Source organism: Polyangium sp. 6x1 (assembly GCF_029946515.1).
Taxonomy (GTDB): Bacteria; Myxococcota_A; Polyangia; order Polyangiales; family Polyangiaceae; genus Polyangium.
The window spans coordinates 56,084-112,989 of the sequence record NZ_JARZHH010000035.1 but is presented as its reverse complement, the minus strand read 5'-3'; the positions used below and the strand labels follow the sequence as shown (position 1 = coordinate 112,989).

At 69.4% G+C, this 56,906-nt stretch carries 50 protein-coding genes (2 of these 50 running past the window's edge); 31 read left to right on the top strand and 19 right to left on the bottom strand.

Annotated features, from left to right (window positions below; translation table 11 throughout):
* From QHF85_RS29125 to QHF85_RS29055, 15 genes are all read left to right on the top strand, one after another.
* Positions 1-903 carry the 3' portion of a methyltransferase gene (locus QHF85_RS29125; protein ID WP_281330620.1) on the top strand. It extends 48 nt beyond the left edge of the window, so 903 of the gene's 951 nt are visible here — the last part of the coding sequence; its start codon lies off the left edge, out of view; its stop codon occupies positions 901-903.
* Positions 904-1,167: 264 nt separating this feature from the next.
* Positions 1,168-2,166 (top strand): GDP-mannose 4,6-dehydratase, encoded by a 999-nt coding sequence (gmd, locus tag QHF85_RS29120; RefSeq protein WP_281330619.1) that lies wholly within the window; start codon positions 1,168-1,170, stop codon positions 2,164-2,166.
* The gene (locus QHF85_RS29115) at positions 2,163-3,491 is read left to right on the top strand and encodes a hypothetical protein (RefSeq protein ID WP_281330618.1); all 1,329 of its coding nucleotides are present in this window, start codon (positions 2,163-2,165) and stop codon (positions 3,489-3,491) included. The genes gmd and QHF85_RS29115 overlap by 4 nt, the downstream gene beginning before the upstream one ends.
* A 17-nt stretch (positions 3,492-3,508) precedes the next feature.
* Positions 3,509-4,480, top strand: a complete 972-nt coding sequence (locus QHF85_RS29110) for a UDP-glucuronic acid decarboxylase family protein (protein WP_281330617.1) — start codon at positions 3,509-3,511, stop codon at positions 4,478-4,480.
* A gap of 7 nt (positions 4,481-4,487) precedes the next feature.
* Complete coding sequence (locus QHF85_RS29105) at positions 4,488-5,660, top strand: glycosyltransferase family 4 protein (protein WP_281330616.1); 1,173 nt, start codon at positions 4,488-4,490, stop codon at positions 5,658-5,660.
* Positions 5,657-6,820: a glycosyltransferase family 4 protein gene (locus tag QHF85_RS29100; RefSeq protein WP_281330615.1), complete on the top strand. Its 1,164-nt coding sequence runs from the start codon at positions 5,657-5,659 to the stop codon at positions 6,818-6,820. The genes QHF85_RS29105 and QHF85_RS29100 overlap by 4 nt, the downstream gene beginning before the upstream one ends.
* Positions 6,817-8,403 (top strand): lipopolysaccharide biosynthesis protein, encoded by a 1,587-nt coding sequence (locus QHF85_RS29095; RefSeq protein ID WP_281330614.1) that lies wholly within the window; start codon positions 6,817-6,819, stop codon positions 8,401-8,403. Before QHF85_RS29100 ends, QHF85_RS29095 begins: the two co-directional genes overlap by 4 nt.
* 31 nt (positions 8,404-8,434) lie before the next feature.
* Positions 8,435-9,421 (top strand): NAD-dependent epimerase/dehydratase family protein, encoded by a 987-nt coding sequence (locus QHF85_RS29090; RefSeq protein WP_281330613.1) that lies wholly within the window; start codon positions 8,435-8,437, stop codon positions 9,419-9,421.
* A gap of 34 nt (positions 9,422-9,455) precedes the next feature.
* Positions 9,456-10,409 carry a glycosyltransferase gene (locus QHF85_RS29085; RefSeq protein ID WP_281330612.1) on the top strand — a complete coding sequence of 318 codons (954 nt, stop codon included), beginning with the start codon at positions 9,456-9,458 and terminating at the stop codon, positions 10,407-10,409.
* Positions 10,406-11,218: a class I SAM-dependent methyltransferase gene (locus QHF85_RS29080; protein WP_281330611.1), complete on the top strand. Its 813-nt coding sequence runs from the start codon at positions 10,406-10,408 to the stop codon at positions 11,216-11,218. Before QHF85_RS29085 ends, QHF85_RS29080 begins: the two co-directional genes overlap by 4 nt.
* 12 nt (positions 11,219-11,230) lie before the next feature.
* Positions 11,231-12,736 carry a hypothetical protein gene (locus tag QHF85_RS29075; protein ID WP_281330610.1) on the top strand — a complete coding sequence of 502 codons (1,506 nt, stop codon included), beginning with the start codon at positions 11,231-11,233 and terminating at the stop codon, positions 12,734-12,736.
* Positions 12,733-13,680 carry a hypothetical protein gene (locus QHF85_RS29070; protein ID WP_281330609.1) on the top strand — a complete coding sequence of 316 codons (948 nt, stop codon included), beginning with the start codon at positions 12,733-12,735 and terminating at the stop codon, positions 13,678-13,680. Before QHF85_RS29075 ends, QHF85_RS29070 begins: the two co-directional genes overlap by 4 nt.
* On the top strand, positions 13,677-14,456 hold the full coding sequence (locus QHF85_RS29065; protein WP_281330608.1) for a DUF268 domain-containing protein: 780 nt from the start codon (positions 13,677-13,679) through the stop codon (positions 14,454-14,456). The genes QHF85_RS29070 and QHF85_RS29065 overlap by 4 nt, the downstream gene beginning before the upstream one ends.
* Entirely contained in the window at positions 14,453-15,493 is a 1,041-nt protein-coding gene (locus tag QHF85_RS29060) for an acyltransferase (RefSeq protein WP_281330607.1), read from the top strand. Before QHF85_RS29065 ends, QHF85_RS29060 begins: the two co-directional genes overlap by 4 nt.
* An 8-nt stretch (positions 15,494-15,501) precedes the next feature.
* Positions 15,502-16,395: a sialate O-acetylesterase gene (locus QHF85_RS29055; protein ID WP_281330606.1), complete on the top strand. Its 894-nt coding sequence runs from the start codon at positions 15,502-15,504 to the stop codon at positions 16,393-16,395.
* Between the two features lie 39 nt (positions 16,396-16,434).
* Here the strand turns inward: QHF85_RS29055 and QHF85_RS29050 are convergent, their stop codons facing one another.
* Positions 16,435-17,199, bottom strand: a complete 765-nt coding sequence (locus QHF85_RS29050) for a hypothetical protein (protein WP_281330605.1) — start codon at positions 17,197-17,199, stop codon at positions 16,435-16,437.
* Between the two features lie 229 nt (positions 17,200-17,428).
* Between QHF85_RS29050 and QHF85_RS29045 the strand changes: the two genes are divergently transcribed.
* From QHF85_RS29045 to QHF85_RS29035, 3 genes are read left to right on the top strand one after another with little or no spacing between them, the layout of a single operon-like run.
* Positions 17,429-17,818 carry a DUF4280 domain-containing protein gene (locus QHF85_RS29045; protein ID WP_281330604.1) on the top strand — a complete coding sequence of 130 codons (390 nt, stop codon included), beginning with the start codon at positions 17,429-17,431 and terminating at the stop codon, positions 17,816-17,818.
* A 7-nt stretch (positions 17,819-17,825) separates the two neighbouring features.
* Positions 17,826-22,820, top strand: coding sequence for a CHAT domain-containing protein (locus QHF85_RS29040; protein WP_281330603.1), 4,995 nt, complete (start codon positions 17,826-17,828; stop codon positions 22,818-22,820).
* A gap of 27 nt (positions 22,821-22,847) precedes the next feature.
* Complete coding sequence (locus QHF85_RS29035; RefSeq protein WP_281330602.1) at positions 22,848-24,581, top strand: hypothetical protein; 1,734 nt, start codon at positions 22,848-22,850, stop codon at positions 24,579-24,581.
* Positions 24,582-24,599: 18 nt separating this feature from the next.
* On the opposite strand, the gene QHF85_RS29030 is transcribed toward QHF85_RS29035, so the two are convergent.
* Entirely contained in the window at positions 24,600-25,832 is a 1,233-nt protein-coding gene (locus tag QHF85_RS29030) for a hypothetical protein (protein ID WP_281330601.1), read from the bottom strand.
* A gap of 117 nt (positions 25,833-25,949) precedes the next feature.
* Here QHF85_RS29030 and QHF85_RS29025 point away from each other — a divergent pair, with 117 nt between their 5' ends.
* Positions 25,950-27,632 (top strand): OmpA family protein, encoded by a 1,683-nt coding sequence (locus QHF85_RS29025; protein WP_281330600.1) that lies wholly within the window; start codon positions 25,950-25,952, stop codon positions 27,630-27,632.
* Positions 27,633-28,179: 547 nt separating this feature from the next.
* The gene (locus QHF85_RS29020; RefSeq protein WP_281330599.1) at positions 28,180-28,677 is read left to right on the top strand and encodes a hypothetical protein; all 498 of its coding nucleotides are present in this window, start codon (positions 28,180-28,182) and stop codon (positions 28,675-28,677) included.
* A gap of 46 nt (positions 28,678-28,723) precedes the next feature.
* Here the strand turns inward: QHF85_RS29020 and QHF85_RS29015 are convergent, their stop codons facing one another.
* The 17 genes from QHF85_RS29015 to QHF85_RS28935 form a co-directional block, all read right to left on the bottom strand.
* Positions 28,724-29,179: a type VI secretion lipoprotein TssJ gene (locus tag QHF85_RS29015; protein ID WP_281330598.1), complete on the bottom strand. Its 456-nt coding sequence runs from the start codon at positions 29,177-29,179 to the stop codon at positions 28,724-28,726.
* A gap of 10 nt (positions 29,180-29,189) precedes the next feature.
* Positions 29,190-32,744 carry a hypothetical protein gene (locus QHF85_RS29010; protein WP_281330597.1) on the bottom strand — a complete coding sequence of 1,185 codons (3,555 nt, stop codon included), beginning with the start codon at positions 32,742-32,744 and terminating at the stop codon, positions 29,190-29,192.
* A 21-nt stretch (positions 32,745-32,765) separates the two neighbouring features.
* The gene (locus tag QHF85_RS29005) at positions 32,766-33,116 is read right to left on the bottom strand and encodes a hypothetical protein (protein WP_281330596.1); all 351 of its coding nucleotides are present in this window, start codon (positions 33,114-33,116) and stop codon (positions 32,766-32,768) included.
* A 12-nt stretch (positions 33,117-33,128) separates the two neighbouring features.
* Positions 33,129-33,755, bottom strand: a complete 627-nt coding sequence (locus tag QHF85_RS29000) for a DotU family type IV/VI secretion system protein (RefSeq protein ID WP_281330595.1) — start codon at positions 33,753-33,755, stop codon at positions 33,129-33,131.
* Positions 33,752-35,371 (bottom strand): type VI secretion system baseplate subunit TssF, encoded by a 1,620-nt coding sequence (locus QHF85_RS28995; RefSeq protein WP_281330594.1) that lies wholly within the window; start codon positions 35,369-35,371, stop codon positions 33,752-33,754. The genes QHF85_RS29000 and QHF85_RS28995 overlap by 4 nt, the downstream gene beginning before the upstream one ends.
* 9 nt (positions 35,372-35,380) lie before the next feature.
* Entirely contained in the window at positions 35,381-35,962 is a 582-nt protein-coding gene (locus QHF85_RS28990; protein WP_281330593.1) for a hypothetical protein, read from the bottom strand.
* A 6-nt stretch (positions 35,963-35,968) separates the two neighbouring features.
* Positions 35,969-37,603: a hypothetical protein gene (locus QHF85_RS28985; RefSeq protein WP_281330592.1), complete on the bottom strand. Its 1,635-nt coding sequence runs from the start codon at positions 37,601-37,603 to the stop codon at positions 35,969-35,971.
* A 22-nt stretch (positions 37,604-37,625) separates the two neighbouring features.
* Positions 37,626-37,985, bottom strand: a complete 360-nt coding sequence (locus QHF85_RS28980) for a GPW/gp25 family protein (protein WP_281330591.1) — start codon at positions 37,983-37,985, stop codon at positions 37,626-37,628.
* Positions 37,986-38,012: 27 nt separating this feature from the next.
* Positions 38,013-39,287: a type VI secretion system baseplate subunit TssK gene (gene tssK, locus QHF85_RS28975; protein ID WP_281330590.1), complete on the bottom strand. Its 1,275-nt coding sequence runs from the start codon at positions 39,285-39,287 to the stop codon at positions 38,013-38,015.
* Between the two features lie 12 nt (positions 39,288-39,299).
* Positions 39,300-39,869, bottom strand: coding sequence for a hypothetical protein (locus tag QHF85_RS28970; RefSeq protein WP_281330589.1), 570 nt, complete (start codon positions 39,867-39,869; stop codon positions 39,300-39,302).
* A gap of 35 nt (positions 39,870-39,904) precedes the next feature.
* Positions 39,905-41,563 (bottom strand): type VI secretion system contractile sheath large subunit, encoded by a 1,659-nt coding sequence (gene tssC, locus QHF85_RS28965; RefSeq protein WP_281330588.1) that lies wholly within the window; start codon positions 41,561-41,563, stop codon positions 39,905-39,907.
* Positions 41,564-41,578: 15 nt separating this feature from the next.
* On the bottom strand, positions 41,579-42,523 hold the full coding sequence (locus QHF85_RS28960; protein ID WP_281330587.1) for a type VI secretion system contractile sheath small subunit: 945 nt from the start codon (positions 42,521-42,523) through the stop codon (positions 41,579-41,581).
* A 185-nt stretch (positions 42,524-42,708) separates the two neighbouring features.
* Positions 42,709-43,575, bottom strand: a complete 867-nt coding sequence (locus QHF85_RS28955) for a hypothetical protein (protein ID WP_281330586.1) — start codon at positions 43,573-43,575, stop codon at positions 42,709-42,711.
* Between the two features lie 33 nt (positions 43,576-43,608).
* Positions 43,609-44,598, bottom strand: coding sequence for a type VI secretion system protein IglI family protein (locus QHF85_RS28950; RefSeq protein ID WP_281330585.1), 990 nt, complete (start codon positions 44,596-44,598; stop codon positions 43,609-43,611).
* 37 nt (positions 44,599-44,635) lie between these two features.
* Positions 44,636-46,288 carry an AMP-binding protein gene (locus QHF85_RS28945; RefSeq protein ID WP_281330584.1) on the bottom strand — a complete coding sequence of 551 codons (1,653 nt, stop codon included), beginning with the start codon at positions 46,286-46,288 and terminating at the stop codon, positions 44,636-44,638.
* Positions 46,289-46,360: 72 nt separating this feature from the next.
* On the bottom strand, positions 46,361-47,473 hold the full coding sequence (locus QHF85_RS28940) for a hypothetical protein (protein ID WP_281330583.1): 1,113 nt from the start codon (positions 47,471-47,473) through the stop codon (positions 46,361-46,363).
* Positions 47,474-47,485: 12 nt separating this feature from the next.
* Entirely contained in the window at positions 47,486-48,151 is a 666-nt protein-coding gene (locus QHF85_RS28935) for a lamin tail domain-containing protein (RefSeq protein ID WP_281330582.1), read from the bottom strand.
* Between the two features lie 123 nt (positions 48,152-48,274).
* Between QHF85_RS28935 and QHF85_RS28930 the strand changes: the two genes are divergently transcribed.
* The 11 genes in view from QHF85_RS28930 to QHF85_RS28880 are tightly spaced (at most 42 nt apart) and all read left to right on the top strand, a layout consistent with a single transcriptional unit that may run on beyond the window.
* Positions 48,275-48,667, top strand: a complete 393-nt coding sequence (locus tag QHF85_RS28930; protein WP_281330581.1) for a hypothetical protein — start codon at positions 48,275-48,277, stop codon at positions 48,665-48,667.
* Positions 48,668-48,671: 4 nt separating this feature from the next.
* A complete protein-coding gene (locus tag QHF85_RS28925) occupies positions 48,672-49,613 on the top strand; it encodes a hypothetical protein (RefSeq protein WP_281330580.1) in 942 nt (313 codons plus the stop codon).
* Positions 49,610-50,200 carry a 4Fe-4S single cluster domain-containing protein gene (locus tag QHF85_RS28920; protein ID WP_281330579.1) on the top strand — a complete coding sequence of 197 codons (591 nt, stop codon included), beginning with the start codon at positions 49,610-49,612 and terminating at the stop codon, positions 50,198-50,200. Before QHF85_RS28925 ends, QHF85_RS28920 begins: the two co-directional genes overlap by 4 nt.
* Positions 50,197-51,378 carry a hypothetical protein gene (locus QHF85_RS28915; protein ID WP_281330578.1) on the top strand — a complete coding sequence of 394 codons (1,182 nt, stop codon included), beginning with the start codon at positions 50,197-50,199 and terminating at the stop codon, positions 51,376-51,378. The genes QHF85_RS28920 and QHF85_RS28915 overlap by 4 nt, the downstream gene beginning before the upstream one ends.
* Positions 51,375-52,586, top strand: coding sequence for a DUF4157 domain-containing protein (locus QHF85_RS28910; RefSeq protein ID WP_281330577.1), 1,212 nt, complete (start codon positions 51,375-51,377; stop codon positions 52,584-52,586). The genes QHF85_RS28915 and QHF85_RS28910 overlap by 4 nt, the downstream gene beginning before the upstream one ends.
* A 33-nt stretch (positions 52,587-52,619) precedes the next feature.
* Positions 52,620-53,354 carry a hypothetical protein gene (locus tag QHF85_RS28905; protein ID WP_281330576.1) on the top strand — a complete coding sequence of 245 codons (735 nt, stop codon included), beginning with the start codon at positions 52,620-52,622 and terminating at the stop codon, positions 53,352-53,354.
* A 42-nt stretch (positions 53,355-53,396) separates the two neighbouring features.
* Positions 53,397-54,146 (top strand): class I SAM-dependent methyltransferase, encoded by a 750-nt coding sequence (locus tag QHF85_RS28900; protein WP_281330575.1) that lies wholly within the window; start codon positions 53,397-53,399, stop codon positions 54,144-54,146.
* A gap of 6 nt (positions 54,147-54,152) precedes the next feature.
* Entirely contained in the window at positions 54,153-55,133 is a 981-nt protein-coding gene (locus QHF85_RS28895) for a glycosyltransferase (RefSeq protein WP_281330574.1), read from the top strand.
* A 9-nt stretch (positions 55,134-55,142) separates the two neighbouring features.
* The gene (locus QHF85_RS28890) at positions 55,143-56,294 is read left to right on the top strand and encodes a glycosyltransferase (RefSeq protein ID WP_281330573.1); all 1,152 of its coding nucleotides are present in this window, start codon (positions 55,143-55,145) and stop codon (positions 56,292-56,294) included.
* Positions 56,291-56,737 (top strand): hypothetical protein, encoded by a 447-nt coding sequence (locus QHF85_RS28885; protein WP_281330572.1) that lies wholly within the window; start codon positions 56,291-56,293, stop codon positions 56,735-56,737. The genes QHF85_RS28890 and QHF85_RS28885 overlap by 4 nt, the downstream gene beginning before the upstream one ends.
* Positions 56,734-56,906: the start of a glycosyltransferase gene (locus tag QHF85_RS28880; protein WP_281330571.1), read on the top strand. Its footprint extends 406 nt past the window's final position; 173 of the gene's 579 nt are visible here — the first part of the coding sequence; its start codon is at positions 56,734-56,736; its stop codon lies beyond the right edge, outside the window. Before QHF85_RS28885 ends, QHF85_RS28880 begins: the two co-directional genes overlap by 4 nt.

Here is a 56,906-nt window from a genome sequence, read left to right as displayed (position 1 = left end):
CTCGCCTCCGGGCCACGCTCGGTGGAGGATCTCGCGCGGACCACGAACGCCCACGCGCCGTCCGTGTACCGGCTTCTGCGTTTGCTCGCGAGTCGTGGGATCTTCCGCGAGGAAGATCCGGGAATCTTCGTGAATACGGCGATGTCGAATGCGCTCCGGGACCCCTCGACGATCGAGCGCGCGCTCTTGCTCAATCATGCCACGCACGTGCGGGCGTGGAGCGAGCTCGAGCACTCCGTCAGGACCGGGGAGAACGGGTTCGAGAAGGCCTTCGGCATGGGCTTCTGGGAGTATACGGCGCACAACCCCGAGTTCGCCGGGGTCTTCAGCCGCGCGATGAGCGGGTACAGCCGCGAAGATGCGCCGCTCATCGTTGAAAGCTACGATTTTCATGGCATCGAGACGGTCGTCGACGTCGGCGGAGGGCACGGGCTCCTGCTGGCGACGATCCTCGCGAAAAACCCGCACCTCCAGGGCGTGCTCTTCGATCTGCCGCACGTCGTGGAAGGCGCCCCCGCCGTCCTCGAGGAGAAGGGCGTCCGGGATCGCTGCGAGATCGTCGGCGGCAGCTTCTTCGATCGTGCGCCTGCGGGCGACCTTTATCTGCTCAAGCACATCTTGCACGACTGGAGCGACGAGCGATCCATCGAGATCTTGCGAACGATCCACGCGGCGTCGAAGCCCTCCTCGAAGGTGCTCATCGTCGAGCTCGTCGTGGCGAGCGGCAACGAGCCGAGCTTCGCGAAGCTCCTCGATCTGGAGATGCTGGTCCAGACGGCGGGGGGTCGCGAGCGGACCGCGGCGGAGTACGGACGGCTCTATGAAGCCGCTGGGTTCGAGCTCGAGCGCGTATGGCCCACCCCCGGACCGGTCGTGCTCATCGAAGGGAAGCGGAGGTCCTGAGATCGCAGGGGGAGCTACCGGTTCGTTCGTATGGGGCGCCGCCGCCGCCGCCGCAGCAGCAGCAGCAGCAGCAGCAGCAGCGGCAGCAGCAGCAGCAGCAGCCGCGACTCCGGCGACCCTGGATCCCCCGAATCCCGCCCCCTGAACGTCGCCCGCCCCCCACGCAACCAAGCCTTCCATGGGCCCGGCGCGCATCTTGGCGCCCCACTCCCCCGATGCTACGGTCGGACCCGGGCACGGTCGCTTCCCCTCGGAAAACACCGCATGAAACGCGCGCTCATCACCGGCATCACCGGCCAGGACGGCTCGTACCTCGCGGAGCTCCTCCTCGGCAAAGGCTACGAGGTCCACGGCATCATCCGGCGGTCCTCCTCGTTCAACACCGAGCGCATCGACCACCTCTACCGCGACCCGCACGAGCGCGGCGTCCGGCTCTTCTTGCATCACGGCGACCTCAACGACGCCTCCTCGCTCCAGTCGATCATCGCCGAGGTTCAGCCCGGCGAAATCTACAACCTCGGCGCGCAGAGCCACGTCCGCGTCTCCTTCGACATCCCCGAGTACACCGGCGAAGTCACCGCGCTCGGCGCGATCCGCCTCCTCGAGGCCATGCGCAAGATGCGCGTCGCCGCGCGCTTCTACCAGGCGAGCTCCAGCGAGCTCTACGGCAAGGTCGCCGAGATTCCGCAGCGCGAAACCACGCCGTTTCACCCGCGCAGCCCCTACGCCGCGGCCAAGGCGTATGCCTTCTACGTCGCGCAGAACTACCGCGAGGCGTACGGCATGCACGTCTCGAACGGCATCCTCTTCAACCACGAGAGCGAGCGCCGCGGCGAGACCTTCGTCACCCGCAAGATCACGCGCGCGGTCGGTCGCATCAAACATGGCCTGCAGCGCGACCTCTGGCTCGGCAACCTCGACGCGCGCCGCGACTGGGGCCACGCCGCGGACTACGTCGAGGCCATGTGGCTCATGCTCCAGCAAGACCAGGCCGACGATTACGTCATCGGCACCGGTGAGACGTACTCGGTGCGCGAGTTCCTCGAGCTCGCATTCCGCCATGCGGGCCTCGACTGGCAGGAATTCGTGCGCATCGATCCCAAGTATTTCCGGCCGGCCGAGGTGGACGTCCTCCTCGCGGATCCGACGAAGGCGCGAGAGAAGCTCGGGTGGACGCCGAAGGTTTCGTTCCCGGAGCTCGTGCAGCGCATGGTGGATTCGGATCTCGAGCTCGCGGCCCGGGAGAAGCGGGCGCGGGGATGAGCGGCGCGTTCGGGCACGTCAGCGGCAAACCCGGCTCCGCGCCGGGCGAGGCCCGGTTCTCCCCGGATGCCGTAACGTCCCCCGACGGTCGCTACACGCTCGCCTTCGAAGGTGACACCGAGACGCCCGAGGGCGTCCTCGCCGCGTATGTTTCTCGCGGCAAACGCGCGATCGAATCGCTGCGCGGCGGTTTTGCGCTCGGCCTTTGGGACGCAAACGAGCGAACGCTCCTCCTCGCGCGTGATCCGATCGGCCTCAAATCGCTCTATTTCGCGACGGCCCCCGGGCGCCTCGCGTTCGCCTCCGAGGTGTGGCCCCTCGCCGCGGGGGGTTTTGTCGAGAAACGTTTGTCCCGCCGCGCCGTCGCGAGCTTCCTCGCCACGGGCGCCGTCGCCGAGCCCGACACGATCCTCGAAGGCGTCTCGCCCCTCCCGCCCGCCACGATCCTCACGTACCGCGAGGGCCACGCGCGCAGCGCGACGTACTGGGAGCTGCCGATGGAACCGCGGACGCCCCGTGCCGCAGCGTCCCTCGAAGCCGCACTCGCCGAGGCCGTGGGTCCAGGAACGAACGCTCCCCTCCCCCCCGACGAACACGAGATCGCGGCGGCCATCGATGCGCTCGATCAACCGTCCACCTCGTTCCCTGGCGCTTTCCGCGCCGCGAAGTCCTCGGGCGAGGCGGCCTTTTCGGACCTCGGCAAGAGCGCCCTCTTCCCCGCCGTGGACCGCGTCCTCCGCTTCAGCGCGCTTCTCGCCGCGGGCCGCTCCGTCGAGCGCGCGTACACGGACCTTCGCAGCACGACCCGACCGGGCGAGCTCGCCGCCCTCGTTTCACCCGACATCGCCGACGCCGCGCTCCTCCCGGTCACGATCCCCGAGAAGCTCGAACCCGCCCTCGCGCGCCGCGCCCTCCGCCCCGATCGCGCCCTCGCCGCGCTCGACCTCGGGAACGACCTCCGGGACGCGGCCCTACGCGATGCCGACGTCGCGAGCCGCCGCCTCGGCTTTTCGGTCCGCGCGCCGCTCCTCGATCGCGCCGTCGTCGAGCACGCCCTTCTCCTTCCGCCCCCCAAATACCGGCTCACCCTTGCGCGTCCGGCGACCGCGCCGCCGTTCGCCGCGTGGCTCCAAGGCCCGCTCCGCTCCTTTGCCGAACGCCTCCTCCTCGACGAGGCCCGGACACACGCCCCCTTCCTCGACGCCCCCGCCGTCGCGCAGCGATGGCGCCGATTCCTCACGGACGAACGCGGCCTCGGCGCGCCGTGCCTTTTTGCTCTGACCACGCTCGTCGCCTACCTGAAAAACCATGACGCAACGATCTGACGGAGGACTCTGCTGACATGGGACTCGGCGCTGCACGCAAGACCGCGCTCGTCACGGGCGCTGCGGGTTTCCTCGGCTCTCACCTCGTCGATCGCCTGCTCGACGAAGGCTACGAGGTCGTCGGCATCGACAACCTCATGACCGGCGACCTCGGCAACCTGGAGCGCGCTGGCCGCGACCCGCATTTCCACTTCCAGATGGGCGACGTCCGCGAGCCGATCCACGTCTACGCCGAGCTCGTCTTCAACTTCGCCTGCCCCGCCTCGCCCATCCATTACCAGAGCGACCCGTACGCCACGCTCACGACGAGCGTCATGGGCGCCCTCCGCCTCGTCGAAATGGCCCGCGGCCGCCGCTGCACGATCGTCCACGCCTCGACCTCCGAGGTCTACGGCGACCCCACGGTCCACCCGCAGCCCGAGAGCTACTGGGGCAACGTCAATCCGATCGGCGAACGCTCCTGCTACGACGAGGGCAAACGTTGCGCCGAGACGCTCCTCAACGACGCCCGCCGCGCCTGGGGCGTCGACGTCCGCATCGCGCGCATCTTCAACACCTATGGCCCGCGCATGGCCTTCGACGACGGCCGTGTCGTCTCGAATTTCATCGTCCAGGCGCTCCGGGGCAAACCGCTCACCCTCTTCGGCGACGGCAAGCAAACCCGCTCCTTCTGCTTCGTGAAGGACCTCATCGAGGGCATCCTCGCCCTCGCCCGCCCCGAACCGATCGAGGGCCCCGTGAACCTCGGTAACCCCGAAGAATTCACCATTCGCGAGCTCGCCGAGGAGGTCCTGCGGCTCCTCGGCTCGGAGCTCGAAATCATCCACGCGCCTTTGCCCGCCGACGACCCGCGCCAGCGCAAGCCCGACATCACCCGCGCCCGCGAGCTCCTCGGCTTCTCGCCGGGAATCAGCCTCCGCGACGGCCTGCGCGCCACGGTCGCCGATTTCCAGACGCGGCTCGCCGAGCGCAGCGCGAAAGGACGCTGAGCCCCCCATGGTCCGGATCGCGATCCTCGCGACGCACCCCATCCAGTACCAGGCGCCGCTCTACCGCGCCCTCGCGGCCCGGCAGGACGTCGCGATCAAGCTCTTCTTTTGCTGGGACTTCGGCGTCAAGGAGACGCGCGACCCCGGATTCGGTCAAACGATCCGCTGGGACGTCCCTCTCCTCGAAGGGTACGACCACGAGTTCGTGCCGAACGTCTCGCGCCGCCCCGGCGCGGACCATTTCTTCGGCCTCGTGAACCCCGGCGCCTTCGCGCGCATGTCCGCGTTCCGCCCCGACGTCATCATCGTCCACGGCTACGCCCATTTCACCGAGCACGAGGTCATGGCGCGGGCCCGCCGAAAGGGCATCCCCGTCCTGCTCCGCGGCGAATCGAACCTGCTCGCCGAACGCCCGCCGCACATCGACCTCGCGAAGCGCGTCGGCTTGCCCCCGATCTTCCGCGGCCTCGGCGGCGGCCTCGCGATCGGCACCCTCTCCGCGCGTTATTTCGAGCATTACGGCGTCCCGAAGGAACGCGTCTTCGTCGCGCCCTACACCGTCGACAATTCGTTCTTCCAATCCCAGGCCGACGCCGTCCGCGAAGAGGCCCGCGCCTTCCGCGACGAGCTCGGCATTCCCGCGGACGACCTCGTCGTCAATTACGCCGCCAAGCTCATCCCCGTGAAGGGCTGCTCCGATCTGATCCGCGCCTTCGCCGCGCGCCCGCGCCCGAAGACCCACCTCGTCCTCGTCGGTGACGGCCCGCTCCGCTCCGAGCTCGAATCCCTCGCCCGATCCCTCGCCGCGCGCGTCCATTTCGTCGGCTTCGTCAACCAGAAGCGCATGCCGGCTGCGTATGCCCTCGGCGACGTCTTCGTCTTGCCCTCGCGCTTCGAGCCCTGGGGCCTCGCCGTGAACGAGGCCATGAACCTCGGCCTGCCCATCATCGCCTCCGATCAGGTCGGCGCCGTCCCCGACCTCGTCGGCCCGGACAATGGCTGGGTCTTCCCCGCGGGCAGCGTCCCTGCGCTCACGCGTGTCCTCGACGAGGCCCTCGCGCAGCACGACGGGCGCGCCTCGCGCGGACGAGCCTCCTTGCGCCGCATCGCCGCCTGGGACATCCCGCACACCGCCGAGGGCTTCGTCCGCGCGGCCCACGCCGTCGCGTCGCGCTCATGAAGATCGCGCTGCTCTGCCCCGACCTCGTCGACGCGCCCCACGGCGGCATCCCCACCGTGAGCCGCCAGCTCCTCCGCCAGCTCGAGCGGATCGCCGCGGAGCGCCGCGTCCCGCTCGCGTTCGACGTCTGGGCCCTGCACGACACGCCCCACGATCCGCGCGACGTCGCCCGCGAGGTTGGCCTACAGAACCCGCCGCGACGCTTCCGCACCTTCGGCGGCTCGCGCCTCGGCATGCTCGCCGAAGCCGCTCGCGAGCGCTCGGACGCCGACCTCGTCTTCACGACCCACATCGGCCTCGGCCCCGTCGCCCGCCTCCTCCGCCCTCGAAACGTCCCCGTCGTGCAGTTCCTCCACGGCGTCGAGGGCTGGCGCCCCTTGCCCGCCCACCAGCGCGTCGGTCTTTGGGGCACCAATCTTTTGATCAGCAACAGTGCCTTCACGCTCGGCCGGTTCCACGAATGGAACCCCGAGCATCGCTCGACCCCGAGCAAAGTCTGCTGGCTCGGCCTTTCCAACGACCGCGCAGTGGACGCCCCCGACCCCCCACGTAAAACCTCTCCCCCTGCCGAAGACGCCGGCCCCTCCGCCCTGATCGTCGGCCGCATCCATCCCGAAGAGCGCTACAAGGGCCACGCCGAGCTCCTCGCGGTCTGGAACCACGTCCGTCGCCAGTGCCCCGGCGCGCGCCTCGACATCGTCGGGGACGGCGCCGCGCGCCCCGCGTACGAGGCCCAGGCCAGGCGCCTCGGCCTCCTCGACAGCGGCGCCGTCCGCTTCTGGGGCCGCATCCCCGACGACGACCTCCGCGCCCTCTACCAGCGCACCACCGTCTTTGCCATGCCGAGCCGTGGCGAGGGGTTCGGCCTCGTGTACCTTGAAGCCATGGCCGCGGGCGTCCCTTGCATCGGCTCCCTCGACGACGCCGCGCGCGAGGTCATCGTCGACGGCGAGACCGGCCTCTCCGTGCGCTACGGCGATCACGAAGGCCTCGCGCGCGCCCTCGTCGAGCTCTTCAGCGACGCCGATTTCCGCGCCCGCCTCGGCCGCGCCGCCCGCGCGCGCGTCCTCGCCTCGTTCACCGAAGACCACTTCGGCGCGCGCATCTGGGACGCCCTCGCCGAGCTCCACCCCCGCGCCTTCGCGACAGGCGCCGCATGACCGCCGCGGAGGCCGAGCGTCACACCGAAAAGCTCGGCGCGCCCGGCATGGCCGAGCGTGTCCTTCGTGGCGTCGCGGCGATGAGCGTCGTCGCCCTCGTCGGGTACGTCGGCCAGTTCATCATCGTCCCCATCGGCATGCACGCCTGGGGACCTTCGCGGTACGGCGAATGGACCTCGCTCTCGGCGCTCGTCGCGTTCCTGACGATGACCGACCTCGGCGTCCAGTCGCATGTCGTCAACCGCATGTGCGCGCATCACGCGCGCGGCGATCACGACCTCTTCCTCGCCGACCTCCACAGCGCGCTTCGCCTCCAGGGCCCGCTCGCGATCGGCATCTGGATCCTCGCCGCGCTCGTCACCGCGGTCCTGCCGCTCGACAAGTGGCTCGGCATCACCACCGCGACGCACCTCGAGACGTACCTCACGCTCGCGCTCCTCGGCATCGAGCTCCTCATCGGCGTCCCGCTCGGCGCCGTCCGTGGCACCTACCGCGCCACGGGCCAGCTCGTCCGCGCCGCGTATCTCACGGCCTTGAAGCGCGCCGTCGAGCTCGCCCTGCCCGCCGCGCTCATGGCCATGGGCGCGCGTTTCCCCGCGGTCGCGCTCGCCCGCGTCGTCTGGGCCCTCGCGCTCGACGTGTACGTCGTGCGCGACCTGCACCGGCAAAACCCCTGGTTTCGCCTCACGCCCCTCGGCGGCGATAGCAAAGCGGGCCTGCGCATGCTCGCCCCCGGCGCGCTCTTCTTGCTCGCGGGCCTCGGCGAGTTCCTCGCCAACCAGGGCAACCTCCTCGTCGTGCAGTCCGTCATCGGCGGCGAGGAGGTCTCTCGCTTCGCGACCCACCGCAACATCGCGAACATGGGCCGCATGCTCTCGATCCAGTTCACGACCGTCGTCTGGCCCGAGCTCACCGCGCTCGACGCCCTCGGCGATCCCTCGCGGCTCGTGCGCGCGCACCGCACCACGGCGAAGCTCTCGGGCTTCGTCATCGGCCTCGCGCTCCTCGGCTTCTTGCCCCTCGCCGAGCCCGTCTACGCCGCGTGGACCTTGAAAAAGCTCACGCTCGACTTCCCCACGCTCGGGATGCTCGTCGCGCAGGCCGTCCTCTGGGGCTTCTGGGGCGTCGGCTCCACCGCGCTCCTCGCGACGAACCGCCAGGGCCGCGTCGCGGTCCTGCTCACGGCGAACGCCGCGCTCGTGTTCGTCCTGTCCGTCCTCCTCGTCCCGCGCTTCGGCATGCGGGGCGTCGCCGCGGCCGCGCTCCTCGCGGATGTCGCCCTCGCGGCCTGGATCGTCCCGCGCGCCGCCTGCCAGGCGCTCGGGGATCGGTTCGGCGGGTATGCCCGCGAAATCCTTGGCGCGCTGGGCCTCGGCTTGCTGGTCCCGGCCGCGCTCTCGGCCGTTCTTTGGTGGTTCTTGCCCGAGGGGCTCGTCCGGGCCGTCGTCGTGCCGCCCGTCTTCGGCGCCCTCGCGCTCATGCTCTTCTGGATCGCGCTCGCCCCCGAGGAGCGCGAGACTGCCCGGGGGATCGCCGGGAAAATCCGTCGAAAGCTCGGCGGCACGCGGGGAGATGCCGCATGATCCGTACCTGCGACACGAAGGAAAGCGCCACATGAAAGACAAACACATCCTCGTGACGGGAGGCTTCGGCTTCCTCGGCAGCCATCTCGTCGAGCGCTTGCTCGCGGACGAAGACGCGCGTGTCCACGTCGTCGACAACCTCAGCACGAGCCCCCTCGATCACGAGGCCTACGTGCGCCGCGTGAACAACCCGCGCCTCACGTACGACATCCTCTCCGTCGAGGACTACTTCGCACGTGGCTCCTTCGCGCCGTTCGCCGAGATCTACCACCTCGCGTCGGTCGTCGGCCCCGTCGGCGTCCTCGCCCATTCCGGCAAGATCACGAAGAGCATCACGGACGACACCTACCGCGTGATCGACATCGCGAACCGCTCCGGCGCGCGCCTCTGCGACGTCTCCACGAGCGAGATCTACGGCGGCGGCCGCGACGGCTACTGCTCGGAGAACGACAACAAGATCATCACGCCCAAGATCTCGGTCCGCCTCGAGTACGCCGTGGCCAAGCTCGCGTGCGAGATCGCGCTCGTCAACACGTGCAAGGTCTCGGACCTCTTCGCCGTGATCATCCGCCCCTTCAACATCGCGGGCCCGCGCCAGTCGGGCAAGGGCGGCTTCGTCCTGCCGCGCTTCATCAAGCAGTGCCTCGCGGGCGAGCCGCTCACCGTCTACGGCGACGGCAGCATGATCCGCGCCTTCACGCACGTCGTCGACGTCGCCGAGGGCATCGTCCGCGCCTTGCGCCAGGGCCGCCGCGGCGAGGCCTACAACATCGGCAACCCGCAGAACAAGATCAGCATCCGCGACCTCGCCGAGCGCACCGTGCGCATCACCGCCTCCGAGAGCCGCATCGATTACGTCGACCCGAAGGCCCTCTTCGGCCCGCTCTTCGAGGAGGCGAACGACAAGTACCCGGACGCCGACAAGGCCATGGGCGAGCTCGGCTGGCGCCCTCGATACGACCTCGACACCGTGATTCGCGACAGCGTGGAGTACATTCGTGCGGGGCGCCTCGACTGATCCTTTGCCTCCCAAGCTTTCACCGAGGCCGCCCATGCGGGAAGGAAAAGCGCCTCCGCGCGTCTCCGTCGTCATGCCGACGTACAAGCGCGCGCGCCTGCTCGGGGCCACGTTGCGCTCGATCCTCGCGCAATCGTTCGGCGATTTCGAGCTGCTCGTCCGCGACGACGGCCCGGGCGGCGACGGCACCGAGGAGGCCGTGCGCGAGGCCGCGGCCGGCGATCCGCGCGTCAAGTATCACCGCAACCCGAAGAACCTGCGCATGCCGGCGAACCTCAACGCCGGCATCGAGGACGCCGTGGGCGAGCTCATCGCGGTCTGCCACGACCACGACCTCTACCACCCCGATTTCCTCGCCGGGCTCGTGCACCTCCTCGACCGCCACCCGCGCGCGCTCTTCGCGCACACGGGCCTCGAAATGGTCGACCAGGACGACCAGCCCCTCGGCGCCGTGCACGTCGGCCCCTGGCCCGAGCTCACGCGCGGCCGTGTTTGGCTCGATTTCATGCTCCGGAGCTTCAGCTCCCCGGTCTGCGCCTTGACCCTCGTCCGGCGCGAGGCGCACGAACGATACGGCCTCTACGACCCGGCATTTGGCTTCATCGCCGACGTCGAAATGTGGATGCGCCTCTGCGAGCACGGCGACGTCGCGTATGCGGCCCGCCCGCTCGTCCGCGTACGCAATCGCGAGGACGGCCACGACGTCGACGTCAATCCCTGGCCGATTCACGCGTTCTCCTTCGCCATTCACCGCAAATACGTCCCGCGCCATTTCCAGGGCCCCGCGCGCCTCGTCAAGGAGGCCGCGCTCGCGCTCCGCGCGGACAAACAGGTCCTCCACGAGGTCGCCTCGCGCCTCCGCCACGGAAAACCCATCGGCCTCGGCGCCTCGCTCGGCCCCCTCTGCGACCATGCGGGCCCGATCTCCCGCGCCCTCCTGCCCCTCGTGGGCCCGCTCGAAATGTTGCTCCAGGAGAAACGTTCTTGAAGACCTCGCTCCTCGTCGGCCAGAGCCCCCTCGGCATGATCCCGCGTGTCCTCGACGAGATCGAGGGCAGCCGGATCCTCGATGTCGGCTGCGGCGTCGGCGTCTATGGCTTCATGCTCCGGCATCGCTGGCAGGACACGCCGATCGGCTTCCGCCAGGTCCGCGAATACGACCGCCGCGACCCGCGCCTCGACGAGCCCGAGCTCATCAGCGGCTGCGACCTCACGGTCCACAACCTCCGCCGCACCGCCCACCACCGGAGCTACGACGAGCTCGTCCTCGCGAGCGCCGACGCCCTCCCCTACCCCGACGATTACGTCGACACGCTCCTTTGCATCGAGGTCCTCGAACACCTCGACAAACCCGCGGCCCTGCGCGCCCTCCGCGAGTTCGAGCGCATTGCCAGAAAGCGCATCGTCATCACCGTCCCGCGCGAATCGCTCGACCCGCACACCGGCCACGACGAGCGCGCCTTCTTGCGCCTCGAGACCCCCGACCCCGACGTCCAGGCCTGGACCTTCGCCGAGACGCACCGCTCGGCCTTCACGCCCGCCGAGCTCCGCTCCCTCGGCTTTCGTTGCGGCCGCAAGGTCGAGCCGGGCCCGCGCGCCCCGCTCCAGCTCGCGATGGCGCTCTGGCAGACCTACGGCCCGCCCGGCGGCCAGCTCCTCGCCGTGAAGGACCTCGACAAACCCGAGCGCCAGAGCCGCGGCGCGCTCCCGCCGCCGCCCGCGACCACCGAGGGATTCCCCGATTACCGGCCCGCGGAGCGCCGCCCCGCGCACACCCCGGCCGCCGAGGTCGGCTGAACCTTCGATCGCATGGACGCGACGCTTGCACGGCGCTCGACGATGGGGGCTACGCCCGGACGGGCCGAGCTACGCCCCCACACCCCCGCCACGGGCGCCCACGCGCGAGGCCTCCTCGATCGGCGGTACGGCCCGCTCATCCCCCATGCGCTGCTCGTGTTCATCGGCTTCGTCACGCTCTGGCTCGCCGACGCGCCCGCCACCACGCTCTACGTCACCGGCGCCGCCGTCGCCGTCATCTTTCCGTGGATCATTCTCCTCGAGATTCGACGCGCGCCGCTCGGCCTGAGCCCGATCTCGTTTTATTTCGGCTGGAACACCATCGCCCTCGGCCTCGCGGCCATCCACCACGGCAACAAGCTCGCGGACGGCATCCCCATCCGTTTCAGCGTCCAGACGATCTATCCGGACGAGCTCGCGGCCGGGTATGTCATGTACCTCCTCGGCACCTTCGGTCTCCACGCGGGGCTCCAGTTCATGCGCCCGCTCCCGAGGCCTGGAGAAGGCTCGCCGCCCGTGGGCACGGGCTTTTTGGCGCTCTGGTCGCTCGGCGTCTTCATGCGATTCATCGGCCCGATCATCGGCGCTGGCGGGTTCGGCGCCTTCAGCGGCCTCGTGCAATGGGGCTCGCTCGCGGCGCTCACGGGCTTCGTCGCGCACCAGGGCGCGAATTACCGGCGCGCCTCGTTCTGGATCCTCTTCACGCTCGGCACGGCCGTCGAGTTCGTCGTCAACCTTCGCGCGGGGTCGAAGGCGTTCCTCATGTTCAGCTTCCTCCCCGCCGGCCTCCTCTTCGCCCGCCAGCGCCCCTTGCGCCGCTGGTTCCCGGTCCTCGGCATTGCCCTCAGCGTGTTCTACCTCGGCGTCGTCGCGCCCGTCGTCTCCGCCGCCCGCCAATCGGCCGAGGTCGCCGGGGAAAACCAGAGCGACCGCATCGTCCGCACCTACACGCAAGGCGGTTATGAAGACGGCGACGGCATCGAGGAGCAGGCCACCGCCTTCTTCGAACGCTCCTTCGAGCCCATCCCCGCGTCCTTCCTGTACGGCGAGGTCGAGCGCCACGGCTATCGCTGGGGCGACACCTTCGATTACCTCGCGTACGCCTTCGTCCCCCGCCTCTTCTGGCCCGACAAACCGACCGTCTCCCGCGGCGGCTGGTTCTACTATTACATTGGCGCCGCCCGCTCCGAGGCCGAGGCCACGACCTCCGTCGCCCAGACCGCCGCCGGCGAGCTCTACTGGAACTTCGGCTTCCCCGGCGTCCTCGCCGGCATGGGCGCGCTCGGCGCGCTCTTTGGCTTCCTCTGGCGGCTCACGACGGCGTTCCCCGAGCAAGATCCGATCCGGCTCGTTCTTTACATCGCCCTCGTCTTCAACATGATCGATATGGCCGAGGCGGGCACCACACTGGTCAACGTCGTGTTCCGCGCCCTCGTCCTCGTCCCCCCGATCTTCCTCCTCGACCGCACGGCGCGAAAGCGCGCGGAGGCCCCTTCGGAGGCGCGAGCCCTGTCATGATCCCCGCCGCACTCTCCCGCCTCGCTCACGCCTTGCCGCCGGTTTGTCATGCGCGATTGCCGCGCACCGGCCTCGGCAACATGCTCCTCGTCTGGGCGCGCGCCGCGGCGTTCGCGGAGCTCAACCGCCTGCCCCTCGTCACCACGGGCTTCGCGGCCGTGCGCGTCGGCCCGTGGCTCCGCGGCGAGCGCCAGAAGCGCATTTACGTCGCCGATTTCCTCCCGCCCTCGCCGGTGCGCCTCGCGCACGCCACCACGCTCGCGCTCGCGGGCCGCGTCGTCCGCGAGCCCCCCGTGGCGCGCCTCCCCGAGGGCGCCTCTCGCCGTGGCACCGTCTACGTCTACGAATCCCTGCCCGACTTCTTCATGAGCTTCGCCGAGCACCGCGACTTCCTGCGCCGGAGCCTGCTCGCGATGCTCGCGCCCGCGCGCCGCCGCGCCCTCGACGAGGCCGAGGCTCCTTTCATCGGCGTCCACGTCCGCGGCGGCGACTTCGGCCCCCTCGCCCCGGGCCACGACCTCTCCCGCTCCCTCGGCCCGACCCCGCTCTCCCATTTCAAGCGCCTCATCGAAGGCATCCGCGCGATCGTCGGCGAACCCGTGCCCGTCACCGTCTTCTCCGATTCGAGCGACGACGAGCTCGCGCCCTTGCTCGCGCTCCCGCGCACCACGCGCGCCCCCGAACGCCCGGCCATCGTCGACCTCCTCTTGCTCGCACGGAGCCGCGTCATCATTCCCTCCGCGTGGAGCACGTTCAGCATGTGGTCCGCTTTCCTCTCCGACGCCCCTGTCCTGCTCCATCCCATGGAACACGAGCACCTCCGCTCGATCCGCCCTGCCTTCCTCAATCGCCGATTCTACGAGGGCACGGTCCCCGCAAACATCGCCGATTGGCCCCCGCTCCTCCGCGAAAACCTCGCCGCCTTGAAGACGAGGACCTCATGAGCGCCCTGCGAACGCGCCTCCAGCAAGCCGCGCGCCTCGTGGGCCTCGATCCCGCGGCCCTCCGCGACATCACCCGCGGCCTCCCGCGGTTTGCCCGCGACGCCCGCTCGTATCACGCCGCGCATGGCGGCCGCGGCCCTTTCCCGCTGAAACCCTCCTCGCTCTATCCGATCGTCACCGATTGGCGCGAGAGCGCCGGCCTCGCGAACGGCCATTATTTCCACCAGGACCTCTGGGCCGCGCGCAGGATCCACGCGCGCCGCCCCTCGCGCCATGTCGACATCGGCTCGCGCATCGACGGCTTCGTCGCGCACCTGCTCGTCTTCATGCCCGTCGAGGTCGTCGACATCCGCCCCCTCGAGAGCAAGCTCGAAGGCCTCACGTTCGTGCAGAGCGACGCCACCACGCTCGATCGATTCCCTTCGGGCAGCGTCGAATCCCTCTCCAGCCTGCACGCCGTCGAGCATTTTGGCCTCGGCCGTTATGGCGACCCGATCGATCCGGACGGCTGGCAAAAAGCGATGCGCTCGCTCGCGCGGATCCTCGCCCCGGGGGGCCGCCTTTATTTCTCGGTCCCCATGGGCCGCCAGCGCCTCGTCTTCAATGCGCACCGCATCTTCTCGCCGCGCACCGTCCTCGACACTTTTACGTCGGCGGGCCTCTCGCTCGTCTCGTTCGCGGCCGTCGACGACGCCGGCGACCTCGTCGAGAACGCCGATCCTGCGCATTTCGAGGCCGCGCATCATGCGTGTGGCCTCTTCGAGCTCGGCCGATGAGCGAGGTGCGAGGGACGAACGAGCCGGCCCGGATTGCCGGCCTCGACACGCTCCGCTTCGTCGCGGCGGCGATGGTCGTCCTCTCCCACCTCGGCCCGCCGCCCTTGCTCGCGGGCCTCGAACGCACGCACCGCGTCGCCTGGCTCCTCTCCGCCTCGTATGGCGTCGCCTGGAACGGCCCGGCCGCGGTCATCGTCTTTTTCGTCATCTCGGGCCTCTGCATCCACTGGCCCACGCTCACGCGGCGCCCCCATTGGCCCGAGTATTTCGTCCGCCGCTACGTCCGGATCGGCATTCCCCTCCTCGCCTCGATCGCTCTCTCGTCTGCGGTCGGCATTCCCTATGTCGGCCTCTCCGCGTCGATCCTGTGGAGCCTCCAGTGCGAGCTCGTCTATTACACGCTCTATCCGCTCCTCCTCGCGCTTCGTGATCGCTTCGGCTTTCGCCCGCTCGTCGCCGGCGCGTTCGCGCTCGCGACGGCGGTGATCGTCCTCGTCGATCCCCGCGCGCTCCCGTACCCGGCGTATGGCTGGGCGCTGCAATGGGTGATCGGCTTGCCCTGCTGGCTGCTCGGCTGCCTGCTCGCCGAACGGATCCACGAGCGCCCGGCGCGGACGAGCTCTCGCATCTGGGCGTGGCGCCTCGGCGTCTGGCTCGCGAGCGCGATCGCCCTCGCGCTCCGCTTTCATTCTCCGATCGGCTATCCCTGGAGCCTCAACGCCTTCTCGCTCCTCGTGTATGCGTGGCTCCTCGTCGAGATCCCGCACCTCGCCGCCTCGCGCGTGCCCCGCTTCTCCGAGCGCCTCGGCCTCTTCAGCTACTCGCTTTACCTCGTCCACCTCGCGGCGTGGGAGCTCTTCAAGAAATACTATCGCCTGAAGCTCGGCTACGTCGTCGACTGGTCGCTCCTCATGGCCCTCTCGCTCGGCGTCGCGTACGTCTTTTTCCTCGTCTGCGAGGACCCGTCCCAGAGGCTCGCGCGGCGCCTCGCGAAATCGCTCCGCCCGAAGCCCGCGGCGCCCCTGCCGGCCGCCTGACGCGCGCCATGGGCTCGAACCTCCGCGCCGCCGCGATCCTCGCCCTTACCTTCGCCGCCGGCGCGCTCGCCAGCGCGCTCGTATTCTACCGCGCAGACAAACGCACCCCGGCTCCGCGCCCCGAGGCCACGATCCCCGCCCGCGTCACCCTGCCGCCCGAGCACCTCGGCGCCCTCTCCCTGTTCGTCCTCGCCGGCCAATCCAACATGTCGGGCCGCGCGTCCTTGCCAAACCCCCTTCCCGCGCCGGTCCCCGGCGTCTACGTCTTCGGCAATGACGGCCGCTGGCACGAGGGCCGCGAGCCCGTCGATTTCGCCGAGGGCCAGATCGACGACGTCTCCGCCGACCCCGGCGCGGGGGCCGGCCCTGCCGTGGCCTTCGCGGCCGCGCTCCGCGACAAACGCAAAGACCAACCGATCGGCCTGATCCCTTGCGCGAAGGGCGCCTCGTCCCTCGCGGAATGGCGCCGCCAGCTCGGCGACCATTCCCTGTACGGCTCATGCCTGAAGCGCGCCCGCGCGGCGTCCACCGCGGGCACGATCTCCGGCGTGCTCTTCTTCCAGGGCGAAACGGACGCCATGGATCCCGCCCTCACGGCGGCGGATGCCCACCCCGATCCTTCGAATTGGGCCGCCGCCTTCGCGACCTTCGTCGCCGACCTTCGCCGCGACCTCGCCGCGCCTGATCTGCCCGTCGTCTTCGCCGAGCTCGGCCCGCGCCCCGAAGATCCACGCTTCCCCGCATGGGAGCGCGTCAAGGAGCAACAACGCGCCGTCACGATTCCCGGCGTCGCGCGCATCCGCACGGACGACCTTCCGCTCCAGGATGCGGTGCATTTCGGAAGGGAAGGGCAGGAGGGCGTCGGGAAGCGATTTGCCGAGGCGATGGACGGGCTCCTCTGACGGTAGAAGGCCTCTTCGTCGACATCCGGATGGCGGGTGCTACAGGGCGTCGAGCGCCGTCTGTACCTTGGTCAAGAGATCGGGCGACACCACCTTGTCGCTCACGACGAACGCAAAGCACAGCGACTTCTCGGATTTCAGCGTCACGCCCTTGTTGTCGGTCTTGTTGACCGCCTTGGTCGACGCCCGGTCGAATTGCTCCTTCGTCAAAGCGCAGAGGGGCATGATCAGCGTCCCATCGGCCAGCGCCACGGAGGTCCCGGACTTCTTGGTGATGCATTTCGCGTCTGGCGCCACCGAGTTGCGCACTTTCTCGCAGAGCGCACGGTCGGGATTGATGACGCAATCCTTGACGAGCACGTTCATGAGCAAGCCGTCCACGTGCCCGACGATCGTCACGTCGTCGCCCTTGTTCAATGCCGCAGCGGCCTTCGTCTCGCTGTCCTTCACGAAGCACTGGACCTCGGGGATCTCGAATTCGGCCCCCGACCCCACGGTCACGTAGATGCTGTCCGTGATGTCCTTCTTCACGTCCCCGACCTTGCCGCGAATCAGCACGATCTTGTCCTTGTACTTCCCGTCCGCGCGTACCTCGTTGTTCTTGTACTCGTCGAGGATGTCCTTCGCGTCGACGAGCACGGCGGGACGATCCGAGAACTCGCGCGCCTTCGCTGGCGCTGCTGTGGTTGTCGCGGCCGACGTCGGCGAGGTTGCGGTACCGCTCTCGTCGGAGGTCTTCTTGTTCCCGAGGTTGCAGCATGCAGCGAGCGAGAGGACGAGAAGCGCGAGCGTGACGTGTCTCATGGTGGCCTACGTATACGCCCGCCTTGCCAAACGTCCACCTTCCACCTTGGCCACGGCGCTCGACCAGGATCAGCGGCAGACACCAGGCGAAGACGCGACGAAGCATCGGCGGACCCCGCGATGAACTCTTGTCCGCGCCTCCGTGCGCCACGCAAGAGCGCCAAGAACTGGCCCCTCCCGCGCGCCCCCGGCTACCCTCACCTCGCCCCTCTCCGGGCACGGGTGACCCATGGCCGTTCAAATCGCTTCCGGCGCCACCGCCATGTGCAGCTTCGGCGCCGCGCCCGCCTCGATCATGGTCCTGCCTGCGAACATGGTCAATGCGAGCGCGTCCGCCGCGAACATCGCCGACGTCGTGCCCGCGACCAACGTCCTGCCCTTCGGAGCTTGCAGCTCGATGGCGAACCCAACGGTCGCCGCGGCCACGGCCGCCGCATTGGGCACGCTCACGCCCATGCCCTGCGTCCCCGTCCCCGCGGGCATGTGGATCCCCGGCAGCACCAAGGTCATGCTGAAGAGCCTGCCCACCCTCCACAACTCCTGCCAGCTCATGTGCTCCTATGGCGGCGTGATCCAGATCCTGAGCCCTGGCCAGTTCAAGGTCATGGCCGGCGGATGAACCCCCCGTGACCGCGCCGCCGCCCGGGAACCTGCTCCTCGAATTCACGCGCACCGCGCAGGCCGACGAATCGTTTGTCTTGCCAGACGGCGAGGTCACGTACGTCCTGCGCACCGAGGGCGGCGGCGCCGAGACCGTCACCATCGACTGGACGCCCGCGCTCTTCGCCGACCTCGACGCTGTCCGCCGCCCCGGCTGCGATCCCGCCACGGTCCAGCGTCTCGGCCGCGCCCTCCGGCGATTCCTCGCGCCCGCGGGCTGGGCTCGCCACGAAGAGGCCATCACCCTCGCGTCGTCACGCGGCGATCCCGTGCGGATCACCTTCCGATCGAATGCGGCCGAGCTTTATGCGCTCCCCTGGGAGCTCTTGACGCTCAAATCGAGCGGCCAGCACCTCGGCGAGTTGCCCGAGGTCCTCGTTCGTTATGCCTGGCCCGAGAGCACCACGCGCCCCGAGGATCCCTCGCCCATGCCCGAAGGCGGGCGCATCCTCTTCGGCTGGTCCGCCGCCGCCGGCGCCGTGCCCCTCGCCGAGCAATCGAATGCCCTGCGCGCCGCCGCCGAGCGTGGCCATCACCCCTTCGATCCCGCCCGCGACGTCATCGACCACCTCTCCCTCGGCCGCCTCTCGCGCGCCCTCGAAAAGGCCGCCGCCTCGGGCGAGATCATCAATGTCCTCCACCTCCTCTGCCACGGCACCCAGGTCGGACAAACCCACGGCCTCGCCTGGGACGCGGACGACGGCAGCGGCGAGCGTGTCCTGCTCGACGCCGGCAAGCTCCGGCAGCTCCTCGCGCCGCACGCGGGCCGCATTCGCCTCGTCGTGCTCTCGGCCTGCGACAGCGGCAATCCCGGGCAGATCGGCAATCACCTCGGCAGCGTCGCGCAGAACCTCCACCAGGCCGGCATCCAGGCCGTCGTCGCCTCCCGCTTCCCCCTCTCCGCCGCCGGCGCGATCACCTTCACGGAAAGTTTTTACGACAAACTCCTCGTCGAGCCTTCGTCCGTCGAAAACGCGCTCCTCGCCGCCCGGCAGCGCCTCCTCCGCGAGGGCGCCGGACGGCTCGATTGGGCGAGCCTCACCCTGCACGCCCGCCCCGAGGACGGCGACGACACCCGCCCGATCGCATTTCGCCCTTATCGAGGCCTCCTCGCCTTCCACGCCGCGCATCGCCGATTCTTCTTCGGCCGCGACCCCGAAATCGAGGAGGCGCTCGCCGACCTCGCGGCGCTCGCGGCCGCGGGAAAACCTCGATTTCTCGTGGTCGCGGGTGGCTCGGGCACGGGAAAATCGTCCATGGTCCTCGCCGGCGTCGTCCCGCGCCTGCTCGATCGGGGCGCCGCACAGCGAGACGCCGCGGACGCCGAGGACGTCAAGCGCGCCATCGAGCGGCTCGCGCACCTCCTCGGGCGCAGGGGCCCGGGCGCGGCCGCGCAACAGGCGCTCTCCGTGCTCCACCGCGAAATCACGGCGCTCGCCACGGCCGCGGGCGGCGCGTGGGAGGCGGTCGTCATGCGCCCCGGCGCGGCGCCGCTCGCCGCGCTCGAATCGGCGCTCGCGGCGCGCCGCGACAAGGACATCCCCTTCCTCCTCGTCGTCGATCAATTCGAGGAGATCTTCACGCACGTCCAGGATCGGGCCGAGCGGCAAGCGTTCGCCGCCGAGCTGTGGAAGCGCTGCTCCGGCGACGGCAACATCCATTGCATCACCAGCATGCGCGTCGATTTCGTCGGCGAGTGCGGGCAGATCGTGCTCGACGAGATCACGGGCCAAAGGCTCGATCGCGTGGCCTACGACGAGGCGCACCGCGTCTTCATCGCGCAGATGGGCCCGGCGCAGCTCCGCGCCGTGATCGAGGAGCCCGCGCGCAAGGTCGGCCTCACGCTCTCGGAGGGGCTCGCGAGCCGCATCATCGCCGAGGTCGGCGCCGAGCCCACGGCCTTGCCGCTCGTCGAATACGTCCTCGACCTCCTCTGGCAGAAGCGCCAGGGAAACACCCTCGACGCAACCCGGTACGAGGAGCTCGGCGGCGTGTTCGGCGCGCTCGAACGAATGGCGGACGCCGTCGTCGACGAGCTCGACGAACCCTCGCAGAAGCTCGCCCGCCGGCTCTTCTCGCGCCTCACCCATTTCGGCGAGGGCAGCGCCTCGAACACGCGCCGCCGCGTCCCGCTCGCGCGCATCCTCCCCGCCGATCCCGAGCGGCGGGCGAGCTTCGAGGCCTTGCTCGAACGATTCATCGCCGCGCGCCTCGTCTCGCGGCAGGACGAGGGCGGCCGCATCGTGGTCGAGGTCGCGCACGAGGCCTTGCTCCGGCGGTGGAAGCGCCTCACGGCCTGGCTCGCCGAGGATCGCGCGCGCGTCGTCGAAATGGGCAAGCTCGAGCGCTGGGCCGCCGATTACAAGGCGCACGGCGCCCTCCTCCGCGGCGCTCAGCTCGGGTATGCCAAGCAGATCCGCGCGCACGCCGAGGACGAGCTCGACGACGACACGCGGGCGATGATCGAGGCGAGCGAGCACGCCGAGGAGGCCGAAGCCTCGAGCGCTCGCGAACGGCAGACCGTCGAGCGGCGCAAGCTCATCGTCGGCGCCGTGGGCGCGGTCATCGTGGCCGTCGCCATGACGCTCCTCGCGCTCCGCACGGCCCGGTCCAAAGCCGAGGCCGATGCCTCGTGGAAGCGGGCCGAGCAGGATCGCATCAAGGCCGAAGAAGCGCACAAGCATGCCGACGCGGAGCGCGCCCTGGCCGAAAAGCAACTCCGCATCGGCGGCGCATTGAACCTCGTCGCGCGCCATCAGCACGCGGCCGCCGCGTCCGTCCTGTCCGAGCGGAGCGGCGCGTTCCCCGAGCTCCTCACGGATTTCCGGCACCTCTCGCTGGCGCAGACCGTCTTGAGCCTGCCCATTCCGAAGGTCACGCTCGCCGGGCACGAGGAAAAATTATGGCACGCCGCCTGGTCCCCGGACGGCCGCCGCTTCGTCACGGCCTCCGAGGATGGAGAGGCGCACCTCTGGAACGGCAATGGCCGGGGCAAACCGATCGTGCTGCGGCACGACGGACCGCTCTCCTCCGCGGTCTTCGACGCCGAGGGCCGCCGCGTGCTCACGTCCTCCCTGAATGGCGTCGCGAAGCTCTGGGACGTCGCCGGCCCGGAGCCCCGGGTCCTCGCCGAGCTGCGCGGAGAGGCGCACGCCTTGTGGACGGCCGCCTTTTCCCCCGACGGGACCCGCGTGGCCACGGCGACGTTCGACGCCACGATCGAGACGTGGGACCTCACCCCGGTCACCGGCCCCGCCCTGGAAAACCGTTTTACTGGGCACAAGGACGTCGTCTCGTGGCTGGAATTCGCCCCTGACGGCGAACGGATCGTCAGCTCCTCCTGGGACCGCACGGCTTGCCTCTGGGACGCACGAAAGGGGACACGCGCCTGCCTCGAAGGGCACACGGGCCCCGTCACGTCGGCCGCATTTTCCCCGGACGGCAAGGCGATCGTCACCGCCTCGCAGGACGGCACCGCGCGCATCTGGGACGTCGCGACGCGCAAGGAAATCGCCGTGCTGCGGGGCCACATGGGCCCCCTCAACCAGGCCGTCTTTCATCCGAAGAGCGGCCGCATCGTGGCCACGGCCAGCGACGACAACACGGTCCGCATCTGGGGCGAGGAGCCGGCCACGCGCCCCACCGACGTCGCCTCCTACACGCAGCTCGCGATCCTGAATGGCCACGAGGCCGACGTCACCACCGTCGCCTTCTCGCCGGACGGCCATCGGCTCCTCACCGCGTCGTGGGACGAAACGGCGCGCATCTGGGAGCTCGCGCGCCTGCCGCGGCCCGTCCTGCCGCGGCTCCTCGGGCATTACGTGACGTATGCGCTCGAAAGCCCGACGCAGGACCACCTGCTCCAGCGCACGCCCGAGGGCGATCTCGCCGTGTACCTCCTGTCGCCGAACGCCGAGATTCACGAAGGCTTCCACCCGCTCGGCTTGCTCACCCATGGACGACGACGCATCCAGACGGCCGCGTGGAGCCGGGATGGGAAACGCATCGTCACGGGCGACGAGGAGGGCCACGTGGCGCTCACGCCCATCGACGATCGTCCTGCCGCCGCTTCGCGCGAAAGACAGGTCGTCCTTCCCACGCAGATCCTCCCGCGGCAGCACCGCGCGCCGGTCGTCGGGCTCGCGTGGAATGGCGACGGCGATCGATTCGTCAGCGTCACCGCCCAGGGCGCGCCGCTCGTATGGGAGCTCGGCAAAACCGACCGACCGCCCGTCTCCCTGAAGGCCTCCGCCGAGAAATGCGGCTCCTTGGGCGTGTCCGACAAACTCGTCTCCACGACCTCGGGCGGCTTCACCTCGGTCGCGTGGAGCAGCCGCCCCGGCGCGCGCGACATCGTCCTCGGTCGCGAGGACGGCTGCGCCTGGTGGGTCGACATCGATGGCCACGAAAAACCCAAGGTGCTCGGCCGCCACCACGGCGCCATCAATGCCGTCGCCTTTTCGCCCGACGGCGATCACGTCGCCACCGCCTCGCAGGACAGGACCGTGCGCGTCTGGAAGCGCGACGGCACGTTCGTCGAGCTCGCGCATCCGGCGCCGGTCCTCTCCGTCGTGTTCGACGCGCGCGGCGAGCGCGTGATCACGCGGGCCCGGGACAACACCGTCGACGTGTGGAAGGTCGACGGATCGGGCCAGGTGTTCGCTCTGATGAACTCCGCTGCGACGTTCCCCATTGCTGCCTTCGAGGTGAAGGGAAATGGCATCCTCACCGTGGACACGCAGGGTTTCCTTCAGCGCTGGGACGCCGAGCCCGCCGCCATCGTCGCGAGCCTCGAGCGCGCGAACGACGACTGCGCCACCGCGGCCCTCCGCGAGCGTTACCTGGCCGAAGACAAAGAGGAAGCGCTCAAAGGCTGCCGCGCCTGCAACGAGAAGCAAGGCCTCGACCCCGACAATTGCACGCGCGACCTGAAGACCGGCACGCTCGGGCCGCAGAAATGATATCGTCGGTTTGAATCGAGGACGGCCATGCCCGCGAACGACATCCACCTCCTCCTGAGTCACGACGACGACGGCAGCGCCTTCCTCGAAGGAGGTCTCTCCGCGGACGCGGCCGCGAAGCATGAAGAGCGCCCCGAAGCGGGCCCCGGACCGACGCACCTCTGGGACGAGGGCGACGACCCGGACGACCTCACGGCCCAGCGCTGGGGCGTGATCGTACCCGAAGGACAAACGGGCGATCGATTGCTGGAGCTCGCGCGCCCCCTCCTCGAAGCGCGCCGCGCGGCCCAGGGGGGCCACGAGATCAAGGTCTTCCGCGCGCCTTCTCGCCTCGACATGGCGGGCGCCGCGCGCTGGCGCAAGGACGTCTTCGATCGCGGCGCCGACCTCGCCGTCGATCTGCCGCGGTATCAGCTCATCCTCGGCGATCTCGATCAGGTCCCCTTCGCCATTCAGCAGGTCCAGCAATCGGACGGGTTCGTCGGACGGCTCGCTTTTCCGGACGAACGCGGCTACGAGGCCTACATTCACAAGATCCTCGCCGCCGAGCGCGCGGCCGCCCTCGCGACGCCCCCGCACGCCACGTTTTATACCGTGCACGACGGCACGGCGGCCACGGCGGCCACGTACCGCGCGCTCGTGCGTCCGGGCCTCGATCTCGTGCGCCGCCGCCTCGAAGCCGGGCAATTCCCCGTGAGCACGATCGAAGAGCGCGGCCGCGTCGACGCGCCTTCTCCCGACGAGCTGCTCGAAGCCGCGTCCCGCCCCGATCCGGGCGTGCTCTTCAGCGTCAGCCACGGCGCGGGCGCCCCGCGCGAGGGCTGGAAGAGCTTCGCCGAGCAGCGGGCGCGCCAGGGGGCCATGCGATTCGGCCGCGAGGGCACGTTCGCCGCGAGCGACCTCGGCGAGCGCCCCTTCGCGCCGGGCGGCGTCTGGTTCATGGTCGCTTGTTATGGCGGCGGCACGCCGGATCGGAGCGCCTATCGCCACTGGCTCGAACGATTGCAGAAGCTCGGCCATTACGGCGGCGAGGCCGAGGAGGTGCTCAAGGCCCTCCCTCGCCATGCGCCGCCCTTCATTGCCTCGCTCCCCCGCGCCGCGCTCGCGAATCCGAACGGCCCCCTCGCGTTCCTCGGACACGTCGATCTCGCCTGGACCTACAGCTTCGAGGAGCGCGACGCGGGCTCGCCGATCGCCCGCCCGGCCCGCTTCATGTCCGTCGTTCGTTCGCTCGTGCGCGGCGACCGCGTCGGTCTCGCGTTCCGCGAGCTCGTGCGATTCTTCGAGCAGGCGAACACGGAGCTCACGAGCCTCTATGATCACGAGGCGAGCGGAGGCCGGCGCGACGAGACGCGGCTCGGGCACCTCTGGATGCTCCGCCAGGACCTCGCCGGCTACATTCTCCTCGGCGATCCCGCGGTGCGCCTGCGTGTCCCGCCGCAACGAAAACCCGCGCCAGCCGAGACGCCCGCCCCCACGGCAGCGAACATCTTCGGGGTTGTCCAGGCACAAGCGCCCGCCCCCGCGCCGGCTCCTGCCCCCGCGCCGGCGCCCGCCCCTGCGCCGGCGCCGGTTGCGCACGTCGAACCGGTCGCGCTCCCGATGGAGCTCGAGCGCCTCGAAGAGGCCTTTGGCCACATGCTCGTGGGCGAACGCGGGCACAAGGAAATCGCCAAGGAATACGGCATCGAGCTGGGTGAGCTGCGCAAGCTCTTCGACCGGTACAAGAAAGGCGGCCGCGGGTCGCTCGGGCATGGGTGAAGCCGCCTCGTCGGAGGCTCACGAATAACTGTCGAGATCGTCGTCGGATTCGCTGTCGAACCCGGGATCCTCGGCGCCCGTCCCGTACACCGTCGAGACGTGCGAGCGGATCTTGTTTGCCTCGTACTGCCGGATCACCTTGTCGCCCCACGCCCGCATGAGCTGTTTCGGAACGTCGATATCGAGCGCCCGGTCGATGATCGCCTTCAAACCATCGATCGAATTGGTCCAGGATTTTCCGGGCCGCGTGTTGTAATTCAAGTTGTACCCCATCACGTCGGCCACGAAGTAGAGGCACAACCAGCAGCCGAAGCAGGGGCGCTTCTTCCCACGGATGAGGACCGGGGTCGTCTTCGGCAGGCGGGACTTGGTGAGCACGAGCAGGAGCTTCTGCTCGGCGTGCACGCCGAGGCCACTCACGAGGATCAGCTTCTCGCGATAATGAGGCTCCACGAGAACGTCCGTCTTCGGCACGGCGTTCCGGATCGTGATTTGCTCGACAGACTCCCGGACCGGCACCATCGCGAGACTCTGGGCGAGAAACTGCACGTCCTCGGTCAAATCGGGGCTCATCATCTCGTCCTGGAAGCGGTCGACCACGCGGGCGCCGCGCCGATCGGAGCTCGTGCTCGGAATCGTGCGGATCGCGTCGAGCAGCGTCGGCTCCTTCACGAGCTGCTGGTAGAGCTGCTCCATCGTCTTCGGATTGTTGGCCGAGATGAGGATCCGATCGTTCGTGTACATGGCTTCCACCTCCGCGTCGCCTTTCGCCAAGAAGTGGTTCGCGTAGTAAAAAAAGTACGTGGAGAGGTGCCGCAGGAACTGCGCCGCCTCTTCGCCCGCGAACGAGCGCGCCGGGCGTTGCACCGTGCCACCGAAGACGACCCCGCTGTCATTTCGTCCTCGAATGTTCGATGTGGTTTCGTCCCGGAAGAAACTCATGGGCCGGTAGGGATCGAAGGGGCCGTTCGACGCTGCCTGAATGACGCCGCACGCTTTTCGCAAGGCGACGAGGGCCTCCGGCGGAATCCCCCGCGCGGCATGCCGGGCCTTCGGCTGCGCCACTGTGGCGGCGTGAGGCATCTTCGCGGCGAGCGACGGGGGGTTCTGCCGCTGTAACACCGTCGCCGGATGCGGCGTTCGCGTGGGGGCGGCCTGCCTTGGCCTCTCCTTCGGCTGGATCGTCGCTGGATGCGGCGACGTGCTCCGGCCAGGCAGCCCATCCTTCGGCGACCGATTCTCCTTGGCCATGGCTTCGAGGCGCCACACTACCAACCTCGCCCCCTCGCTCCCAGAAACCGGCCTTCGCACCCGGAAAAGTCCCGATCCGCCCGGCCCTCGGGTAGACTGCCCTCGCCGCCGAAGCTCATGCGTTCGCCCCTGCGAATCCTCCCGCTCCTGCTCGCCGCGCTCCTCGCGCTCGCCACCCCCGCGCGCGCGGCCGACATCGCCTTGCCCCGATTCCAGCCCTCGTTCGCCGGCGATCGCATGCTCGGCGTACAATCCCCCTACGCGGCCGGTGATTTCACCTTCCACGGCATGCTGCTCGTGGACTACGCACGGAACCCTTACCTCTACGAGACCGACGCCGGCGCCACGGCCTACGAGGTCGTCGGCCGGCAGCTCTTCCTCCACGCGAACGCCACCTATTCGATGTGGAATCGCCTCGCGGTGAACCTCGACGTGCCCGTCGCGCTCGTCCAGACCGGCAATGCCGACATCTCGCCGACCACGCCCGACTTCGGCGACATCCGCCTCGGCGCCCGCGTCCGCATCTACGGCGCGTACGAAGACCCCTTGCAGATCGGCATTGGCGCCTATCTCTGGATTCCCACCGGCACCGGTGCATTCGTCACCGACGGCTACGTGCGAGGCCTCCCGCAGGTCCTCCTCGGCGGCCAGCTCGGCGATCGCTGGGTCTGGTCGTTTGCATTGGGCCCGGAGATCCGCGACGCACGGTCGACGGACGACGGCGTCGTCCTCGGCACGGCGCTCACCGGCGGCGCCGGCATCGGGGTCCTGCTCGGCCAGGACCGCGCCCTGCAAATCGGCCCGGAGCTCACGATTTCGCAGGTGCTCCTCGACGCCACGAGCCAGAACCGAAACATCGAGCTCGCCTTGCACGGCCGATATCGGTTCCTCGACAATTACGAGGCGGGGATGAGCTTCGGCACGGGCCTCAGCGAGGGCGTCGGCACGCCCCTGTTCCGCGTGGTCGCGATGGTCGCCTACACGCCGTTCCTCTCGCAGCGCCTGCGCGACAGCGACGGGGATGGCATCTTGAACGATCAGGACGCCTGCCCCGAGGTCCGCGGCGATCGCAGCGTGTACGCCGTGGAGAATGGGTGCCCGTCCGTGTACCGCAAGCGCGCGAACGACGCCGACGGCGACGACGTCATCGATGATCAGGACGCCTGCCCGCGTGTCTACGGCATTCCCCAGAGCGACGAGACACGCAATGGTTGCCCGCTCGACGACGCAGAGGAAGAGGCGCTGCTCGAACAATACCGGGACAACCGTCCGGATTCGAAGGGCGACGCCGACGGCGACGGCCTCGGAGATGCGGTGGACGCTTGCCCCGAGGAGAAAGGCGCGCCGAGCGAGGTGGCCGCGAAAAACGGCTGTCCCGAGGCCGTGCGCGTGACCGACCGCGAAATCGTCCTCCTGCGCGAGCTCCTCTTCGACACGGGCCGGGCGACCCTGCGGTCCTCGTCGCGGCAGATGCTCGAAGAAGTCGCCGAGGTCCTCTTCCAGCACCCCGAGATCACGCGGATCGAAGTGCAGGGCCACACCGACAATCGAGGCACGTTGCCTCGCAACGACGCGCTCGCCCGGCAGCGGGCCCAGGCCGTGCGTGATCTGCTCGTTCGCCGCAGCATCGACCCGAGCCGGATCGTGATCAAAGGCTTTGGCCCGACGGCACCCGTCGCGACGAACACGACGCCGGAGGGGAGGCAACGCAACCGGCGCGCGACGTTCGTCATTCTGGAGCGAACGCCTTCGCCCGCGCCTCCTTCTCCTTCCTCTTCCAACGTCACGCCGGCGCCGTAGGTACGCCCGCCCACGAGAACCGGACATGTCTGGACAAATCCGGACAAGTTCGGACAAATCTCGCGAGATGTCCGGTCGTGCCGCCGCCTTGCACGTGAGCTTCCCCACTATCTGAGCTCGACCCAAAGGTCGCGTGCACGCGTCTCAAAGTCGCGTGCACGCGTCTCCAGGTCGCGTGCACGCGCCTCCGAGTCACGCGGGCGCGCCTTCCCCTCGTGCCCAGGCGTCTTCGCGTCGCGAGCACACGCCTTCAAGACATTCCCGAACGATCTCCACGCCCTGCACGCGCGTCTCGACCTCCCGCGCGCGCGCCTCACCGCCCCCCTGCGCGCGCCTTTGCTCCTCGCCCACGCGTCATTTTCCTGCGCTCACGCGCCTCGGAGACGCGCCCACACGCCTCGCGCCTCGCTCGCACGCGACGCCTCCGCGTGCCCTCGCCGGGCGCCTGGCATATCCCGTGCTCTGGTCTCCTGCACGGCGCACGAGACGGGACCTCTCCCGTCGATCGCCACACGACAACCCAAAACCGCCCCATTGGAGGCCGACCATGAGTGATCCCAAGAACCCCGTCCCCGGCGACCAGCACATCGACGCGAGCGACCTCGCGCTCATCGACGTCACCCCCGAGCAAATGTTCAAGTTCATCAAGGTTCGCGAGGGGGTCGCGAAGGCAATCGCCAACCTGAAGCGCCTCACCGCCGAGCAGATCGACCGCGCGGGGCTCCACGCGGGGGACGTGCAGCGCGCTCTCGATATCGCCGACGCGCACCAGCGGCTCGACGCCATGGTCCCCGCCGCGGAGAAGCTCACCGAGATGCTCATCGAGACCCGCGCCGCGCGGGGAAACGATCTCGCCATGCTCCTCGGTGAAATCGCCTCGCAAGCGCGGCGGCGTGGACAGCGCGACCCGAAGGGCCCGGAGATCCTCGGCCCGCTCGACGACCTCTTCACCTACCAATATGGCCCCGCCCAGAAGGGCGCCGCCACCCGCGCGAAATCGAGCGCCCCGGCCGAACAGGGCCGGCCGAGCCAAAACACGGATTGATTCGAGCTACCGGGGACCCGGGCGGCGCCTCGCCCGGGTCCCGGCCTCAGGGCGCTTCCGGCACGCAAACCTCGCCCGATTTCGAGACACGGCAAAGCCTGCTGCGCTCGATCCGGACCTCGATCTTTTCCGGCGGCGGTGACGACAGGAGCACCCGCCAAGCGTCGCGGTCCGGCCTCTCGAGGAGCGCGTAAATCGCGAGCGTCCCCTTCTCCGGCACCGGCAGCTTGATCACCTTCGTCTGCCCGGGCAGCACGACCACCGATGTCTGCACCGACTCGTCGGGCGTGGTCACGCGCGCCGCGACGGACTCGTACGACTCCGCGCCGAACGTCTTTTCGTCGATGGCGCGGGCGAGCACGTAGACGGAGCGCGCGCCATTCGCGTCGGCCGCCGGGCGGAGCACGAGCTCCACCTGGGAAGCATTCGACGACGCGCAGCCGGCCCCGAGCGCCGAGGCGAGAAGCGCGGTCAGGCCGCAGAGGGAGGCGTGACCTCGCACGAGCGCAGTATCAACGAGGCGTCGTGGCTTGTCCACTTAGCGTCGTCGTGGAAGGCGGCGGCCGCGACGGGCAACGATACCCCCGGTTCGGCGGCGGGAGCAGCACCTCCCACGGATCCGAGCCGAGATCGAAGGCCACGCGCGCGCCGAGCATCCACGACACCGTCGATCCCCGCCACGACGCCTGTGCCTCGCAGACGAGCCGCAACGTCTGCCACGCCTCGCCCGTCCCCTCCTGCGAGCGCGACGTCTTGCCGCCGCTCGCGAGGTCCGTGAGCTCGGCGCTCACGATCGCCGGTGTCGACGTCGACCAGGGCACGGGGAGCGATTTCCACGCCGGGGCCTGATTGAACCCCGCCACGGTCGTCTCGCCCGCGCTGAGCGAGGACATCGTCACGGCCACCCGATCGTCCCGCTCCACCTTGGGCAGCGCGTGCGGCCGCACCGAGAGCGCGATCGCCTTGGGTTTGCCCGCCTCGTCCCAGAGCAGCCCCGAGAGCTCGTCGAACCAGCCGCCGACCTCGAGCGCCTCTTTCGGCAGCACGACCGCGCGATAATCGAGCGGCCGCTTCGCCACCCACGCCCCGCCGTCGCTCCGCCGCGCGGCCGGCGCCACGCCGTCGTTGAAAGCGAGGCGCATCGTGCCCTTGACGCCGAACACCCCGTCGACCTCGCCCGGCTGTGCCTCGACCTTCGCCGTCGGCATGAAGGGAAAGCGCACCCAGAGCGGCTCCCCGAGCGGGCGAATCTCGCTCTTGTAGATCTTCTCGACCGCCTTCTCCACGTTCGTCAGGGCATATTCGTAGACCTGGTTCACGGGCAAGAGGAACGGCCTGCGCATGTCCCCGCCCGGGATCCGCGCCGCGTCGAGCCACGCCTTCACCTGCGGAATCGGCTGCTTCGGGTCGGGGTCGAGCAGGGACAAACCGAGCTTGCCCACGAGCGGCAATCGATCCCCGAGCGGCGCGCCTGCCGCCTGGAGCGGCCCGTCCTCCAGCGACGCGAGGAGCGGCGTGAGGATCGCGTAATACTTGTCGAGGTTGACGGGTTTGCCCTTCTCGGGCTGGAGCGCCACGATCGGGTCGAACGAGCGGAGCGCATTGCGTAGGATCGCGAGGTTCGGATCATTGCCCGGGTCGACCGCCGCATTCTCCGCGACCGTGGTCCAGAACTGGCCGAACCACGAGCTCGGCGTGGCCATGTCCTGCAGATCGGTCCGGAGCGAGGCGAGCGAGCCCGACGAGAAGCCGAAGCCCTGCACGTATCCGAAGAGCGCGTTCTGGTAGGCCGTCGCGTACGTGTCCATCCCGTCGCGCACGAGCCGCGCGAGCTCGTCGCGCGGTGCTTGCTGCACGCACGCCCCCGTGAGCGCCGCGTCGAGCTTCGTCAGCGCGGGGACGAGCTCGTCATTGACGGCGCGCACCGTGTAGAGGCCCGGCAAAGGCCGGCTCGGCCCGCGCCCCGGCATGTCGCTCGCGCCCACGGCCGGAAACACCTGGTTCGGCCCGAAGAACGGCGAGCGCTGCTTTGCGCGGACGTCGTCGACGAATGCCTGCACGTACGCCGACGACTTGCTCGAAGCGACGAGCTTGTCCCAGTCCTCCGCGCGATAGACGCGGCTCTTGTCGATGGGGAACGTCTCCTTCGAGGCCGTATCTCCCGTGGGGCATTTCATCCCCTCGAGATCGCCGACGATCTGCCGCAGCGTCCGGTTCTCCGCGCTCGGCACCTCGATCTTCGTTCCGTCGACCTCGCCGAGCAGCCCTTCGAGCTCCTTGCTCTTTTGCTGCGCCCAGTCCGGGATCTCGTGGCTCCCGCCGGGGCCGAGCAATTTGTCCGCGTCCTCCGGGCTCTCCGTGCGGAGCAGCGATTCGAGCTCCTTCTGCGAGGGCGCGTCGTCCACGCCGCGCAGCGCGTCCGAGAGCCGGCGGGCGCTCTCCGAGAGCGCGCCGATCTCGGCCGGCGGGACCGCGCCCTTTTTCAACGACTCATCGAGCGACCCCAGAAACCCTTCCCAATCGCCCCGCGGGATGCCCTGGTCGAGCCCCTCGATCGCGCCTCGCCATTGCGAATACGAGAACGTCACGTAATCGCCGACGACGCTGTCCGGCACCTCGAGCACCCGCGCGAACGCCTCCTTGTCGCGCAGCGCGAGCTCGCCGAGATCGTTGTCCTCCGAGGCGCGCAGCAGCGCCACCGCATAAAGCCGCACCGGCAGCGAGGACGCCCTCGCCGCCGGCAGGAGATAGATGTCGCGGATCTTCCCGAGGAACTGCTCGCGTTCCCCGCCTCCGTCGCGTTCGGTCCGCGGCCTGTCGATCTCCTCTTTTGCGTTCGGGTACGCCCACCGCAAAGGCCACCAGCGCGGCCGGAGCGCGGCCCGGAGCGCCTTCGCGGCTTTTCCTTCGGCCCGATCGATCTCCACGTTCCGCGGCGGGCGCAGCGTGGTGAAGCCCGCGACCGCCGCGGGCACGGCCTTCACGTCCTGCCAGTGCCACAGATAAAGCCCGCCAATGAGCCCCGCGATCGAGGCCCCCAAGACGAGCGCCCCGACCGTCCGCCGTTGCTCGTGGGCATTGAAGTCCGATTGAACCGCCTGCGCGTCGAGGCCGAGCGGCGCGCCCACCATCCCCGCGTCCGCGCCCTCGGGCAAACCCGCCACGACGATTCCATCGAGCGCCGGCGTCGCCACCTGCGTCGCGTTGCCCACGAAGGCATCGAGGAAGGGTTCGAGCGCGGCGAACACGCTCCCCCCGCCGCCCGCGAGCAGCTTCGTCACCGCCGCCGTCTGCGCGGCCGGGAGCGTTTTGATCGCGGAAGACAAACACGGCTCGAGCGGCGCGAGCAGCCCTTCGAGGTCCGCCGCGCGCCGGCCCGCGGGCTTCAAGGTCTGCGAAGCGTGCCCCTCGTCCTCGGCGACACGCGCGAGCGGGACGAACCCTTCGAGGCGCTCGTCGAGGTGCGAAAGAACGACGCGCACCCGCGGCGCGCGCCCGCGCCGGAGCGACGTGAGCCTGTCGACCACGTCCCGCCCGAGCGCCCCGAGGCGCCGCAGGCCCGCGGGCGTGAACGAGCTCGCGCGCGCGTCGATCACGAAAAGCACGACCGGCACCCGGAGCGCGATGGGCTTCCAGAGATCCGCGAGCGAGGAGCGCGCCTCGGGCCGCGTGTCTTCGAGCAGCTCGCCGCTGATCTCCTGCACGAGCGCGTGCTGCCCGGCGAACATCGACAGGCGCGCGTCCGAGGTATCACTCGGCGCGACCTGCGAGGCCGATCCCGAGCGCGCGAGCCCCGTCTGGATCACGCTCGTCTTGCCGGCCCGACGATCGCCGAGCACCACGACGATCGGCGCGCCCTGCACGCTCTCCGGCAGGCGACGCACGAAATCGTCCCACGTCCGGCCGAGCGAGCGCGGCGAGGGCAGCTTGGGAGCCTCCTCGCCAGACTTCTTGCGGGACCGAACGAACAAATAAACGCCGACGATGAGCAGCAAGACCCCCACGAGGGCGATCGCGGCGATCACCCAGGGGTTCAAGGACGCTCCGAGCGCTGCGGCTTGCTGCATCGCGCGCGCCTCCTCGCCGCCCTAGCCCCCCGCGGGCATTCGTTGCCCGGCGAAGAGGAAGACTTCGAGCAGATCCTCCACCCGATCGAGCGCCTGCGCGAGCGCCTTCGGATCCCGCGCCTCGGGCGCAAGGGCGAGGGCCTCACGGAGGGGTTTTACGAAGGGCGCGAGGACGTGCGGGGGCACGACGCCCATGGCGGCGGCCTCGACGGACGCGAGCAGGGCCGCCGCGTCCGGCGGAGGCGGCGAGAGGGCCGCGGCCTCGAACGTGGCGCGCGGAGGTGGCGGGGGCGCGGACGGACGGCGCCCGCTCGCTCGCCATCGTGCGAGCAGCGAGGACCGCGGATCACTCTCCTTGCCTCCGGCCGCCATTCCCTCGGCACTTCACCACAGAAGGCTGACGAGGGCAAAAACCGCGTGAAAACCTGCCGCCACGCCGAGGGCGATCAGCCCGTACCGCAGCGCGGCCCGGGCCCGGACCGTGGGGGCGGCCGCCGTCTGCGCCGGGGCGTCGCTCCGCGGCAGGCACCGGGCGAGCTTCTCCTTCCAGGCGCGGATCTCCTGGGGCTCGTCGAAATGACGGCCCACGAAACCACACTCCAGGCAATGCAGGTAGGTCGCCACGACGAGCGCGTCGGGCTTGCTCTCGGGCGTGAGGAGCGCCGCGCGCTCGAAAAACTCGTCGCCGCCGTCGGTCTCGCCGAGCAGATCCCACTGGAGCAGCGGCCACGGCGGGCTCTCCGGGTCCCCCTCCCGCGCGAGGCGCGTCTGCACGCGTTCGTCGAGGAAAACCACGAGCGGGACGAGGACGCCCTCCATCGTGCTCGGCGAGACGATCTTGTCGAGCTTCGCGTCGAGATCGTCGAGCCTGCGCCGGAGCTTCGCCCGCAGCGCCTCGACGTCGCGCGTCTTGTTGTTTCGCACGGCCGCGTCGAGGATCCGCCCGGTATCCTCGATACAGACGACGACCTCCGCGAACGCGCGGGTATCGAGCGTGCCCGCCGCGCTCATGGCTTCGTCCCTCCGGAGAGCGCGCGCGGGCCCGCGGCCTGGCGCGTCGTGATCTCCACGTCCACGGGCTCCTCCGTCCACGCGTCGAGCAGCGCGGCGATCTGCGCCGAGAGCCGCCGCACGAGCGGCGCCTCCTCGGGGCTCCTTTGCCGCACCGCGAGCCGATACACGCGCCGGATTCCGCCCGCGCGCCGGGCCGGATCCGGCGCCTCGCGCGAATCGAGCTCGTCGACGAGCGAAGCGAACCCTCGATAGGCCCCGTCCCCGCTCGCGCCGAGGATCTCCAGCATCCCCACGAGATCACGCCGCCCGAGCGACGGCCGCATGCGCAGCGAGAGCACGTCGAGGCAACGCGCCGGATCCTGCGCGAGCGGGCTCTCCGAGGGCGCGCGCATGCTGCCGACGAGCCGGAATGACACGCCCGGCAAATGCCGCGTTTGCAAGCCGAGCGCGAGCTTGCCGGGCGACGCGGACCAGAGCACCGGCTGCGAAAAACGGGCCTCCGCGAGCACCTTGCAAGGCTGCTCGAAGGCGCCGTCGAGCGAGAGCCGGAGCTCGGTCACGCCGTCGCCTTCTTCGATCTCGTACGTATCGCCCTCCTGCGCGAGCGCGGCGGGCAAGATCGGCACGAGCCCGCGATCGGACGCCTTGTAGACGCCGCGCACCCCCGCGGGCTCGACGCCTTCGAGCAGCGGCGAGGGTGAACGCACGGGCGCCGTCGTCCGCGTCCCGTCCCAGAGGATCGGCTCGGCGAAATCGACCCACGCATTCTCCACGGGGACGACGTGCAGGCGAAACGTATCGTTCGAGACCGACAAACTCGTGGGGAACTCCTCGTCGAGCTCCAGGAAGAGGTCGAGCGTGTCCCAGGCCGCGCGTGTTTGCGGCACCTCGACCTGCACGAAGAGCTCCTGCTCGGGCAGGTGGAAAAACGAGCGAATGCGGGCGAGCGGGCCACGATCGTCGCCGTCTTCGAGGGCGCTCGCGCGCGGGGCGCCGAAGGAGACGCGGCAGGAGATCTCGGGCCCGTCCGCGCCGGTCATCGCGTAGGCGCGCGTGAGGTGGCGCGAGAGCGCGTCATGCAGCGCGAGCGAGGCGCGATAATCGTCGAGGCGCCGCACGTAAAACGAGAGCGTGGCCGCGTTCTTCCAGGAGCGCCGGGCGCGGAGGCGGATCCGCACGAAGAGCCTGCGGTTCTGCTCGACGATCCGCGCGCCCGCGACGTCGATCGGCAGGATCGAGAGCGGCCGCATCATCGAAAAGAGCCCGACCTTGCCCTCGGCCGACATCACGCGAAGGAGCGTGCCCCGCGGCAAAACGGCGGGCTCGACGCGCTCCTCACCGACCACGCATTCGACCATCATCGACGCGGGCGAGGGGACGAGCAGCTCGTCGAGCGTGCCGGCGGCGATGCGGCGCACGGCCGCCGCCGTCGCGCGCTGGGCGGCGGCGCGGGTCCTCGCCGAAAAAAAGGCCTGCGCTTCGAGGATCCGGCGGACGTCCGGGTCCTCGGCGCCGAGCGAGAGCGCGCCTTCGGCCTCACGCCGCGCGGCGAACGCGTCGAGCGCAGAGAGCTCCTCCAGGAAGAGCGAATTCAAGGTCTCGGCCTCTGCCATCGTCCCCTCCTATCCGAGATTGACCAGGCTTCCCTGCACGTTCGTCATGCTGCCCTTGAGGGTCGCGATCCCCGACGATTCGAGGTTCATCGTGGCATCGGCCTTCGCCTCGATCATCGCGCCCTTCGCCGAGATCTGGCTCGTCCCTTCGAGCGTCAGCGTCGCCGACGTGGACAAGGTCGCGCCCGCGCTCTCGAGCGTCAACGTATTCGAGCTCGCGCCCGTGAGGCCGACCTTCGTCGTCCCCTCGACGGTCACGTTTTGCGCGCCCGAGATGGCCACGTTCGCGTCCGAGGCGATCGTCGCGTCCTTCGTGCTCTGCACGGAGAACGTATCCTGGCTCGTCCAGCTCGACGCCTTCGTGCTCGTCATGGTGATCGTCTCGTCGGCCGTGACCTCGAATTGCTTGCAGGCGATCGCGATCTTCTCCGACGTCTGCGTGATCGTGCTCGTCGCCGAATCGCCGGCAACCTTGATCTCGATCTTGGTCCCGTCCATCACGATGGTCTGCGTGATGCTGGCGTCGCCGTTCACCACGGTCACGGTGATCCCCGCCGTCTTGTCCATCTCGATGGTGCAGACCAGCGGCATGACCGATTACCCCTGTTGCTCCTCGACCTTGAGCGTCATCTTGCCCTCCTCCAGGCGGAGGAGAATGGTGTCCTTGTCGTTCGTGCGGAGCACGCGCAGGACGGGCTTTTCGTCCTGGTAATCGTGGAGCACGGACGTGTTGTTCGTCGAGGTTTTCCCGAAGAAGAGGTGCTGCCCCTGCCCGTCCTTGGCCACGCGCGCGTCGGAGCGCCAGTCGAGCATCCGGACGACCGTGGCCTTGCTGAAATCGAGGGCCACGAGCACGCGCTGGTTCTTGTAGAGCGGCTGATACAGGTTCCCCGCCCCGCTCTCCGGCTCGTACGGCGCCCTGATCTCCTGGTTCTCGAAGAGCGGGATCTTGATCGTGTACGTGTCGATCGAGGTGTCCTCGTCCGTCGCGAAATCGTACGTGATTTCGGTATCCGTTCCGACGGCGCTCACCACCTTGCCTTCGAGGTGACCGGGGAAGCGCGGATCGACGGTGGAGGGCAAGCGGACGCGCGCCTCGCTCTTCTCTTCGAGCCGAGCCGTGCATTCGACGGAGAAGCTCGCCTTGGCGTCGCCGTAGGTCGGCTCGGGCCCCTCCTCGAGCGCGCGCGCTTCGAGCGAGACGAAAACGACCCGGAAGGACTCGGTCGCCGCGATCAAATTCGAGCTGTGACCGCCCGTCGTGGAGATGTCGAGCAAGCTCCCCGGGGAAAGGGCCACCGTGGGAAAACGCCGGAACGAAAGCTCGACCTCGCGCTTCGGTAGGAGGGGCCGCGCGGTCTCCAGCGTGACCCGATCGTCGACGTCCTGCGCGATCGGCGTGCGGAGGAGCGTGTCGCGATAGATGCCCGTGGCGGCGTTCGTGTTGTCGACGAGCTCGGTCGCCGTGCTCTCCGTGTACGAGTTGAGGACGCGCGGCTTGTGGCGCGGGACCTCGGGGAAAAACGAGGTCATGGAGGAGAGGTCGTCGAGCAAGAGCTCCGAAGCCTCCCCGCTCGTGTCTTTGGCCCCCTTGATCGAATACGTGCCCTCGGCGTGGTCGAACGTGAAGACGCCGTTCCGGTGGCGGACGTACCAGATCACGAGATCGTAAAAGCTCGATCGCGCGGCGGGGTCGAGGTGGAAGAAGATCTGCGAGGCCGTCGTGGTGATGACGTCCCAATCGTAGGTCAGGCTGATCTTGTCGCCCTTGTGGGCCTCGATCACATCCTTGAACGCCTTCTCGGTGTAGAGCGCGCAGGGAAAATGCTGCCGCCAGAGGGCCTGCGCCGGGTCGACGAACGTCACGCGGTAGCGCCGGAAGAGCACCGCCGGCTCGTCCATCACACGCTGCGTCGTCTCCTCGCGCACCGATTTTTCGAGCACGAGGCCGCTCGTCTCGAGCTCCGCGTCGTCCGCCTCGGTGTCGGTCTCGAGGTGCCCCGGCTTGATCGAAATCGAGACCTCGCCGAGATCGGCCTTCACGAAATCCGCGAGCAAGTCGTCGGTGTATTTCCCGCCCCACGACGAATCGTCCTGCATGACGAACTCGACGGAGCCCGAGACGCCCCACGCTTCCATCCGCAGAGAAAAACCCCGCACGTTGCCGCCCGGGATCGTATGGGCCGTCCCCCCGACCGTGAGCGTCAGCGTGATTTCGAGTTTTTCCTTCAAGGCCCGCCTCCGCCGGCCGGGCCTACCCGCGACGCACGGAGACGTTCCGGAGGACGCTGTGAAAGAAGACGTGGTACGTCACCGGCTGTCCCCCCACGAGGCCCGTGAGCGAAAATCGCACCCAGAGGCCCCGATCGCGGCCGATCAGGGTGAGCTTCGGTTCGAAGAGCCGCGGCTCGTAGGCCCGCACGACCCCGATCATCTCGGCGCAGAGCTCGTCGAGCAGGGGCTTCGTCGCGAAATGGCCGTCGTACCGGCCGAGCCCGTACACCTCGACCGCCGACGCATACCCGCCCTTCGCGTTGAGCGACACCTCGAGGTTGCGCGCGATGCTCTCCAGACGGGGCTCGTGATCGCCCCTGAGCTTGCCGAAGAACGACAACGACAGCCTCCTCCGCGGTCCCTTCTATCACGACCGCCTCCAGGAGAGCAGCACCTGCAAGCCCTCGAGCTCCTTGGGCATCAAAAAACAGATCGCCCGCTCCCGAAGCACGGCTCCCCACTCGCGCGCGTCGTCGCCCGCCGACGAGCCCGCCCCCACGATGCGATAAAAATCCACCGGCCCGCCGAACCGATGCCGGAACGGCGGGTTCGGCGAATACGTGAGGCGCATGCCGCGGAGCGCGTGCTCGCGCACGAGGCGGAGCCGCCCCGGGCTCGAAAGCACGGCGCCTTCGAGCGGCAGTTTGTCCCCGGTGCGATTCTTGAGCACGACCACGTAAAGCTCGGAGGCGCCGAGGGCCTCGGACGGGAGATCCCCCGCCACGAGGCGCCCATTCTCGGCGACGAACGAGACCGCCGGCTCCTCGGGGAAAGGCACGCGGGCGCGCGACGAGATCTCGTCGAGCACGATGCCAAAGACGCGGGCGAGGTCGTGGTGCTCGTAGGGAGGCGGCGAGAACGGCGCGGCCCGCTCGTCGAGCAGGCCGAGCTCCAGCGCGAAATTGCGGAGCGCCGAATACACCGGATACGGGTGCAGGTGCACGCCGCGATCCATGTCGTCGAGCAGCGCGCCGAGCTTGCGGGCCTCGACGCGCACGCGAAAGAGCGGCGTCGCCGAATCCCCGCGCGCCACGGCCTCGAGCGCGAGCTCGTCGAGCGCGCCTTCGATCTCGGCGAGCTCGCCGCGCAGGCGCGTGAGGCGCGGCGCGAGATAAGGCGTGGAGCCGAGCCGCACGAGCGGCGGAATGAAATCGGACGAGAGGCGGAACTGGCCCCCGGTCGTCACCTCGAATTGGCCGAGCTCCGCCCGGCCGATGCTGCCTTCGAGGCTCGGCTCCGCCGAGAGGACAACGCGGAGAAAGACGCGCGGGATTTCCTTGGGCGAGGGCGGTTCGAGCGCGCCCTCCGCGTTCGCCTCGTCGTCCGGAGGCAGGACGTGGGCGAACACCTCGACGCGGCGCCGCCCGACGGCCTTGAGGTCGAGCGGCGCGCTGAGGCGGGCATTGCCGGGCACATCGACGACGGCCCCGTCCGGCAGGACCGCGCAGAGGCCCGAGACCCAGAGCACGCCATTCTTGGGATCGTCGCCGTTCCATTCGAGCCGCGCGATCCCCGTGAGGGGCAAACCAATGTGGCTCGCCCGCAGCGCGGCTTCGGCCGAGAGCGCATCCTCGAGTCCGAGGAAATGCTCGGGGAGCAGGACCTGCCCGATCCGCCATTTCGGCCGTGCCAGCGCTGCCACGATTCGTCTCGGCTAGCTCTGCGCCAAGCCCCAGAGCTTGGCGAAGTTCTTCCCCTTGCCGACGGCGACCTGCAGCGATTGCGCCGAGGGCTGGGGCTTGATGCCGGTGTTGAAGGTGAAGTTGATGGGCGACTGCACCTCGGTCGACGCATCGTCCGCCACCGAGAGGTTCAGGTCATCGCCACGCTTCTCGAGGATCCCGTTCATGTCGGTCGAGTTCGAGTGGAAGCAGAGGTAATACTCCTTCTGCACCGGGTCGTACTCGTAGACGGAGAACTGGAACGTGACCAGCACGTTGGTCATGGACGTGTAGATCAAGAGGGCGACGTTCTGCTTGTTCGTCGCGGAGATCTGCCCCGTCAGATACACCGCGTCGGTGACGCCCGTCTCCCAGAGGATATCGCGCAGGACCGCGACGACCGTCAGGTCCTCGGTCGGGTTCATCGGGTTCTTGCACGTGAGATCGGCGGTGATCTCCGTATCCCCGACCTTCAGCGACGTGATGAACCCGACCGCTGTCTGCTTGTCCTTCTTGTAGTTGAAGCCCTGATAAACGTCGAGGACTTTACGAAATTCCGGCATGGCCGCTCATCCTTTCCTGAATGCTCGATCCCGTATCAGGGCCCGCCCAGGGCCGCTTCGAGCCGGAGCTCGACGTCCATTCCTTCGAATTGCGCGTGCGGCAGGACCGAGATGACCGACTTGTACCAGCCGAACGCACCCGGCTTGTCCTCCACGGTCACGCTCACGGCCTTGAACGGATAGAACCGCAAGGTCAGGTCGTCGGGATTGACGACCGTCGTGACGTACCCGCCGAGCCAGTTCGCGAGCACCTGCTGGATGTACGGCCCGTCGGCCGTGCTGCCGATGTACTCGCGCATCATGCGCTTGACGAAGTGCGCGATGCGCGTGATCGAGAACGAGTACGCGAGGTTCGTGACGAGGTGCGCGTTCTTCGTGTTGAGATCCTCGACGAACGTGCGCGGCTTCTTGAGCGATTGCGCGCTGAAGAACGTGGCCACCGCCTCGTTCTTCTTGTGCACGAGCGGGATGAAGCCGTTCGAGGCGAATTGCAGCTCGCGATAATCGGGGATCGCGATCTCCACGGGCGGCTGCTGGTGCTCGTAGCCGTTCTTCTCGTACGTGAAGACGGTCAACCCCTCGACGATGCCGCCGCCGCGGGGCCCGCGGATGTGCTGGGCCCAGCCCGATCCCTCGAAGGAGCGGACCATGTTCTTCGCGAAGAGAATGGCCGCGTTGCCCCACAGGAAATGGCTGTCGTCGTCCGTGCGGCCCGGCTGGACCGTCTCCTTGTACCCGACGACGTTGCCCGGCTCGAGCTTGTACGCGTGGCCGAACGGCCGGCGCAGGAGGTACCGCGGCAGCACGAGGCCGAGGTACGCGGCGTAATCGGTGTCGCGCAGCTCGTTGTACTTGCCGAAATGCGGGTGCGTGAGCACCGCGTCGAGGTCGCCGATCTCCGCGACCTCCTGCATCGTCTTGCAGGGCGTGAAGAACGTGGGCGCGACCGAGGCGACGAACGGGCAATGCGAGGCGTTCGCGACCCGGCCCATGGCGCGGAGCCAATCGATGTCCTCGTCCGTCGATTCGAACTCGTAGAGCCCGATCATCGTGGCGAACGGCTTGCCGCCGTACCGATCGTACTCCTGGATGTAGACCTTGTTGAAGAGGCTGCCGCCGAAGATGTCGGTGTCGTGATCGATGACGTCGGCGCCGATCTCGTCCTTGCTACCGTCGAGGAAATCGATGATGACGTCCTCGCTCTCGACGCCGGACGCGAGGTGGTGGAGCCCGCGCCAGACCGCTTCGATGGCCTGGAAATCGTCGTCGTGGAAGACGTCGTCGAGGTGCTTGCCGAGCTTCTCGTCGACCTTCTGCGCGACGAGCGCGATCGCCTCCACGACGTTCGAATAACTCGCGAACACGTGGAGCGGATCGAGGTCCGCGCCGCGCGAGAGCGAGAGGTTCTCGTCGCAATTGACGAGCAGCGCCGCGAGGTCGTTCATGAACCGCGCGCCGTCATTGATGTTGACGTTGCGGTCGTCGAACTTGAGCGGGGCGACGGCGCTCGCATCGTCGGCGAGCGAAAGCGCGCCGTCCGTCCCGCCGTTCGGCTGCGCCGCCGGCTTGACCTCGCTGATGATGAGCTTCAGCGCGTCGCCTTCCTTGAGGTCGCCCGCGGTCTCGCCGAACGCCCCGAGAAGATCCGCTTTGAGTTCGTCGGCGTTTCTGGGAGTTGTATTGGTTGCAGGCATGATCGCTCCTCGACCTCAGATCTCGAGCACCTTGTAATTGTCTTTCGCCCACTTCTGGAGCTCCTTGAGCCCGTCGGGCGAGGCGAGCGCGCGCTTCATCTGGGCGCGCAGCTCGGGGCGGTTGCGCAGCATGGACTGAAGCTCGAGCATCATCAGCTTGATGACGCGCAGCCGCTGGAGCTCGGGGATGCTGCTGGCCACGGCGTCCGGCGTGAAATCCTTCATCGACGCGAAGGGCACCGTGCGCTCCGCGCTGACCTTGAGCGGCGTCGTGATGGGCAGGACGAACACCCGACCCTTCGAGGCCGCGTCGTCGTCGTCATTGTCCTCGGCCTCCGGCTTCGGCACGTTCGCCGCTTCCAGCGCGACCACGCGATTGCGCAAGAGGCCCGTCACGAGGCCGACCTTCTTGCGGGTCGACGGATCGATCGTATCGCCGGCGACCTCGCCGGAGAACGTGATCGTCGCGCCCTGGACCTCGAGGTTGCCCGCGTCGTCGATCGACTTCACGTCGAGGGTGCCGCCCACGACGATCTCGCCCTCGACGCGGCTCAGGCCATTCTCCTCCGGCGTGCTCTCGAAATGCGCCTTGCCCGAGAGCGGATACTTTCCGGCTTCCTTGCGGGCGATCGCGCCGCTCGGGACCGTGCAGACGATCCGGTCGAGCGTCACGGTGCCGGGCAAGGTCGATTTGAGGTGCGAGAGCGCCTTCGGCAAATGCCAGGTCGGCACGATCTCGTGGAGGTGATCGTCCACGGTGGTCCCGCGCTTGATCGAGCGAATGGTCCGCTCGGAGAGGGCGGGCAAGAGCCCCGCGGCGCGCTTCGAGCGGCCCTCGAACTCACCCAGGACCAGGACCCGGTAGGGCAGCTTTTCTTGCTGCGGCGTGCCGGTGATGTTGGTCCGGTAGGTAATGGTGAGCCTGGACTTGAAGATCTGGTCCTGGATGTACTTGCTCAAGATCGGTTCTCCTTCCCCACCACCTCGTGGAATCGAGGCAAGGCATGCCTTCGCCGGCGCGTAGGTTCACGCCTGGGCCCCCCTCGTGCAGAAAACCCGAGGACCGAACCGTGGGGGCTCGGGGCTTTTACGGTTCCAATCGCGCATACCGTTCCACGGGCGCGCGCCCAGGGACAAATTTGCCGTCACACCGGGCGATCGGGCGGGCGGCCCTCGAAGAGCGTATGGATCTCGGAAGGCCGCGATTTCGCAAGCGGATCCCAGCCGAGCTCGCCCGGCCCGCGGACGATGAGCTTGCCCGACGCTTCGTGATCGACGAGCAGCACGCGCAGGTGCACGGCGGCGCCGGAGAGCGCGGGCAAGACGTGATCGAAGAGACGCGCGCGCGCCTCGCGTGTCCACGGAGCGTTCGTCCAGGTCCTCGACGCGTCGGTCACCAGAATGGCGTCGATGCCGGGCACCGAGACCTCGGCCTCGCCGCCGAGCGCGGAGATGCCGAGCGTCGCCTGTCCGATGCGCGCGTCGGGCGCAGGCAAACGGCGCTCGTGCCCGGCGCGACGCACCGACACTTCGAGCTCGGGATACACCTTGCGAAAGAGCCAGCCGAGCGTGATCGGCGACGAGGGGCGGGCGAGCGTGAATGCGGACCGACGCAGGGAACGAGGGCGCGCGACGAGGCGCTCGTTTTCCACGGGCGCGCGCGCGTCGGCGTGATCTCCGAGGAGGCGATGGTCGGCGAGCGCGACGACGCCTTCGAGCGACGGGCCCGCTTGCGGATGCGCGAAAAGCTCCTGGAAATACGAGGGAAGCGGGGTCGTGACCGAGCGCAGGCCGAGGTTCAGCGTGACGGCGATATGGTCGCCGAAGAACGCGACCGCGCGCACGAGCGTGGGTTCGAGCGCGAGCGAGGGATGGCTGCAAAAACGTAAAGGTCGCTCGGGGAAACGCGAGCGGAGCAAGGCGACGAGGGCCGGGAGCTCGAAGGCGGGAGCCGCGCGCGAAATGGCCTCCTCCAGCGCGGCGCGGCCTGCGCCGGGCGGGGCGGGGGGCATTTCGGAGGACAGCGGCGCCGGCCCGTCCATGCGTCAGGTCCCGACGAACGCGTCGAGGTCGACCTGATAGAGTTGCTCGAGCGCCTGCCACGCGGGGCCGCCCTCGGCCTCCCAGTGGGGCGCGATGTCGCCGATGTTCGACGAAAGGAGGCGGAAATGGGGCGCGAGCAGCGCGGGCAGGTACACGCGCGGATCGAATCGATCGACGACGCGGCGCACGTCCTGGGCCACGATCGCGGCCTTGCCCATCTCGCCGCGGCTCACGAGCAGCTCGAACGCTTCGAGCTTGCGGATGAACTGCTCGAGCGCGGCCGAGACCTCGATCGTGCGCGCGGGCGGCGCGCTGGGGTGGAGTTTTTCCGAATCGAACACAGGCTCGGGATCGGAGGGTGCGTTCTCTTCGGGCTCGTCCACGGCTTGCTCCTCGATCGGCTCCGCGGGCGGGGCCTCCGGCGGCGGAGGCGGCGGCGGCGGCGGCGGCGGCGGTACGCGCTGGAAGACGCTCTCGCTGCGCGCGCGGAGCGCGGCGAGCTCACGCACGGATTGCGGGGTTTCGATGACGGCCGCGATGGCCTTGGCGAGCTCCTCGGCCTCGGCGGCCGTCTTGGCCGGCAAATCACGCGGGATCGTCGCAGCCCAGTGCTTCCACGTCGCGTCGCGCTTGGTTTCGTGAAAATCGATGGAGGCGCGAATCCCGCGGAACAGGAGCGTCCAGGCGGAGTCGGCCACGCGCGTTTTGCGCTGGACCGGCCGGAGCGCGCGAAAGCCTCCGGCCAGCGCGAAACGCGTGGTCGCGAGGATGGCGGGCAAGGACGCGGGGCCTTGCTCGGCGAAGACCCCGAGCAGGAAAGCCGCGATGAGCCGGACGTCGGTCGCGCCGTCCTCGATCGAGAGAGAAGCACGCTCGGCGGCGGCGCGCAGCTCGCCCCCTTGAGCGAGGCGCAACGTATCGTCCACGGCCGCGGTGGTCGCATCCATTCCGGGGCCGGAGAGGGCGTGCGTGACGAGGTTCGGATCGAGCATGACGAGGACCTCGGACCGGGCGTATGTCGGGACAGACCTACTCGGTCCCGAGCATCTGCGCCCGGAGGGCGGTCAGATCACGGAAGACGGGGCTGCCCGCCTTCCGCAAGAGGGTGCCCGAGGAGTATTGCCGACGGCACCAGTCGAGGTCCAATTCCTTGCCGACGAGCCGGGGGTAGAGGGGGTACACATCGACTCTCTCGGGCAGGAAGTCCTCGCCGAGGTCCTCGCGGATCGTGCGGGAAACGAGGGCGGAGAGGTCCTTCGCGGAGACGTCGTTCGCGCCCGAGAAGACGAGCAGGACGAAGGCCCAGCGGGCGCCCGGCTCTCCCGTGGGCACGGGCACGACGGCGGCGCCCACGACGCCGGGCAGCTTGGAGACGCAGGCCGTGACCTCGCTCGCCGGATACACGCGCGCGGCGCGGCGCGGGAGGAGGGTGGAGCCATAAAGAAACTCGGCGCCGAGGCTGGCGAGAATGAAAAAACCTTCTTTGTCGGGAAGCGGGACGAAGACGCCGGTCGCGCCCACCGCGGGCTCGCCGCTGCCCCCGGCGTCGAGCACGAGGTACGGGCGGCCGGGCGCGGGCAAGGCGCGGGCATTGCTGCTGCCGGGCCGGCGGGTCGAGACGAGCAGGCATCCGCCGCTGGCCGCGTCGACGAGGACGTTGCTCGAAGGGACACGCGTGAGGTCGTTTCTCTTGACGAACTCGTTGTGGGCGATCCAATCGAGCGGCTCGTCGACGCTGCGGAAGACGTGGCGGAGGCGCGCGAGGCGCGCGGGCTTGCGGCGAAGGTGGGCCGCGACGGTCGGGGCCACGCCGAGCACGGTGATCGGGGATGTTTCGAGCAGGGTCGGGTTTTCTTCGATGTCGGCCCTTCGCAGATGAACGAACGTCGCGCCTGCGAGCCAGGTCGAGAGGAGCAGGGCCGGCATGTGCTGCTGCATCGGGAAATCCGGCGCCGCGAGGGCGTCGCCGGGGCCGATGCGATAGGCGAAAAGGGCGTCGCGCACGGCGTCCTCGAGGGCGCGCGCGGCGGGGAGATCCACGGGGACGAGGAGCGGCGCGCGCAGCGGGGAGAAGAGCCGGGCGCAGGGTTCGTCCGGCGCATACGCATACGGCGGCGCGCGCAGGGCCGGGCCATTCTCGACGAGGGGCAACGCGAGCGCGGCGAAATCGCCGAGCGGCGGCGGATCGTCGGGATCGAAGACGACGTGCGCGGGCCCGAGCGCTTCGAGGCGCGCGGCGAGCGCGTCTGCGCCCGCGGGTTCGAGGATCGAGACGCAGAGGCCGAGGCGCAGGGCCGCGGCGAGGGTCACGACGAACGCCGGGCCGAGCGGGAGGACGATCGCGATCGGCGCGCCGGCCTTGGCGCCTCGTTGCGCCCAAACGGCCGCGCACGCGGAGGCGCGGGCGTCGATCGCGGCGTACGAGAGCGAACGCGCCGCGGAACGTTCATACCAGACAAACGCCGGCCGGCTCGAGGCGACGTGGCGCAAGATGGCGTCGTGATAGAGGTCCTGTGGTTTTCCCGGGCGGCTCCGAAGCGGAGGGCCTTTTTCACGGACGAATTCGAAGAGGGCGGACCAGAAAGGCTCGGGGGAGTCAAAACTCTCGGCGAGCCAGGCAATGGCAGGGACTTCGTCCTCGCGGGAGAGGTCGAGGCTCTGGACGAGGGCGGGGATCTCCATGAGGCGCCCGGGCAGACGAGCAGGGCGCGCGCGGCGGGCCAAGTTTTTCGCGACGCCGCGGGGCGGGATCCCTCAATTGCAGGTCGCGCCGTCGACGAAGCACTTCTGGAAGTTGCAGCGGCATTGCACCTGCCGGCCGCCCGGCAGGTCCGTGGTCCAGCCGTCCTTGGAACAATCGGAGAACGAGCACCGCGTGCGCGCCGATTCACCCCCCGGCAAGTCCGTCTCCCAGCCGTTCTTCAGGCAATCCGAAAACGAGCACCGCGTCCGCGCCGTGGTCCCGTCCGAAAAGCTCGTCTCCCAGCCGTCCTTCATGCAATCGGAGAACGAGCATCGCGTCCGCGCCGTCGAGCCATCGGGGAAGCGGGCTTCCCAGCCGTCTTTCATGCAGTCGCCGAAGGAGCAGCGCACGTCGACGTCGCCCTCGGGCGTCGAGGTCGTCCAGCCATCCTTGAGGCAATTGCTGAACTTGCACCTGCCCGAGGCAAAGACCGCGGCGGCCACGTATCGCGCCGTCTTCGCCTGCGCTTTTCGTTCGACCTCCTGCGCCGCGGCCTCGGCGGCGACGCGCTCGGCTTCGGCCTTGCGGAACCTGGCGACGTCGCTGGTCGCGTTTGCCCATTTGAGCTTCTTGGCGTCATCTCCCGCGCGATAAAGGCATTCTCCCGTGAACGAAGGGACATCGTCCGCGGGGACGTTCGGCCTCACGCGCGAGCAGGCCCGGAGGACGACGGCGTCGGCCTCGTGGTCCACGGAGGCGGCGACGAGGAGGTCGAAGAGCGCGAGCGAGGGTGCCTTTTCAATGGCCTTGTCGAGGTAGCCCACGGCCTCCATCTGGAGCTTGCCGACGTCCAGGTTGCCCGCCCGCGCGGCGTTCGTGCGCCGCGCTTCGATCACGAGCTCGGCGAAGGACGTGGCGTCATCGACGAAATCCTTGCCCTCCGCGATCCTGGCGCGCAGAGACGTGAGTTGGGCCTGGATCTCCTCGACGCGCGTATCCTCCGCCGCATCGTCTTCTTCTGCCTCCGCGGCGCGCGCGGCGGCGCGGGTCTCCGCGGGGACCCGAACCGGCTCGGGCTCGCCGAATCCGCTCGTCTGCACTTGCAGGGGAACGAGCGAACACCCCATGCCGAGGACGACGGGGAGCGCAAAGGCGAGCGCCCATCGATGCGAACCATGCGCCATGACGCAACCCTTTCAGGGAACGGCGATCTTGTTCTTCGTGCCGGGCGTGCCGCCGGGCGTGTAGCCGCCTCCGGGCATCTGCCCCCCTGCCGGCGCCTGGGAAACCCCCCAATTGGAGGCGCTCTGCGCCCCGCCGAGTGGATCCTTGCGCTCCAGCGACACGTTCCGCGCGGTCTGCGCCAAGCCGAGCGCATCGTAATCGAGCGACGTGAGGACGACCGGGCTCGTACCATTGCACCCGAACACCGTGACCTGATCTCCGTCGTCGTTCAGGACGAGGTTTCCGCGATACATGAAGCTCGAATAGACCACGTTCCCCGGCTGATCCGTCACGCCCGCAATGGCGGTGTGCCAGAACGTGAGGTACCCGCCGGCCGGGATCGACACGTCCGACGGAATGGCGAAGACCCCCTCGTTGTCCACGGGCGCCTGGCCCGCGCAGATGCTCGCGAGGTCCTGGGAGTCCGTGAGGTAGAGGCCGCCGAGCGCCACGGGCTGCGCGCCGTGATTGTACAGCTCGATGAACTCGTACTTGCCCGCTGTCCCCTGGTTCCACGGGCGGTACATGACCTCGTTCACGACGACCGTCTGGGCCGCAGCGGAGGCCGGCGTGGCCAGGAGGAGGACCGAAACAAGAAGAGAGCGCGGCTGCCTCGCTCGGATCCCGGGACGTGCCATGGAAAGGATGCTACCGCGCCGAGGCGCGCCCGCGCAATCCGCGCGTTCGCCAGCTTCTTGGCCCTGCCCTCGGGGCGCCTGGTACCCTCGTCCCGCCGGAGGGATAGGCCCGCCCGGACCCCGATGCTGGTCACCATTCGTATTCGAACCACGCGCGACGAAGGACGGACGGCGCTCTGCGAGCTCACGCTGGACCGCCGGCAGAGCTTCTCGGCGCTGGCCGAATCGCTCTTCACGCAATGGGAGATCGAGACCGCCGGGCCGCGGCTCGACCCGGAGGATCGCGCGGGCCTTTTGCGCAAGCTCGAAGGCTGGCTCGTCACGCACAGGCGCGATCTGCACTTCGGGCAGGGGCCGATTTTCGAGTACACGTGCCTGCGCCCGCCCGCGCCCCCGAAGAGGCCTCGCCCCCTGCCCCGCCCCGCCGAGGCGCCCCCTTCCCCGCCCGCGGACGATAGCGGCGAGGACGGAGCCTTGAAGCGCATCGAGGCCCAGATCGATTGGCAAGGGAGATAGGGCCATGAGCGGGGTGAAATCGCTACGCATCCGGCCGAGCAAGCGGGACGAGGAGGCCCTGCGGCGGGCCGCGGCCGAACGCGGGAAACAGGCGCGCGAGGAAGCGGCGAAGGTGGAGGCGACGAAGCCCTCCCCGCAGGCCCTCGTGCCGCGCTCTGCCGCCGTGGAAGCGTGCCTCCGACGCACCGAGCGGACGCTCGGATTGCTGTCGGCGTGCGTGGCGCTCGGCCTCGGGCTCGATCGCGAGGTCGAGCAGGCCCGAGGCCAGCTCCTCGAATTCACGCGCAAGCCGGACGCCGCGCGGATCGGGGCCGTGGACGCGCTCATCGCGTGGGTCTCGCCGCGCACGCTGGAAGAGATGCTCGCGGTCCAGCAGGAGGGGCTCGCGTGCGCGCTCGCCGTGCTGGAGACGCCCGCGTGGCAGCGGCAGCTCGAAGCCTTCCGCCCGGGGCTCGCGGCCGATCTGAAAGGTTTGGCCGGACGAAGGGCGCAAGACGGCCCTGCGAATGTCGCGAGCCTGCTCGCCGAGCTCGACGCGCTCCTCGCGGCGCGGGCGCGGGCGCGGGTCGTTTCGCTCTGCGAGGGCGGCGTCGCGGCGGGGCTCCGGGCCTCGGAGGTTCGATTCGACGCGCGCGAAGGGGCGTTCGTCGCCGAGCTCTCCGACGATCACGGGGTCTTCGCGCGGATCGCGGAGCACCTCGTGTCGTGGGCCGCGCTCCCGGACATCGATTCGATTGAAATGCGCGGGCCCGCGGAATGGGATGGCCCGGCGTGCGTCCACGGAGGGTATGCGGACGTGCTCGGGGCGCTGCGCGCGCAGGGCGTCGAGGCCGAGCTCTACGGCGAGGACGGGCGCGCCTTGTGGCCCGCGGGCGGCGACGGCGCAGGTGGCGCGGAGGTTGTCCTGCAAAACGTCGCCGTGACGGGGAGGCAAGGTTCGTCGTGACGGACCTTTTGCTCAACCTCGCAGACGCCGTCGCGCCGTCCCGCGCGAACGGGCCCGGCGCGCGCGCGGTCCTCTGGGCGCAGGGCTGCACGCTCCGCTGCCGAGGTTGTCACAACCCCGGGACCTGGACCCCGGCGCCGCGACGCGTGTGCTCCGTGCATGCGGCCGCGTCCTGGGTGCGCTCGTTCCGAGGCCTGCGCGGCGTGACCTTGAGCGGCGGCGAGCCGTTCGAACAGGCCCTCGGCTTCGCGGCGCTCTGCCGTGCGCTCCGGGCCGAGGGCGCGGACGTCGTCGTGTTTTCGGGTTTTACCCGGGACGAGATCGAATCCGACGTGCGACCTCACGCCCGGGCCCTGCTCGCCGAGGTCGATCTTCTGATCGACGGGCGGTACGAGGCCGATCTCGCGGCGCGGCTGCCCCTGCGGGGCTCGTCGAACCAGCGATTGCATTTCCTGACGGGGCGGATTCGCCCCGAGGACATCGAAGGTTTGCCCGCGGTGGAGTGGATCGGCAAGGGCGAGCGGGCGCGCGTGACGGGGTTTGCCCTCCGCGCCCTCGGGCCGAAGACCGCCGAGGGGCGAGCATGAGCGGGAGCCCCGCGCCGGACCGGGAGCGAGAGCCTGCGATCCTGCTGCTCGGCTGGCGTCGGTCCGGAAAAACCCGGACGCGGATGCGGTGGAGCCAGTATGCCCGCATGGCGCCGGTGACGGCCGAGGGAATCGGGTCTCCGCGGGTGGAGACGGGGGCGAACCCGGCACCAACGGCGGCGGTGACGGAGCACCGCGTGGAGATCGGCGAGCGCGCGGTGCGGGTGATCGACGTGCCTGGTGCGATCGTGGACGCGGCGCGGGACGAAGCCGGGGCGCTGCGGGACGCGCTGGAGCCGCGGATCGGTCGAATCGGAGGCATCGTGCTTTGCGTGGCTCCGCCCGTGCCGCCGCGTCGAAAAGGCTTGGTCGCGGGGCACGTGCACCCTTCGCTCGTGCCTGCGTATGGCGACATCTTCCCGGCGGGCGAAGGGACGGCCGAGCCCGCGGCCGCGCAAATGGAAGAGGTGCGGGCGCGGATCGACGCCGTGATGGCCTTCGTGGAGCAATTCGCGGGGCGCATGGGCATGGACGCCCGCGACGTGCCCATGGCCGTGCAGATCAATTTCGCCGATCTCGTCGCGCTCGGGGGCACGGACGACGAGGACGCGGCGGCGCGGGATCGGCTCTTCGCGCGTCATGGTCGCATGCTGCCGGCCGATCGGGCGGCCTTCACGGCGCCCGCGCAGATCGAGGCCCGGCGCGCGGAGGCGGCGGCGGTGGACGCGGATGTGTCGGCGCTGGCGACGGACATCGCGGAATTCATGCGAACGCGATGGCCTGAGCACGATCTCTGGTTTTCGGTGGCCGCGAACGTGGAGGATCCCATCGGGCATCGGAGCACGGCGGCGGGGCTCGTGTATCTCGTCGACCGGACGCTCGGGGAAGAGGCGCTCGCCGCCGCACGCGCGCAGCGCGAGGAGGCGCGAAAAGCCGAAATGGCGCGGCGCGTGGAGGCGCGGCGGGCGCTCTTGCGGCGCTTCCGTCCGGCCCTCGTCGTGGTGCCCGCGCTCGTCGTCCTCCTGCTCGCCGCGAGCACGGTGACCTGGGGGAGCCGCACCGAACATGCAGCGCCTTTGCTGATTCGCCGCGTGCGGTGGTACGCTCAATCTCATCTGGCCCCGGAGGGCCCTCCACATGGGCCGGGCCCTCGCGCGGCCCGGACGCGATCGCCATGAGCCCGAAACAAGGCGTCATCCAGGCGTGTTATCCCGCCAATCGTATCCCGGCGTCGATGCTGGCGCAGGCCTTCTTCCGGCCCCACGCGGCGAGGCCGCCGCACCCGGCCAAGGCCATTCAGCGCAGCACGACGTCCCTGCCCCCGCACCCGGCCACGGTGGCGCAACGAAAGAGCGCGGTCCCCGAGCTCGCCGGGCGTCCGCCGCACGCCGCGACGACACGCGGCGCCCCGCTGCAAAGGCGCGGCGCGGACGAACCGTCTGCATTCAGCGCGGCGCAGCCCTCGGGCGTGCACGCCTTCGAGCCGCCCGCGGGTTTCCTCGAAAACAAGCGGGCGCGGGAGGGACAGCCGCTTCCGCCCTCGGTGCTGCGCAAAATGGAGAACTTTTTCGAGGCGGATTTCTCCGACGTGCGGGTCCACGTCGGCGGCGAGGCGGCGTCGATCGGGGCGATCGCGTTCACGCTGGGCGCCGACATCCATTTCGCGCCCGGGTTTTACGAGCCACACACCTCGCGGGGCCAGGAGCTCCTCGGGCACGAGCTGACGCACGTGGTGCAGCAGCGCGAGGGGCGGGTGGCGAACCCGCTGGGCGACGGAATCGCGGTGGTGCAGGATTTCGAGCTGGAAGCAGAGGCGGATCGCATGGGAAGGGCCGTCGCCACGGGGCAACCGAAGATGGCGTCGGGCGCGCGCCCATTTCCGGCGCTCGGGCCGCCGGCGCAAAACGTCGCTCCGCTGCAGATGCGGGCCGCGCAGGCGAAGGGCGCTGGATATCGGCTCATTTTCGGGACGTACATGCACGAGAATCAGAGCCTCCCGGAGCCGCTCGCGGGCCATAGCTTCGTCGCGCTCGAAGAGCCGACTGGAGAGCGGCACGCCTTTGGTTTTTCGCCGCAGAATTACGGCTCCTACGATCCCCACCGCGACATCGGCAAGCTCATGTCGGGCGTCCCCGGCGTGGTGCATGACGACAAGGCGGCCTTTGAAAAACCCGGGGTGCGGCTCAAGGAGTACCCCATCGACGCGGCGCAGGCGCAGGCGGCGATGGCGAAGGTGGCCGAGTATCAGGCAGGGCGGCACCGATTCAACCTGCAATCGAAGCAATGCTCGGCGTTCGCGCTCGACGTGCTCAGGGCCGCCGACGTGAAGACGCCGGTGAGCGGATCGGTGCGCGGGCCACGCGACGTGTACGAGAAGCTGCGGTAGAGTTTTCCTGCGGACGACGCGGAGGAGGCGGCGATGGCGAACGGCGAGGGCGAGGGGAAAAAGCAACGAGCGCCGCATCCGGCGACGGTGCAGCGGAAAACGGCGACGACGGCGCAGCCCGGAAAACGGCCGAGCCGGCCGCCGCACCCGGCCACGGTGCAGAAGAAATCGGCCGCGAATGCCGGCGCGCGCAAGGAGCGGCCGCCGCACCCGGCCACGGTGCAGAAGAAATCGGCCGCGAATGCCGGCGCGCGCAAGGAGCGGGCGCCGCATCCGGCCACGGTGGCCCGGACAAACGGGGCCGCGCAACGCCAGGCGGCTCCTGGGAAGACCGGCGCGCTCACGCTGGCGTCCGGCTCGGCGCTGTATCACGCGACGAGTTACGCCGGGATCAACGTGATTCTGCGGTCGGGGATCGGAGCCGTGACCGGGCGGACGGGCTCGGTGTTTCCCACGTCGACCGCGCTCGATGCCGGACGCGCGGGCTCGGGCGGGCCGGCGGCGGTGCTCGAGCTGCGAACGACGCGCGCCTTGCAGGGCGGTCGTGACGCACCGCAGGCGAAGACCGCGGCCCCGGCCGAGCCGGCCGAAGGCGACACGCCGCCCGATTTCGCGGTCGATCGCCGCGGCTCGCGTTCGATGCAGTGCAAGCTGCATCCGCGCGCGTGGGGCGCCCTCGAGCCCGTGGCGGTGCACCTGCGCGACGCGCGCGGCGCCTGGGCGCGCTTCACGGTCGCGCAGTACCGCGACATGTCGAGCGCGGGATAAACCGCGTTCGCGCCCTTGCCTCGGCGCTCCGGCTTCTTCACCATGCGCACTCCGCACATGGCGTCGCTCGAAGACATCACCAAACGCTACTACGAGACGACGGCCTCGCGTGGCCACCGCCCGACCGCCGAGCACTACCGAACGAGCGCCGCGGGCCTCTTGCGCCGCCTCGGCCCATGGCTGCCCGAGGATCGCACGACGCTGTGCCTCGACCTCGCCTGCGGCTGCGGCGAGCTCATCTACGCGCTCGAACAACGCGGCTTCGCCCGTACGCGCGGCGTCGATCTCTGCGTCGAGGAGCTCGACGAGGCCCGCAAGTTCGTGCGCGGTGAGCTCGTCGTCGGCGACGTGATCGATCACCTCGCGGCCGAGCGCGAGGGCTCCTACGGCTTCCTCACCGCCTTCAACATCGTCGAGCATCTGCCCAAGGATCGGCTCGTCGACTTTTTCCGCGAGGCGCGCCGCGTGCTGCGCCCCGGCGGCGCGCTCGTGGGCATGGTGCCGAACGCCGTCTCTCCGTTCGGCGCGGCGGCGCGATACTGGGACATCACGCACCAGATCGCATTCACGCCGAACAGCATCACGCAGCTCGCCGCGATGACAGGCTGGGGCGACCGCGTGGAGTTCCGCGAATGCGGCCCGGTGCCGCACGGCGTGAAGAGCGCGATCCGGTATGTCGCGTGGCGGGCGATGCGCGGCGCGATCGCGGCGTGGTTTCTCGTGGAAAATGGAGCGACGCGCGACGGGATTTATTCGTCGGACATGCTCTTCCGGCTGCGAAAGGGAGCCTGAGGCGCCATGCGTGTCCTCGTCCTCGGGCCTCGATTCGCGGACGGCTTCGCCGACAACGTCGCCGAGACGCTCGTGGAGATGGGCCACGAGGTCCTGGGCGCCGAAGAAGTCGATCACGCCGCGTACTGGTCGGTCCCTCGCCGCGCGCTCCGCATGGTGGAAGAGCGGGTCTTCGGAGACGCGCCATTGCCGCAGGATCGAAAGCTCCTCCGCCTCGTCGAGAATCGCCGGCCGGACGTCTTGCTCGCGCTCACGTGGGACGTGCACCCGGAGATCCTCGACGCGCTCGGCCGGCTCGTGCCGGGGCGGCGCATTCTCTGGTGGGGCGACGCGCCGGCGAACAGCCGCAGGTTCGGGCTCGTGAATCCCTACTGGGACAAGGTGTACGTCAAGGACCCGGACGCCGTGAAAAAGCTACGGCTCGCGGGCCAGACGTGCGCGCTCCTGCACGAGGCGATGAACCCGCGCTGGCATCGGCCGCTCGCGAAGCAGACGAGCGACGCCGTGGTCGTCGCTGGAAACTATTATGCGTTTCGCCAGGCCGTTTTGATGCGCCTGCTCCGCGACGGCGCGCGGCTCGAGCTCTACGGCACCATGCCGCCGCCCTGGTCGGCGAAGGAGATCCGGACGAGTTTTTCCGGGAAATACGTCGTCCGCGAGGAGAAGAGCCGCGTGTTCGGCGCGGGGATGGCCTGCCTCAACACGTTCGCGCTGGCGGAGGGCAACTCGCTGAATTGCCGCGCGTTCGAGATCGCGGGCGCCGGCGGGCTCCAGCTCGTGGAGTTCCGGCCGACGCTGCTCCAGTGCTTCGATCCGGGGAAAGAAGTGCTCACCTTCGAGACATACGAGGAGCTCGCGGGCCACCTCGAACACGCGCGCCGCTTCCCGGCCGACATGCTCGCCATCCGCGAGGCCGGCGCGCGCCGCGCCCTCGCCGAGCACACGTATCGACACAGGCTCGAAACCATCCTCGCGGATCTCGCCTGACGAATGGCCATGTCCCTCCGCGTCCTCCACGTCATTCCGAGCTTCTGGCCCGCGACGCGGTATGGCGGACCGATCGAAGGCGTGCTCCGTCTTTGCCAGCGCCTCCTCGGCCTCGGCGTGACGGTCGAGGTCGTCACGACGGACGCCGACGGCGCGGGGGATCTGCCCGTGCCCCACGCGGAAAAGACGCTCGCCGAGGGCGTGCCCGTCCGCTATTTCCCGCGCAGGCCTCGCACGCGTTTTGCCGTCTCCGCGCCGCTCGCGCTCCACATCGCTCGGGAAATCCCGCGCTGGGATCTGGTGCACGTCACGGCCCTGTTCTCGTTTTCGTCGGCCGCGGCCATGGCCCTCGCGCGGCGCGCACGTGTGCCCGCCGTCCTCTCGCCGCAGGGCACGCTCATGCCGTGGGCCATCGGCTCGAAGCGCTGGAAAAAGGCTCCCTATTTCGAGCTCGTCGAGCGAAAGAACGTCCTCTCCGCCGCGGGCGTGCACGCGACGAGCGACGAGGAGGCAAGCCAGATCCTCCGCCACGTCCCCGGCGCGCGCACGTTTGTCGTACCAAACGGCGTCGATTTGCCCGACGCGCTCCCCGACGTGCCTCGCGAGAAGGCGCGGATCGTTTTTCTGGGCCGTATTCACCCGGTGAAGGGGTTCGACGTGCTCGTCCCTGCCCTCGCCCGCGTCGCCGCCGCCATGCCCGAGGTGGAGACGCTCGTCGCCGGGCCGGACGAGGACGGCGAACAAGCGCGCGTCGAGGCGCTCCTCACCCGCGTCACGCCTCGCCCGCGCATGCGGTTTCTCGGGCCTGTGTATGGAAAGGACAAACAGAAGCTCCTCGCGTCGGCCACGGTTCTCGTCCTGCCGTCACACGGCGAGAATTTCGGGATCGTCGTGGCCGAGGCGCTCGCCGCGGGCACGCCCGTCGTCGTGAGCAAGGCTTGTCCCTGGAAGATCCTGGAAGAGCGCGGCGCGGGCGCCTGGGTCGAGAACACGCCCGAGCGGATCGCCGAGGCGCTGCTCGCGATCCTCGAAGACCCCGCGCGCGCCCGGCGCATGGGAGAAGCGGGGCGCGCCGTGGCCGCCGGATTCGGCTGGGACGCCATTGCGAGGCAGATGCTCGGGCATTACGAGGCGATCGTCGCCGAGGCGAGGCGGCGTTGAAGATCCTCGTCGTCTCCTCGGTCGGCGGTCACCTGACCGAGATCATGCAGCTCGCCCCGGTCCTTGCGGGCCACGAGGTCGTGCTCGTCCTGAACGACGAGGCCGCATTGCCGGATTTCCCGTTCGCCCGGGTCTACCGCATCGCGCACGCCGAGCGGGACGCGCGCGTGCTCTTGAACTTCTTCGAAGCCGCGCGGATCCTGCGCCACGAGGATCCCGACATCGTGCTCTCGGCCGGCGCGGGCCCGGCGGTCCCGGTCGCGCTCGTGGCGCGGATCGGAACGCGGGCACGGGTCGTGTTCGTCGAGACGGCCGCGGCGATCGTCCGCCCCACGCTCACGGGCCGGCTGATGGCGCCGCTCGCGCACCATTTCTTCTATCAATGGGACACGCTCGCGCGGTTCTTCCCGCGGGCCGAGAAGGCGAGCATTCATTTCGGATGAGGATCTTCGTCACCGTCGGCAATGCGCTCGTCCCCTTCGACCGGCTGCTCCGCTGGGTCGACGAGGCCACGTCCGCGCTCGCCGTGCCCGCCGATGGCCTCTGCCAGCACGGCCCGAGCGAGGTTCGTCCGCGGGCGCTCACGCCACGCGAGCACCTCTCCCGCGCGGA

Excerpts from the sequence above, each read along its gene's own strand:
- gmd (WP_281330619.1), top strand. The coding sequence starts at position 1,168 with ATGAAACGCGCGCTCATCACCGGCATCACCGGCCAGGACGGCTCGTAC.
- QHF85_RS29115 (WP_281330618.1), top strand. The coding sequence starts at position 2,163 with ATGAGCGGCGCGTTCGGGCACGTCAGCGGCAAACCCGGCTCCGCGCCG.
- QHF85_RS29110 (WP_281330617.1), top strand. The coding sequence starts at position 3,509 with ATGGGACTCGGCGCTGCACGCAAGACCGCGCTCGTCACGGGCGCTGCG.
- QHF85_RS29105 (WP_281330616.1), top strand. The coding sequence starts at position 4,488 with ATGGTCCGGATCGCGATCCTCGCGACGCACCCCATCCAGTACCAGGCG.
- QHF85_RS29100 (WP_281330615.1), top strand. The coding sequence starts at position 5,657 with ATGAAGATCGCGCTGCTCTGCCCCGACCTCGTCGACGCGCCCCACGGC.
- QHF85_RS29095 (WP_281330614.1), top strand. The coding sequence starts at position 6,817 with ATGACCGCCGCGGAGGCCGAGCGTCACACCGAAAAGCTCGGCGCGCCC.
- QHF85_RS29090 (WP_281330613.1), top strand. The coding sequence starts at position 8,435 with ATGAAAGACAAACACATCCTCGTGACGGGAGGCTTCGGCTTCCTCGGC.
- QHF85_RS29085 (WP_281330612.1), top strand. The coding sequence starts at position 9,456 with ATGCGGGAAGGAAAAGCGCCTCCGCGCGTCTCCGTCGTCATGCCGACG.
- QHF85_RS29075 (WP_281330610.1), top strand. The coding sequence starts at position 11,231 with ATGGACGCGACGCTTGCACGGCGCTCGACGATGGGGGCTACGCCCGGA.
- QHF85_RS29070 (WP_281330609.1), top strand. The coding sequence starts at position 12,733 with ATGATCCCCGCCGCACTCTCCCGCCTCGCTCACGCCTTGCCGCCGGTT.
- QHF85_RS29065 (WP_281330608.1), top strand. The coding sequence starts at position 13,677 with ATGAGCGCCCTGCGAACGCGCCTCCAGCAAGCCGCGCGCCTCGTGGGC.
- QHF85_RS29060 (WP_281330607.1), top strand. The coding sequence starts at position 14,453 with ATGAGCGAGGTGCGAGGGACGAACGAGCCGGCCCGGATTGCCGGCCTC.
- QHF85_RS29055 (WP_281330606.1), top strand. The coding sequence starts at position 15,502 with ATGGGCTCGAACCTCCGCGCCGCCGCGATCCTCGCCCTTACCTTCGCC.
- QHF85_RS29050 (WP_281330605.1), bottom strand. The coding sequence starts at position 17,199 with ATGAGACACGTCACGCTCGCGCTTCTCGTCCTCTCGCTCGCTGCATGC.
- QHF85_RS29045 (WP_281330604.1), top strand. The coding sequence starts at position 17,429 with ATGGCCGTTCAAATCGCTTCCGGCGCCACCGCCATGTGCAGCTTCGGC.
- QHF85_RS29035 (WP_281330602.1), top strand. The coding sequence starts at position 22,848 with ATGCCCGCGAACGACATCCACCTCCTCCTGAGTCACGACGACGACGGC.
- QHF85_RS29030 (WP_281330601.1), bottom strand. The coding sequence starts at position 25,832 with ATGGCCAAGGAGAATCGGTCGCCGAAGGATGGGCTGCCTGGCCGGAGC.
- QHF85_RS29025 (WP_281330600.1), top strand. The coding sequence starts at position 25,950 with ATGCGTTCGCCCCTGCGAATCCTCCCGCTCCTGCTCGCCGCGCTCCTC.
- QHF85_RS29020 (WP_281330599.1), top strand. The coding sequence starts at position 28,180 with ATGAGTGATCCCAAGAACCCCGTCCCCGGCGACCAGCACATCGACGCG.
- QHF85_RS29010 (WP_281330597.1), bottom strand. The coding sequence starts at position 32,744 with ATGCAGCAAGCCGCAGCGCTCGGAGCGTCCTTGAACCCCTGGGTGATC.
- QHF85_RS29005 (WP_281330596.1), bottom strand. The coding sequence starts at position 33,116 with ATGGCGGCCGGAGGCAAGGAGAGTGATCCGCGGTCCTCGCTGCTCGCA.
- QHF85_RS29000 (WP_281330595.1), bottom strand. The coding sequence starts at position 33,755 with ATGAGCGCGGCGGGCACGCTCGATACCCGCGCGTTCGCGGAGGTCGTC.
- QHF85_RS28995 (WP_281330594.1), bottom strand. The coding sequence starts at position 35,371 with ATGGCAGAGGCCGAGACCTTGAATTCGCTCTTCCTGGAGGAGCTCTCT.
- QHF85_RS28990 (WP_281330593.1), bottom strand. The coding sequence starts at position 35,962 with ATGCCGCTGGTCTGCACCATCGAGATGGACAAGACGGCGGGGATCACC.
- QHF85_RS28970 (WP_281330589.1), bottom strand. The coding sequence starts at position 39,869 with ATGCCGGAATTTCGTAAAGTCCTCGACGTTTATCAGGGCTTCAACTAC.
- tssC (WP_281330588.1), bottom strand. The coding sequence starts at position 41,563 with ATGCCTGCAACCAATACAACTCCCAGAAACGCCGACGAACTCAAAGCG.
- QHF85_RS28955 (WP_281330586.1), bottom strand. The coding sequence starts at position 43,575 with ATGCCCCCCGCCCCGCCCGGCGCAGGCCGCGCCGCGCTGGAGGAGGCC.
- QHF85_RS28950 (WP_281330585.1), bottom strand. The coding sequence starts at position 44,598 with ATGCTCGATCCGAACCTCGTCACGCACGCCCTCTCCGGCCCCGGAATG.
- QHF85_RS28945 (WP_281330584.1), bottom strand. The coding sequence starts at position 46,288 with ATGGAGATCCCCGCCCTCGTCCAGAGCCTCGACCTCTCCCGCGAGGAC.
- QHF85_RS28940 (WP_281330583.1), bottom strand. The coding sequence starts at position 47,473 with ATGGCGCATGGTTCGCATCGATGGGCGCTCGCCTTTGCGCTCCCCGTC.
- QHF85_RS28935 (WP_281330582.1), bottom strand. The coding sequence starts at position 48,151 with ATGGCACGTCCCGGGATCCGAGCGAGGCAGCCGCGCTCTCTTCTTGTT.
- QHF85_RS28930 (WP_281330581.1), top strand. The coding sequence starts at position 48,275 with ATGCTGGTCACCATTCGTATTCGAACCACGCGCGACGAAGGACGGACG.
- QHF85_RS28925 (WP_281330580.1), top strand. The coding sequence starts at position 48,672 with ATGAGCGGGGTGAAATCGCTACGCATCCGGCCGAGCAAGCGGGACGAG.
- QHF85_RS28915 (WP_281330578.1), top strand. The coding sequence starts at position 50,197 with ATGAGCGGGAGCCCCGCGCCGGACCGGGAGCGAGAGCCTGCGATCCTG.
- QHF85_RS28910 (WP_281330577.1), top strand. The coding sequence starts at position 51,375 with ATGAGCCCGAAACAAGGCGTCATCCAGGCGTGTTATCCCGCCAATCGT.
- QHF85_RS28905 (WP_281330576.1), top strand. The coding sequence starts at position 52,620 with ATGGCGAACGGCGAGGGCGAGGGGAAAAAGCAACGAGCGCCGCATCCG.
- QHF85_RS28900 (WP_281330575.1), top strand. The coding sequence starts at position 53,397 with ATGCGCACTCCGCACATGGCGTCGCTCGAAGACATCACCAAACGCTAC.
- QHF85_RS28895 (WP_281330574.1), top strand. The coding sequence starts at position 54,153 with ATGCGTGTCCTCGTCCTCGGGCCTCGATTCGCGGACGGCTTCGCCGAC.
- QHF85_RS28890 (WP_281330573.1), top strand. The coding sequence starts at position 55,143 with ATGTCCCTCCGCGTCCTCCACGTCATTCCGAGCTTCTGGCCCGCGACG.